This window comes from Cohnella soli (assembly GCF_042655525.1).
GTDB classification, from domain to species: Bacteria; Bacillota; Bacilli; order Paenibacillales; family Paenibacillaceae; genus Cohnella; species Cohnella soli.
Window position 1 is genome coordinate 404,191 of sequence record NZ_JBHSMI010000023.1, and the last position, 57,671, is coordinate 461,861.

The 57,671-nt window shown below is 54.5% G+C and carries 54 protein-coding genes, 1 pseudogene and 2 riboswitches (2 of these 57 only partly in view); of the genes and pseudogenes, 41 read left to right on the forward strand and 14 right to left on the reverse strand.

Translation table 11 applies throughout. The annotated features are described in order from the left end of the window. Together cyoC and cyoD are read left to right on the forward strand one after the other, a co-directional pair. Window positions 1–138, forward strand: partial view of a cytochrome o ubiquinol oxidase subunit III gene (cyoC, locus tag ACFPOF_RS12375; protein WP_378132960.1) — the final stretch only. It extends 489 nt beyond the left edge of the window; only the last 138 of its 627 coding nucleotides appear in the window; its start codon lies off the left edge, out of view; it ends in the stop codon at window positions 136–138. A 1-nt stretch (window position 139) separates the two neighbouring features. Beyond that, the gene (gene cyoD / locus ACFPOF_RS12380; RefSeq protein ID WP_378132962.1) at window positions 140–478 is read left to right on the forward strand and encodes a cytochrome o ubiquinol oxidase subunit IV; all 339 of its coding nucleotides are present in this window, start codon (window positions 140–142) and stop codon (window positions 476–478) included. A 181-nt stretch (window positions 479–659) separates the two neighbouring features. Here the strand turns inward: cyoD and ACFPOF_RS12385 are convergent, their stop codons facing one another. Beyond that, window positions 660–1,556, reverse strand: coding sequence for a cation diffusion facilitator family transporter (locus tag ACFPOF_RS12385; protein WP_378132964.1), 897 nt, complete (start codon window positions 1,554–1,556; stop codon window positions 660–662). Between the two features lie 373 nt (window positions 1,557–1,929). Next, window positions 1,930–2,027: riboswitch (purine riboswitch) on the forward strand. 68 nt (window positions 2,028–2,095) lie between these two features. Here ACFPOF_RS12385 and ACFPOF_RS12390 point away from each other — a divergent pair. Further along, window positions 2,096–3,528: pseudogene (locus ACFPOF_RS12390) on the forward strand (NAD(P)/FAD-dependent oxidoreductase). Between the two features lie 701 nt (window positions 3,529–4,229). Here the strand turns inward: ACFPOF_RS12390 and ACFPOF_RS12395 are convergent. Further along, on the reverse strand, window positions 4,230–5,333 hold the full coding sequence (locus ACFPOF_RS12395; protein WP_378132966.1) for a YeiH family protein: 1,104 nt from the start codon (window positions 5,331–5,333) through the stop codon (window positions 4,230–4,232). 261 nt (window positions 5,334–5,594) lie between these two features. Between ACFPOF_RS12395 and ACFPOF_RS12400 the strand changes: the two genes are divergently transcribed. Continuing rightward, window positions 5,595–6,515, forward strand: a complete 921-nt coding sequence (locus ACFPOF_RS12400) for a LysR family transcriptional regulator (RefSeq protein ID WP_378132968.1) — start codon at window positions 5,595–5,597, stop codon at window positions 6,513–6,515. On the opposite strand, the gene ACFPOF_RS12405 is transcribed toward ACFPOF_RS12400, so the two are convergent. Then, a complete protein-coding gene (locus tag ACFPOF_RS12405) occupies window positions 6,499–7,134 on the reverse strand; it encodes a DsbA family oxidoreductase (RefSeq protein WP_378132970.1) in 636 nt (211 codons plus the stop codon). The genes ACFPOF_RS12400 and ACFPOF_RS12405 overlap by 17 nt on opposite strands. A gap of 152 nt (window positions 7,135–7,286) precedes the next feature. Between ACFPOF_RS12405 and ACFPOF_RS12410 the strand changes: the two genes are divergently transcribed. The 5 genes from ACFPOF_RS12410 (at window position 7,287) to ACFPOF_RS12430 (ending at window position 11,873) form a co-directional block, all read left to right on the forward strand. Further along, entirely contained in the window at window positions 7,287–8,114 is an 828-nt protein-coding gene (locus ACFPOF_RS12410; protein ID WP_378132972.1) for an aldo/keto reductase, read from the forward strand. Between the two features lie 83 nt (window positions 8,115–8,197). After that, window positions 8,198–8,623, forward strand: a complete 426-nt coding sequence (locus tag ACFPOF_RS12415; protein WP_378132974.1) for an RrF2 family transcriptional regulator — start codon at window positions 8,198–8,200, stop codon at window positions 8,621–8,623. A 106-nt stretch (window positions 8,624–8,729) separates the two neighbouring features. Then, window positions 8,730–9,041, forward strand: coding sequence for a thioredoxin (gene trxA / locus ACFPOF_RS12420; RefSeq protein WP_378132976.1), 312 nt, complete (start codon window positions 8,730–8,732; stop codon window positions 9,039–9,041). 172 nt (window positions 9,042–9,213) lie between these two features. Then, a complete protein-coding gene (locus tag ACFPOF_RS12425; RefSeq protein WP_378132978.1) occupies window positions 9,214–9,795 on the forward strand; it encodes a TetR/AcrR family transcriptional regulator in 582 nt (193 codons plus the stop codon). A 50-nt stretch (window positions 9,796–9,845) separates the two neighbouring features. Beyond that, window positions 9,846–11,873 (forward strand): YhgE/Pip family protein, encoded by a 2,028-nt coding sequence (locus ACFPOF_RS12430; RefSeq protein WP_378132980.1) that lies wholly within the window; start codon window positions 9,846–9,848, stop codon window positions 11,871–11,873. Window positions 11,874–11,951: 78 nt separating this feature from the next. Here ACFPOF_RS12430 and ACFPOF_RS12435 read toward each other — a convergent pair whose 3' ends face one another. Next, window positions 11,952–12,656, reverse strand: a complete 705-nt coding sequence (locus tag ACFPOF_RS12435) for a hypothetical protein (protein WP_378132982.1) — start codon at window positions 12,654–12,656, stop codon at window positions 11,952–11,954. Between the two features lie 148 nt (window positions 12,657–12,804). Here ACFPOF_RS12435 and ACFPOF_RS12440 point away from each other — a divergent pair, with 148 nt between their 5' ends. Both ACFPOF_RS12440 and ACFPOF_RS12445 read left to right on the forward strand, forming a co-directional pair. After that, window positions 12,805–14,055, forward strand: a complete 1,251-nt coding sequence (locus ACFPOF_RS12440; RefSeq protein ID WP_378132984.1) for a molybdopterin-dependent oxidoreductase — start codon at window positions 12,805–12,807, stop codon at window positions 14,053–14,055. A gap of 155 nt (window positions 14,056–14,210) precedes the next feature. Continuing rightward, window positions 14,211–15,824 (forward strand): MFS transporter, encoded by a 1,614-nt coding sequence (locus tag ACFPOF_RS12445; RefSeq protein ID WP_378132986.1) that lies wholly within the window; start codon window positions 14,211–14,213, stop codon window positions 15,822–15,824. Window positions 15,825–16,349: 525 nt separating this feature from the next. Here the strand turns inward: ACFPOF_RS12445 and ACFPOF_RS12450 are convergent. Beyond that, on the reverse strand, window positions 16,350–16,493 hold the full coding sequence (locus ACFPOF_RS12450; RefSeq protein ID WP_378132988.1) for a hypothetical protein: 144 nt from the start codon (window positions 16,491–16,493) through the stop codon (window positions 16,350–16,352). Between the two features lie 210 nt (window positions 16,494–16,703). Between ACFPOF_RS12450 and ychF the strand changes: the two genes are divergently transcribed. Continuing rightward, a complete protein-coding gene (ychF, locus tag ACFPOF_RS12455; protein ID WP_378132990.1) occupies window positions 16,704–17,804 on the forward strand; it encodes a redox-regulated ATPase YchF in 1,101 nt (366 codons plus the stop codon). A 79-nt stretch (window positions 17,805–17,883) separates the two neighbouring features. On the opposite strand, the gene ACFPOF_RS12460 is transcribed toward ychF, so the two are convergent. After that, window positions 17,884–19,830: an FAD-dependent oxidoreductase gene (locus ACFPOF_RS12460; protein WP_378132992.1), complete on the reverse strand. Its 1,947-nt coding sequence runs from the start codon at window positions 19,828–19,830 to the stop codon at window positions 17,884–17,886. Window positions 19,831–20,059: 229 nt separating this feature from the next. Here ACFPOF_RS12460 and ACFPOF_RS12465 point away from each other — a divergent pair, with 229 nt between their 5' ends. From ACFPOF_RS12465 to ACFPOF_RS12490, 6 genes are all read left to right on the forward strand, one after another. Continuing rightward, on the forward strand, window positions 20,060–20,758 hold the full coding sequence (locus ACFPOF_RS12465) for a response regulator transcription factor (protein ID WP_378132994.1): 699 nt from the start codon (window positions 20,060–20,062) through the stop codon (window positions 20,756–20,758). A gap of 17 nt (window positions 20,759–20,775) precedes the next feature. Next, window positions 20,776–22,152: a sensor histidine kinase gene (locus ACFPOF_RS12470; RefSeq protein ID WP_378132996.1), complete on the forward strand. Its 1,377-nt coding sequence runs from the start codon at window positions 20,776–20,778 to the stop codon at window positions 22,150–22,152. Between the two features lie 62 nt (window positions 22,153–22,214). Then, window positions 22,215–23,027, forward strand: a complete 813-nt coding sequence (locus ACFPOF_RS12475) for an ABC transporter permease (RefSeq protein ID WP_378132998.1) — start codon at window positions 22,215–22,217, stop codon at window positions 23,025–23,027. A 3-nt stretch (window positions 23,028–23,030) separates the two neighbouring features. Beyond that, entirely contained in the window at window positions 23,031–23,855 is an 825-nt protein-coding gene (locus ACFPOF_RS12480) for an ABC transporter permease (protein WP_378132999.1), read from the forward strand. Between the two features lie 12 nt (window positions 23,856–23,867). Continuing rightward, window positions 23,868–24,863, forward strand: coding sequence for an ABC transporter ATP-binding protein (locus ACFPOF_RS12485; RefSeq protein ID WP_378133001.1), 996 nt, complete (start codon window positions 23,868–23,870; stop codon window positions 24,861–24,863). Between the two features lie 173 nt (window positions 24,864–25,036). Next, window positions 25,037–26,158, forward strand: a complete 1,122-nt coding sequence (locus ACFPOF_RS12490) for a stalk domain-containing protein (protein ID WP_378133003.1) — start codon at window positions 25,037–25,039, stop codon at window positions 26,156–26,158. 461 nt (window positions 26,159–26,619) lie between these two features. On the opposite strand, the gene ACFPOF_RS12495 is transcribed toward ACFPOF_RS12490, so the two are convergent. The 5 genes from ACFPOF_RS12495 to ACFPOF_RS12515 all read right to left on the reverse strand — a co-directional run bounded on the left by ACFPOF_RS12495 (window position 26,620) and on the right by ACFPOF_RS12515 (window position 35,716). Next, a complete protein-coding gene (locus tag ACFPOF_RS12495; RefSeq protein WP_378133005.1) occupies window positions 26,620–29,892 on the reverse strand; it encodes a glycosyl hydrolase in 3,273 nt (1,090 codons plus the stop codon). Between the two features lie 12 nt (window positions 29,893–29,904). Beyond that, window positions 29,905–30,762, reverse strand: coding sequence for a carbohydrate ABC transporter permease (locus ACFPOF_RS12500; protein WP_378133007.1), 858 nt, complete (start codon window positions 30,760–30,762; stop codon window positions 29,905–29,907). A 12-nt stretch (window positions 30,763–30,774) separates the two neighbouring features. After that, a complete protein-coding gene (locus tag ACFPOF_RS12505) occupies window positions 30,775–32,694 on the reverse strand; it encodes an ABC transporter permease subunit (protein WP_378133009.1) in 1,920 nt (639 codons plus the stop codon). A 70-nt stretch (window positions 32,695–32,764) separates the two neighbouring features. Further along, a complete protein-coding gene (locus ACFPOF_RS12510) occupies window positions 32,765–34,426 on the reverse strand; it encodes an ABC transporter substrate-binding protein (RefSeq protein ID WP_378133011.1) in 1,662 nt (553 codons plus the stop codon). Between the two features lie 174 nt (window positions 34,427–34,600). After that, complete coding sequence (locus ACFPOF_RS12515; RefSeq protein WP_378133013.1) at window positions 34,601–35,716, reverse strand: substrate-binding domain-containing protein; 1,116 nt, start codon at window positions 35,714–35,716, stop codon at window positions 34,601–34,603. 164 nt (window positions 35,717–35,880) lie between these two features. On the opposite strand from ACFPOF_RS12515, the gene prfA reads away from it, so the two are divergent. Further along, on the forward strand, window positions 35,881–36,954 hold the full coding sequence (gene prfA, locus ACFPOF_RS12520) for a peptide chain release factor 1 (RefSeq protein WP_378133143.1): 1,074 nt from the start codon (window positions 35,881–35,883) through the stop codon (window positions 36,952–36,954). A gap of 16 nt (window positions 36,955–36,970) precedes the next feature. After that, entirely contained in the window at window positions 36,971–37,882 is a 912-nt protein-coding gene (gene prmC, locus ACFPOF_RS12525) for a peptide chain release factor N(5)-glutamine methyltransferase (protein ID WP_378133015.1), read from the forward strand. A 42-nt stretch (window positions 37,883–37,924) separates the two neighbouring features. Here prmC and ACFPOF_RS12530 read toward each other — a convergent pair whose 3' ends face one another. After that, window positions 37,925–38,377, reverse strand: a complete 453-nt coding sequence (locus ACFPOF_RS12530; protein WP_378133017.1) for a hypothetical protein — start codon at window positions 38,375–38,377, stop codon at window positions 37,925–37,927. Window positions 38,378–38,492: 115 nt separating this feature from the next. After that, window positions 38,493–39,386, reverse strand: coding sequence for a LysR family transcriptional regulator (locus ACFPOF_RS12535; protein WP_378133019.1), 894 nt, complete (start codon window positions 39,384–39,386; stop codon window positions 38,493–38,495). 112 nt (window positions 39,387–39,498) lie between these two features. On the opposite strand from ACFPOF_RS12535, the gene thrC reads away from it, so the two are divergent. From thrC to ACFPOF_RS12570, 7 genes are all read left to right on the forward strand, one after another. Continuing rightward, window positions 39,499–40,719 (forward strand): threonine synthase, encoded by a 1,221-nt coding sequence (gene thrC, locus ACFPOF_RS12540; protein ID WP_378133021.1) that lies wholly within the window; start codon window positions 39,499–39,501, stop codon window positions 40,717–40,719. Window positions 40,720–40,803: 84 nt separating this feature from the next. After that, on the forward strand, window positions 40,804–41,493 hold the full coding sequence (locus tag ACFPOF_RS12545) for a stage II sporulation protein R (RefSeq protein WP_378133023.1): 690 nt from the start codon (window positions 40,804–40,806) through the stop codon (window positions 41,491–41,493). 90 nt (window positions 41,494–41,583) lie between these two features. Next, entirely contained in the window at window positions 41,584–42,690 is a 1,107-nt protein-coding gene (locus ACFPOF_RS12550; protein ID WP_378133025.1) for an L-threonylcarbamoyladenylate synthase, read from the forward strand. A 285-nt stretch (window positions 42,691–42,975) separates the two neighbouring features. Continuing rightward, window positions 42,976–43,536: a manganese efflux pump MntP gene (locus ACFPOF_RS12555; protein ID WP_378133027.1), complete on the forward strand. Its 561-nt coding sequence runs from the start codon at window positions 42,976–42,978 to the stop codon at window positions 43,534–43,536. A gap of 35 nt (window positions 43,537–43,571) precedes the next feature. Next, the gene (locus tag ACFPOF_RS12560; protein ID WP_378133029.1) at window positions 43,572–44,162 is read left to right on the forward strand and encodes a low molecular weight protein arginine phosphatase; all 591 of its coding nucleotides are present in this window, start codon (window positions 43,572–43,574) and stop codon (window positions 44,160–44,162) included. 44 nt (window positions 44,163–44,206) lie between these two features. Then, window positions 44,207–44,289: riboswitch (ZMP/ZTP riboswitch) on the forward strand. Between the two features lie 216 nt (window positions 44,290–44,505). Beyond that, entirely contained in the window at window positions 44,506–45,135 is a 630-nt protein-coding gene (locus tag ACFPOF_RS12565; RefSeq protein WP_378133031.1) for a TIGR01440 family protein, read from the forward strand. A gap of 36 nt (window positions 45,136–45,171) precedes the next feature. Then, window positions 45,172–46,419, forward strand: a complete 1,248-nt coding sequence (locus ACFPOF_RS12570) for a serine hydroxymethyltransferase (RefSeq protein ID WP_378133145.1) — start codon at window positions 45,172–45,174, stop codon at window positions 46,417–46,419. Between the two features lie 85 nt (window positions 46,420–46,504). Here ACFPOF_RS12570 and ACFPOF_RS12575 read toward each other — a convergent pair whose 3' ends face one another. Then, complete coding sequence (locus tag ACFPOF_RS12575; protein WP_378133033.1) at window positions 46,505–46,795, reverse strand: LSm family protein; 291 nt, start codon at window positions 46,793–46,795, stop codon at window positions 46,505–46,507. A 249-nt stretch (window positions 46,796–47,044) separates the two neighbouring features. On the opposite strand from ACFPOF_RS12575, the gene upp reads away from it, so the two are divergent. From upp to ACFPOF_RS12645, 14 genes are all read left to right on the forward strand, one after another. Then, on the forward strand, window positions 47,045–47,674 hold the full coding sequence (gene upp / locus ACFPOF_RS12580; protein WP_378133035.1) for a uracil phosphoribosyltransferase: 630 nt from the start codon (window positions 47,045–47,047) through the stop codon (window positions 47,672–47,674). Between the two features lie 61 nt (window positions 47,675–47,735). Then, entirely contained in the window at window positions 47,736–48,857 is a 1,122-nt protein-coding gene (wecB, locus tag ACFPOF_RS12585) for a non-hydrolyzing UDP-N-acetylglucosamine 2-epimerase (protein WP_378133147.1), read from the forward strand. Window positions 48,858–49,218: 361 nt separating this feature from the next. Beyond that, entirely contained in the window at window positions 49,219–49,467 is a 249-nt protein-coding gene (locus ACFPOF_RS12590) for an AtpZ/AtpI family protein (protein ID WP_378133037.1), read from the forward strand. Then, the gene (locus tag ACFPOF_RS12595) at window positions 49,464–49,874 is read left to right on the forward strand and encodes an ATP synthase subunit I (RefSeq protein WP_378133039.1); all 411 of its coding nucleotides are present in this window, start codon (window positions 49,464–49,466) and stop codon (window positions 49,872–49,874) included. The genes ACFPOF_RS12590 and ACFPOF_RS12595 overlap by 4 nt, the downstream gene beginning before the upstream one ends. 4 nt (window positions 49,875–49,878) lie before the next feature. After that, window positions 49,879–50,646 (forward strand): F0F1 ATP synthase subunit A, encoded by a 768-nt coding sequence (atpB, locus tag ACFPOF_RS12600; RefSeq protein ID WP_378133040.1) that lies wholly within the window; start codon window positions 49,879–49,881, stop codon window positions 50,644–50,646. 37 nt (window positions 50,647–50,683) lie between these two features. Beyond that, window positions 50,684–50,899 carry a F0F1 ATP synthase subunit C gene (gene atpE, locus ACFPOF_RS12605; RefSeq protein ID WP_209745100.1) on the forward strand — a complete coding sequence of 72 codons (216 nt, stop codon included), beginning with the start codon at window positions 50,684–50,686 and terminating at the stop codon, window positions 50,897–50,899. Window positions 50,900–51,006: 107 nt separating this feature from the next. Next, window positions 51,007–51,492, forward strand: coding sequence for a F0F1 ATP synthase subunit B (gene atpF, locus ACFPOF_RS12610; protein ID WP_378133042.1), 486 nt, complete (start codon window positions 51,007–51,009; stop codon window positions 51,490–51,492). Then, window positions 51,489–52,037, forward strand: coding sequence for a F0F1 ATP synthase subunit delta (locus tag ACFPOF_RS12615; RefSeq protein ID WP_378133044.1), 549 nt, complete (start codon window positions 51,489–51,491; stop codon window positions 52,035–52,037). Before atpF ends, ACFPOF_RS12615 begins: the two co-directional genes overlap by 4 nt. Window positions 52,038–52,082: 45 nt before the next feature. Next, entirely contained in the window at window positions 52,083–53,597 is a 1,515-nt protein-coding gene (gene atpA / locus ACFPOF_RS12620) for a F0F1 ATP synthase subunit alpha (protein WP_378133046.1), read from the forward strand. An 83-nt stretch (window positions 53,598–53,680) separates the two neighbouring features. Next, window positions 53,681–54,541: an ATP synthase F1 subunit gamma gene (gene atpG, locus ACFPOF_RS12625; RefSeq protein ID WP_378133048.1), complete on the forward strand. Its 861-nt coding sequence runs from the start codon at window positions 53,681–53,683 to the stop codon at window positions 54,539–54,541. A 66-nt stretch (window positions 54,542–54,607) separates the two neighbouring features. Further along, window positions 54,608–56,014, forward strand: a complete 1,407-nt coding sequence (gene atpD / locus ACFPOF_RS12630; protein WP_378133050.1) for a F0F1 ATP synthase subunit beta — start codon at window positions 54,608–54,610, stop codon at window positions 56,012–56,014. A gap of 26 nt (window positions 56,015–56,040) precedes the next feature. Then, complete coding sequence (locus ACFPOF_RS12635) at window positions 56,041–56,442, forward strand: F0F1 ATP synthase subunit epsilon (protein ID WP_378133052.1); 402 nt, start codon at window positions 56,041–56,043, stop codon at window positions 56,440–56,442. A 303-nt stretch (window positions 56,443–56,745) separates the two neighbouring features. Next, window positions 56,746–57,189, forward strand: a complete 444-nt coding sequence (locus ACFPOF_RS12640; RefSeq protein WP_378133054.1) for a Dps family protein — start codon at window positions 56,746–56,748, stop codon at window positions 57,187–57,189. Between the two features lie 193 nt (window positions 57,190–57,382). After that, a protein-coding gene (locus tag ACFPOF_RS12645) for an NADH-quinone oxidoreductase subunit A (protein ID WP_378133056.1) crosses the window boundary here: on the forward strand, window positions 57,383–57,671 show its 5' portion. 83 nt of this gene lie beyond the right edge of the window; 289 of the gene's 372 nt are visible here — the first part of the coding sequence; it begins with the start codon at window positions 57,383–57,385; the stop codon falls past the right edge of the window.

The following is a 57,671-nucleotide window of genomic DNA, read 5'->3' on the forward strand; positions in this document are numbered from 1 at the left end:
ATCATGTTGCAGATCGCCCGTCGCGGCATTACCCCTGTTACGCGGCGCAAAGTGAACATCGTCAGCTTGTACTGGCACTTTCTCGATGTGGTGTGGATTTTCGTCTTCACGATCGTTTATTTGATGGGGGTGATGTAAGATGGCGCAACATTCGGCTCACGGAGCGCATGACGCTCACGATAACCACGAGGCGCACGGTTCGCTTAAGTCTTACGTCATCGGGTTCGTCCTCTCGCTCGTTCTGACGGCAGTGTCGCTAATCGTCGTCCTGAATGACGTGCTTACGGGGACGGCAGCCAAAGTCGTCATTATGATCGCGGCGATCCTGCAGTTCGTCGTTCAGTTGTTTTACTTCATGCACTTGAAGGAAGAGGGCAAGCCGCGCTGGAACTTGATGGTGCTTATCCTCGGCTTGATCATCGTGCTGACGGTCGTCGCCGGCTCGATCTGGATTATGACGTACAACAAAGTAGGTTGAGTTGTCCCTTGAACGTTTAATAGGGGCAGTCCATCAGTCGTAAAAAAACGACTGATGGACTGCCCCTGTTTTATGCGCTCATTCATATTCCGAAACCCCGCGTCCGGCTGACAGTAGTTCGACTAACTCGAACTATCGAATTGTACCCACTCTATGCAGGTTGACAGGGCGCAGGCGTTTGCTACTCCTCCCCCTCATACCAAGGGTTCAAGTGAACCAGCACTTCTACGACGGCGGGGTCGGCTTCCATGATGTGCTGCTTGATCGTGCGGCTAATGTCGTGGCCTTGTTGGATCGTGTACTCTCCCGGGATGCCGACCCGCACGTCGACCGTCACATAGTGACCGTGTTCGCGGGCGCGCACGCGGTCGATGCGTTGGACGTGCTCGACGGCCAGCAACAATGCCTCGTATTGGGCGAGCTTCTCGGGGGCGGCGTTACGCTCCATCAGAATGTCGACGGAATCGCGGCCAATTTCTACAGCCAGCTTCAAGACAAGAAGCGATACGATAATTCCCGCCACCGGGTCGCCGTATGCGGCCCAATGCCAGCCCATATGATCGCCGAGCAAGCCGATTCCGATCCCGATGACCGCTGCCAGGGAAGCGTACACGTCGGCCAGATGATCATAGGCGGTAGCGAGAACGCTTTTGCTGTTCGTCGCTTTGCCGACGCGCAGCGTGTAGACATAGAGCCATTGCTTCCAGACGAGGGACACCGCGGCGGCGCCGAGCGCGAGCCAGTTCTCCGCTTCCGGCGGTTCAAACAAAGCGCCGACCGATTGGTAACCGATCCATAGGGCAGCAATGACGAGCACGATGGCAACGAACGCGGAAGCGACGACTTCCGCTTTGCCGTGACCGTACGGGTGGTCCTCGTCCGCCGGTTTTTTCGACACCATCGAGGAAGTAAGGGCGGCTACCGTCGCAATGATATCGCCTGCGTTATGTACGCCGTCGGCGAGCAACACGGGACTGGAAAGCAGAAGGCCCGCGACGACCTTCATGACGGTTAGAAAAACGTTGCTGATGAGGCTGATCCAGATCGCGACCAAGCCGGAAGTGTGCTTATCTGCCACAATGATTCCCCCTGCTAATAATGTTTACCGGGCGCAAAAAAACAATCAAGCTCCCGGCGACAAGGCCGGAAGCTTGATTTCGACTCTATATGGTTAATCTTGTGAAGGCGCGAATTCATGGGTGAGAATCACCCTCTTTTCTGTAAGCTCGATCGAGCAGTTAGGAATAACTTATTAAGTATAACATATGCTGCGGTTTGGATTCAATTTTCAATGTTTAGTGCCCGGGTGATCTTTTAATGTTCGGATTTTCGGTATGGTTTTGACGGAGTGAGCAGAAAAGTGACGATAAAAATTCGTATTTACGAATGATAAAGGCGATCTCCCATTGACTTGTACGCTTGAATGGGATAATCTACGTAATGGAAATACACTTACGTATGATTCATCCACTCGTATATCCCGGCGATAAGGGCCAGGGTCTCTACCAGGAACCTCAAATTCCTGACTACGACGGATGTGGGATACCCACACCCATCGCTAGTCGGGATTTTTTGCGTTTTCAGACTGCAATGGGCACACGAGGAGGAAAACAAGAAATGAACCACTATGATGTCATTGTCGTGGGCGCAGGGCCTGCGGGTATTTTTACTTGTTACGAACTGACGAGAACGTCGCCACATCTTAAAGTGCTGCTAGTCGACAAGGGTCACGACATCAACGGCACTGCCCGATACTCGAAAATAAAATCGAGCTCTGCCCGCCGCCGGCAGGGAAGAAGGAGTTCGCGGGCTGCCTGCCTGCTTGCTCGATCACGGCAGGTTTCGGCGGCGCGGGCGCGTACAGCGACGGGAAATTCAACATTACGACGGAGTTCGGAGGCTGGTTAACCGACTACCTTCCGCCGTCGCAGGTACTTTCGTTGATCCGTTATGTGGATGAAATCAACCTAGAGCACGGGGCGACGACGAATGTGACCGACCCGACGACCGATTTTGTCCGGGACATCGAACATCGGGGATACGCGGCAGGACTGAAGCTGCTGCGAGCGCAGGTGAGGCATCTCGGGACGGAGCAGAACCTGGAAATTTTGAAATCGATTCGCGATTATTTGGACAGCCGCATTGACACTCGATTTAAGACAGAGGTTGCCGACTTGATTACGGTGAAGGATGGCGGCGCACATCATGTGCGAGGCATTACGCTGAAGAACGGCGAAGAAATTATGGCTGACACAGTTGTCGTATCTCCGGGGCGCGACGGTTCAGGCTGGCTGACAGAAGTATTGAAACGGCGTCGGCTCAAAATGGTCAACAACCAGGTCGATGTCGGCGTGCGTGTCGAGACATCGGACGTCGTTATGCGGGAGATCAACGAGCATTTGTACGAAGGAAAGTTCGTGTTTAATACTTCCGTAGGTACACGGGTTCGCACGTTTTGCAGCAATCCGTCGGGGCACGTTGTCGTCGAGAACCATAGCGGCGTAATGGCGGCGAACGGCCATGCTTTCAAGGACCCGGCGCTTGGCTCGGCGAACACGAACTTCGCTTTGCTCGTCTCGCACAAGTTCACCGATCCGTTCGACAAGCCGAATGAATACGCTCGAGAAATTTGCAAACGAGCGAACGACTTGTCCAGCGGAGGCGTCATCGTACAGAAGTTCGGCGACATTATCCGGGGACGCCGTTCCACGGAAGGGCGGATCAAGGAAGGCTTCATCGAGCCGACGCTGAAAGAAGCGGTGCCGGGAGATCTCGGGCTCGTGCTGCCTTACAACACGATGAAAAGTTTAATCGAGATGGTTGAGGCGTTGGATAAAGTGACGCCGGGTCTGGCAAGCGAGCATACGCTGTTCTATGGTGTAGAAGCGAAGTTTTACTCCGCGCGGCCGAAGTTGAGCGAAACGCTCGAGACGGAGATCGCCGGCCTCTATTGCGGCGGCGATGGAGCGGGTGTGACGCGCGGACTCGCGCAAGCGGGCGCTGCGGGCGTCTGGATTGCTCGTGCGCTTGCGGAGCGGAAGGCAAAATAAGGTGTGTGGGAGGCAACCCGTGGGAGTGGGGCTGCTTTATTTGTAGCGTCGCCGGGCGACTCGGCGGAATAGCTGGAAAAAATCGGGCTACAGAGCGCCGTCGGGCGGTTGGGCGGTCAATAGCCGGGAAAAATCAGGCTACAGGGCGCCGTCTGGCGGTTGGGCGGTCAACAGCCGGGAAAAATCGGGCTAAAGGGCGCCGTCGGGCGGCTGGGCGGTCAATAGCCGGAAAAAATCGGGTTACGGCGCGCCGTCTGGCGGTTGGGCGGTCAATAGCCGGGAAAAATCAGGCTACAGGACGCCGTCGGGCGGCTGGGCGGTCAATAGCCGGGAAAAATCGGGCTACAGGGCGCCGTCTGGCGGTTGGGCGGTCAATAGCCGGGAAAAATCAGGCTACAGGACGCCGTCGGGCGGCTGGGCGGTCAATAGCCGGGAAAAATCGGGCTACGGCGCGCCGTCGGGTGGTTGGGCGAGCATTAGCCCGGAAAAATCGGGCTAAAGGGCGCCGTCGGGCGGTTGGGCGGTCAATAGCCGGAAAAAATCGGGCTACGGCGCGCCGTCTGGCGGTTGGGAGGTCAATAGCCGGGAAAAATCGGGCTACGGCGCGCCGTCGGGTGGTTGGGCGAGCATTAGCCCGGAAAAATCGGGCTACGGCGCGCCGTCGGGTGATTGAGCGAGCATTAGCCCGGAAAAAAATCGGGCTATAGGGTAAAATAGGTCAACGCCGACAGCAGCAACGAAGCGATGAGCATCGCCGTGAAAGGGCGCAAGGCACGGCTGCGAAAGTTGCGCAGATCGACGTTAAGGCCGAGGCCGGCCATCGCCATAGCGAGCAGAAGAGTCGTTGCGATCGAGATGAAGTGCAACAACGCCGAGGCTTCGGTGGCGTCAACTAGGACAGGGAGTGCATAGGTGCCGAATAAGCTGGTAGCCACAAATCCGAGCAGGAACCAAGGAAACGGAAAAGCGGGACGGGTTTGTTTCCGGACGACGTCATTAATGATGTTACCTGGCACCGACTCGGTTTGCGTTGCAACGGAACGCTTACGGAGGAAACGTTCGCGCAAAGCCGGGAAAGCGACGATGGCGAGGCATGTCGGTACAAGTAAAGCAACGCGGCATAATTTGGCCAGCAAGCCGTCGGCCAGTGCGTTTTCTCCTGCCGGAGCTGCGGCCATAGCGACGTGTGCGATTTCGTGAAGCGTTAAGCCCGACCAGATGCCGTATTGCGAAGCGTCGATAGGCAGCCACGGCTGCAGCAGAGTGTAAGCGGCGGCGAAGCCTGTGCCGATAAGCGCGATCAAGCCGGCGCTTACGGCTGTGTCTTCGTCCCGCGACTTCAGCAGCGGCGATATAGCGGCGATGGCGGCTGCGCCGCAGATGGCTGTTCCGACGGCAAGCAGCGCTGTTAGCTTCGCGTCTGCGCGCAGCCAGCGGCCAAGCAGCAGGACGGCGACGAGGGAGAAAGCGACTGTCCCTGCGCTGCGCGCCAGAAGGGGCAGTCCGTGATGAAGCAGATCGGCAACGTTCAACTTGAGTCCGTACAGCACGATTGCGATGCGGAGCAGCGTTCCGGAAGAGAAACGGATGCCTTGGGCAAGAGCAAGCGGGTAACCGAAACGATAACGATAGGTCGCTGCAAGGAACAGCGCGCAAGCGAGCGGACCGATCCGGTCCAGTCCTGGCAAAAACGATAGCCCCCAGCCCAATAGAGCGATAAGCAGGGTGAACAAGATACCGGCGATTGTCGGCTGCGGCAAAGTTGTCGGAGAAGTGGAAGCGGCGCGTAATCGGTTCGTTAACATGTTAGTGAAGCACCTCCAATGATGCGAGTGGTATACGGAATAATTAGCAGGGGGATCGCCTACGAAACGCACAAACCTTGCACGAATCTCCAAGAGACAGGCATTTAGTTTGACTAAACACAACTACAGCGCACCGAAGCGGTTCTTTGCGCAAGCGATTGTCCTAAGGATGATAGATTCAGCATACGCCTCTTCAATAAATAAGGAAAATTAATTATAATTATGTTTAACATAAGTTTTAACTTATGATGAGGTGATCGCATGGACCAATCGTTGATCGTTTTCGCGGAAGTGGCTGAGGCCAGAAGTTTCTCCCGGGCGGCCGAGAAGCTGCATATGACGCAGCCTGCCGTCAGTCAGCACATACGGGCACTTGAAGAGCGACTGAAGACGAAGTTGATGGAGAGGAACAACAAGGCCGTCTCTCTGACGAAGGCTGGCGAGATTGCTTTGCACTACGCGAAAGAAATCGCGAGCTCTTATCGGAAAATGGACGAGAAGTTGGAGGAACTTCTTCATTACGCGGGCGGTCCAATTGCTGTCGGAGCAAGTTATACATTCGGGGAATACGTGCTGCCGCAGTCGCTCGCCAGGCTGAATGAAACCTATCCGAACATTCGGCCATCGGTTGTAATCGGCAATACGTCGGAAATTGCGGACCGGGTGCTCAAGCGGGAGCTTGATGTCGGCATTGTGGAAGGGGAAGACATCGGAGCAGGTCTAACTGTGGAAAAACTTGCGGACGATGAGATGGTCGTAGCGGCGGGAATCCACCATCCGTTTGCCAAGCTGGAGAGGGTTAGTCCATCAATGCTGGCTGCTGAGACGTGGCTCGTCCGGGAGCCTGGTTCCGGCACCAGGGCCGCGGCGGACAAGTTGTTCGAGCTGTTATCGCTTCAGCCGGCCAGATTGATGGAGATGGGCAGCACGCAATCGATTAAAGAAACGGTGGAAGCCGGGCTCGGAGTTACCCTGCAGTCGCGCTGGGCGCTGCGCAAGGAACTCGGGCTCGGCTTCCTGAAGGTGCTGGATATCGAAGGGTTGCCATTCAAGCGAAGCTTTCATGTGCTGACGCGCGAAGGCGATCTTCGCACGCGTGCGATCGAAGCTTTCCTGGACGTGCTGCGTGAAACTTCCTCCGCGATGCTGTCTCAACAGCGGGGGGTTAGCTCCCTTGGCTGATTTTCTTGAACGCCTCCAGGAACTGGGCGGATGGATATGCGCCGGACAATGCAAACTTGTTATCAATGATAAAGAACGGCACGCCGCTAATGCCGATCGCTTGAGCGGACTGCTGGTCGCGTTCTACATCTTCGAGTCCTTCGCCCTTCTCAAGCAACGCTTTCGCTTCTGCAGGGTCCAAGCCGAGCTCCCCGGCAATCTCCAGCAAGACGTCTAGCTTCGCGATGTCTCGGCCGTCCTCGAAATAAGCTTTCATGACGGCTTCGATCCATAGCTCTTCGTCTTCTTGCGGCAGCAGCGCCGTAATTCGATGCGCGAGCACCGTGTTCGGCATTCTCCTGACGTTGTCGAAGTTAAAAGTAACGCCAACGGCTGCGCCGGCGTCCGTAACGCGTTGCAGCATCGGGCGCAGTCGTTCCTTGCCGCCCATCTTCTTCTCCATAACGCTGTCGAACGGCAATCCGTCAGTCGGAAGGGAAGGGTCCAATTGGTACGCGTGATAGCTGACTTCAACAGCCTGGCCGGACTCGCCGCTCCATGCTTCGATCGCGTCGTTCATATTTTTTTTGCCGATTCGGCACCACGGACACACCATATCGGAATAGACGTCGATTTTCATCGAACTCACCTCGGTTATTTTTTTCGCAAACTGTGCCTTACATTATGACAGATAAAACGTTGCCGTACAATGTGCGGTTCGGAACCGCCCGTGTTAAAATAAGGGAACGTATGCGGGGGAAAAGAAAAGCGGATAATCAAGGAGGACACGCGATGGAATGGACGATCGATTCGACGGTCGAATTATTGAACGGCGAACGGATGCCTCGACTCGGGCTGGGCGTCTGGCGCGCGGAAGATGGGCGGGAGACGGAAGGCGCTGTGACGGCCGCTTTGCGTGCTGGTTACCGACTGGTTGATACGGCGTCTATCTATAAGAACGAACAGAGCGTGGGGCGGGCGATACGAGCTTCGGACGTGCCTAGAGATAATGTTTTCGTCACGACCAAAGTCTGGAATAACCAGCAAGGTTACGATGAGACGATCAAGGCGTTTAACGATAGCTTAAGCAAACTCGGTATGGACTATGTCGACCTGTACCTCGTGCATTGGCCAATCGTCGGCAAGTACAAGGAAACGTATCGTGCGATCGAGGCGTTGTACGATCAAGGGCTCGTACGGTCTATAGGCGTCAGCAACTTCCTCATTCATCATTTGGAAGATTTGATGGGGGCTTGCCGGATCAAGCCGATGGTGAACCAGGTCGAAATGCATCCGCTTCATACGCAGAAGAAGCTGTTTGCGTTTTGCCGCAAGGAAGGTATCCAATTACAATCGTGGCGGCCGCTTATGCAAGGGCAGTTAGATTTGCCTTTACTCATGGAACTCGCAGCCAAGTATGGCAAAACTCCGGCGCAAATCGTACTCCGGTGGCACTTGCAGATCGGCGTTGTCACGATTCCCAAGTCCGTTCATGAGGCGCGCATTCGGGAAAATGCCGACTTGTTCGATTTCAGACTGGAGCCGGAGGACGTCGTTCGCATCGATGCGTTAAACGAAAACAGAAGGTTCGGCGCGGACCCAGACAACATCAATTTCTAAAGGAAGGCCGGCAAGATGCTGACCTGCTTGACAATGTCAACTGTAACTGATATTATTACAGTAATCACCGGGGAGGCGAAGTCGTGAACAGTGAATTTATCATCGCCGTCCATAGCCTTGTCCTGCTGGCCCACCGCCCCGACGGGATGGCGTCAAGCGAGGAAATCGCGTCCAACGTGTGCACGAATCCGGTTCGGGTACGCAAGGTGATGAGCTGTTTGCGCAAGAACGGCTTCGTTGACACAAGAGAAGGCTCCGGAGGCGGTTATCGGTTGTCCCGGGAGCCAAGCGATGTGACGCTTGCCGACGTATATCAGGCGCTTGCCGCCGGTTCGCTGGCGCCGGGTTGGTGCAGTGGCGACCCGCAGTCGGATTGTATGGTCGGCTCGAATATGGCGGAAGTGATGAACGCTGTGTTTTGCGGAGCGGATCAGCAGTTGGAGATGTATTTGCAGTCGATTACGATCGGCCAGATGCTGTCCAGCATCGCCGCGAAGGCAAGGAGTTAGCCTGTCATTCGGCGGGCAAGCTAGAGGATGGAGCGGGCGCTTACGTGGTGCTCGATCATCATAGGGTTTTATACATGAATCCACAATTGGATAGGAGAGATGTAAGATGGCAGTCGCGATTACGAAAGAAAACTTTACCGAAAACGTAGCGCAAGGCGTATCCTTGCTTGATTTCTGGGCACCTTGGTGCGGACCTTGCAAAATGCAGCTTCCGATCGTTGAGGAGCTTTCCGAAGAATTGAAAGGCACTGCGACGATCGCGAAAGTGAACGTTGACGAAGAGCCTGAGCTTGCAAGCCAGTTCGGCGTCATGAGCATTCCGACGCTGATTCTGTTCAAAGACGGTCAGCCTGTCGACAAATTGGTCGGCCTGCAAAGCAAAGCCGCTCTGCAAGCGAAAATTCAAAGCCATATGTAACAAGGCTGGGAAGCCGCGACACGTTCCTCGGGACGGATCGCGGCTTTTTTGCATTTTGGGCACATAGGCAAATCGGGTGTTGCAGAAAATAAACAACGGGCGTATAATCAAAAATGACCAATTGACCAAATTAGAATTTTGGTCATAATCGATCGGGAAGGAGTGATCGCAAATGTCCGTCGACAGGAGGAAACAGATTGTCGAAGCGGCAGGACAGTCGTTTGCGCTGTTCGGTTATAAAGCGACGACGATGGACCAGGTCGCCAAGTTAGCCAACGTAGGGAAAGGCACGATCTATACGTTCTTCTCGAACAAGGAAGAGCTGTTCGACGAAATAATGGGCAACCTGATCCGCGACATGAAGGTGGTAGCCGACGCGGAGTATGAACCGGACCGATCCTTCTTCGACAACTTGAACCGAATTCTCTATCGGCTGCTCGAATACCGGGAACGACACCAACTAGCGGTGAAGATGGTTCATGAGGTGAGGGACATCGGGACACCGATGGCGCTCGAAGGATTGCGCAAGATTGAGGACGCGATCGTCGGGTACATACGGACGAAGGTTCAGCTCGGCATCGACAAGGGCGAGTTGAAGCCATGCGATCCGGAGATAACCGCGTTCGTCATGATCAAGTTGTATTTGGCGCTCGCGACGGAATGGGCTGCACGAGCGGATCGAACACCGCTGGAGAAGGACCAGGTCGCTGAGCTGATCCAATTGTATTTTATGAACGGACTGGCAAAAGATTAGAACTCGAATGACCATACTTGCAAATTAGTCACCTACAGGAGATGTTGGGAATGAATGGACTCAAACAATACGTCAAGGAATTGGCTGCAATCGGCCGCGATCCAAAGCTGCTCATTCCAATGGTCGCAATGCTGATGATTCCGATTATGTACAGCGGGATGTTCCTCGGAGCATTCTGGAATCCTTACGGCCACCTGGATCGGTTGCCGGTCGCAGTCGTCGATTCCGATAAGGGCGCGGAATCGAATGGGGAGGCGATCCATATCGGCGCTGATTTCGCGAAGAAGCTGAAGGAGGACCCCGCGTTTGAATACAGCTTCGTCAGTGCCGAGGAAGCTCGCAAAGGGTTGGAAGACCATACTTATTATATGGCGATCGAGATTCCTGCCGATTTCTCGGCGAAAACAGCGACGTTGACGACGGCCAAGCCGACGCAAGCGGAAATTATCTTCCTACCGAACGCCAGCTCCAATTATCTCGCTTCGCAGATCGGCAAAAACGCTGTAGAGAAGATGAAGAACGAACTGGGCGGAGAGGTAACGAAAGCCTACGCGCAAGCGGTGCTTGGACAGTTCAAGACGCTCGCCGACGGGCTCGGTCAAGCGAGCGAAGGCGCTGGCAAGCTTGCCAAAGGAGCCGATGACGCGACGAACGGAGCGCAACTTCTGGAACAAAACTTGCGAAAACTGGCGGACGGAGCCGTAACGCTGAATACCGGCGCCGGCAAGCTTAAAGCAGGCGCGGATACGCTTGATCGGGGCGCTGCCGAGCTCCAGAAAGGCGCTGTGGCGCTGGTCGGCGGGCTGGACCGTCTAAGCACGGGAGGAGAAGCGCTGAAGCAAGGCGCAGCTCAGGCTCAAAGCGGCGTCGAATCGCTAGCAGCGGGTCTGGCGAAATCATCCGCAGGCGCCGGCAAGCTTGACGAAGGTGCCAAAGCTCTTGCGGCAGGACTGAAACAATACATGGCGGCCCACCCGGAATTGGCTGACGATGCGGCGTTAAAGCAATTGTTAGCAGTTAGCGGACAGCTTGCGGCGGGCACAGGCGAAGCTAAAGTAGGTCAAGAAACGCTGGCTACAGGCGCAAACCAGCTTCAGGCCGGCATTACGAAAGTGGCGGCTGGGGCGGAAGGGCTGTCTTCCGGTCTCGCTCAGTCTTCGGCTGGCGCAGGTAAGCTGGCAGACGGGTCGAAATCCCTCAGTGACGGTGCATCGCGCCTGAACGGGGGCCTCACAGAATTAGTCGGGGGCATCGGCGGTATTGCTGACGGTTCGGGCAAGTTGAACGACGGCGCCAAAAAAATGACAGACGGGCTAGTCAAGCTGAAGGACGGCTCTGGCGAACTGTCGGGTAAGCTGGCGGACGCAGCCGACAAGACGGGCAGCGTGCAGGGCGACGACGTTGCGGCAGACGTATTCTCGAAGCCAGTGAAGCTTGATGTCGTTGATGACGGAGGCGTTGCCAACTATGGTACGGGTTTTGCGCCGTATTTTATCTCGATGAGCTTTTTCGTCGGCGCGCTGCTGCTGACCGTCATCTATTCCACGAGAGAACCGGCGGCAACGCCGAAGAGCGGTTGGAGTTGGTTCGTCGGCAAGCTGTTGACGATGGTGACGATCGGCACGATTCAAGCGATCATTGCGGACGCGATCCTGTTGTTCGGCATCGGACTCGAAGTCCGCAGCGTGCCGCTATTGTTCTTGTTTAGCGTACTGACGAGCGTGACGTTCATGGCCATTATTCAATTTTTGTCCGCGTCCATGCAAAATCCCGGCAGGTTCGTGGCGATTATTTTGCTCATCTTCCAATTGACGAGCTCGGGAGGAACGTTCCCGATAGAATTGACGCCGGTATGGATGCAAAATATTAGCTCGTGGTTGCCGATGACCTATACGATCAACGGGTTCCGGGCGGTTATCTCCAGCGGCCGTTACTCCGATATGTGGTCTGACGCAGGCGTATTGCTTATCTATATTGCGGCATTCGTGCTGTTGTCTATCGCGTTCTATGTCCTCTCCTACAAGAGAACATTCGGCAAAGCGAGCGACGTCAAGGCTTCCGCCGAAATTACGGCGTAATGAAAAGAGGTTGGACCGGTAAGGGCTTGCGTCCTTCGGTCCAACCTCTTTGTTTATGCGCTGCGACTGCGTTCGGCGTTAGATCGTCCACTGCCCGTGAGCGATGGCGACGAGGTTCCAATCGTCTCCGGCCGGAACGAATGCGAGAATCAGGCTTTGCCAATCCATGCCTTCTGCGGAGTCATCGGTGCCCGGGTAATAGAACTCGACGTAAGAGGCGCCTGGATACGCTTCCGTAATGTTTATTTTCGTGTTGCCTGCGCCGAGCGTCTTGTCGACGTTAATATCGGGGGCATTCGCGTAATCTTTGTCGTAGACGAATTTCTCGTAATAGTCCCGGAATGATAGCTCAATCGGTTCTCCGCTCCCGTCAGCTGTTCCCCAGAGCATCGTTTTCGCGATTTTGAAGCTAGGAAGTTGGTCCGGTTTGAAAGAAAGATCTTCATCGGACAAGTGAACGGACGGCGAGAATCGAAGCCCGAGAGTCGGATCGATATATTCCTCAAGGGAAGCGATATCCCGTTCTCTCAGCAAGCCGGCAATATCTTTCGCCTTCTCGACGAGGGCGGATTGCTCAGGCTTGGATGGAGACGTCGGGGAAGCGGAGGCCGACGGAGAAGGTTCCCCGGTGACGGTGCTCGTAGGTTCAATCCCGAGGGATGCAGTGGCGGATGGGGTAGCAATCGGAGCATCGGTTGCTCCCTTATTATTAGAACCGGCTCCGCAGCCGGCTAACAATAGCGTAAGAAGAACCGCAGTCATTAGCGGAACCATTCTTCGCATATTCAATTCCTCCTTGCGGTCAAGTACAACGTTAGACGCACAACATGCTGAGATGTTCCGGTGGAAAATGCTGTGTATGCAATTTTATTCGGAAGAGAAGGCTACCGTGGTATAATTTGGCTATAAAGCGTCGGGAGGGGAGCGCAAGATGGCGAGAAAACCTAGTGTCGGCAAACAGTTAGCGGAGTTGCATCGTTGGAACGGTTGGATTGTTCTGCTGCTTGCGGTGACGGGACTGCTACTGGCTTGGGAAGAGGTGCGGGGCTGGCTGAATGGTTACTTCCGCAACCCTGTCAAGCAACTGCACATCGTGCTTGGGGTCATGTCCGCCATATTGATTGCGCTGTATGTTCCCCTCGTCCGGAAACATTTGAAACAAATCCGCAATCGGCCAAGGCAGAAGGGGAACCTTGGCTTCGTTATGGCTCTGCTCGTCGGGTGGCTGTTATCCGGTATCGTGTTATGGCAAATTCGGAGATTCCCGCCCGGTTGGGCGAACGCTGCGCTCGTGATGCACGATCTGCTTACCTATATCGGTGTTCCGTATATCGTTTATCATTCGGTGGCTCGGTTGAGATGGATGAAGCAGCCGCATCGCAAGGCGATTCGAATGACTGATAATGAGGGTGAGGCTGACTTCGGAATAGCGCCTTCCTCGCCATATAATGAGCCGGCTCCGCTTCTTAATCGCAAGCAATTTCTGAAAGCGTCTCTCGGTGTGGGGCTTGCGATCGTAGCTGCACCTCCATTTTTTCGTTGGCTTTCGACGCTTGGAGGAACCGGCTTGTCCGATGTGCCAGGCGGCATGAAAGAGGTTTCCGAGGAGACGAACCGGATGCTGCCGAATCCGACGCCGATGCCGGACTCCGTTAACGTCGTCGGGGGCGGGGCCAGAGGTTATTTTCGCGTGTACACGGTCACCCCGCTGCCTTCGTTTGAATCGACTACTTGGCTTTTTACGATCGATGGACTGGTGGAGCGGCCTGCGACATGGAATTGGGAACAGTTTCTGGCGCTGAAACGTGCCGTTCAAGTGAGCGACTTCCATTGCGTTACGGGATGGTCGGTGTACGACAATACATGGGAAGGTATTCCTTTGTCGGCCCTTCTGCAGACGGCAGGGGTTAAGCGGGACGCGAAGTACGTCAAGTTATACTCCGGAGACGGAGAATATACCGACTCGCTTACGCTAGAGCAAGCGAACATGGACGATGTCATGGTCGCAGTGCTACACGACGGCAAGCCGATCCATCGCGATTACGGCGGGCCGGCAAGACTGATCGTGCCGAAGATGTATGCGTACAAATCCGTCAAATGGCTCAACCGGATCGAATTGATCGACAAAGAGCATACCGGTTACTGGGAAAAGCGCGGATACGACACGGATGCGTGGGTGTAACGTGCTTGTTGACTTTGAACCTCCGAATGTGGATTCGGGGGTTTTTTGCTGAATGCAAATTTGCTTAGAGAGAATCGCTTGAACCTTACGTAACGTGATGATGTATGGTGGGGTTACCGGTAAAATGCTGGCAATAAGAAGAGGAGGAATAATCTATGTCCCGGCAAAGTTCCGGGGAGCCAGTAGAAGAGGCTGCGCTCTCGAATAACCTTCAGGCAGGGTTGAAGGATTGGCTTGGACTTGCCGTGCTGGCGCTGCCCGCACTGCTTGTTTCGATTGACGTATCCGTCATGATTCTGGCTCTGCCTCACATCGGTGTCGCCCTTGGTGCCGACAGCACCCAGCAGCTATGGATCATGGACATGTACGGATTTATGCTTTCAGGGTTTCTGATCACAATGGGCACGCTTGGCGATCTAATCGGTCGTCGTAAATTGCTTATGATCGGTGCAGCCGCATTCGGACTGGCCTCGGTTTTGGCAGCATTTTCGAACAGTCCCGGGATGTTGATTGCAGCCCGGGCGATACTCGGTATCGCGGGGGCGACCGTATCGCCATCGACTTTGGCGCTTATCAGCAACATGTTCCGCGATCATAAGCAGAGGTCATTGGCCATCGGCATATGGTTCACGTGCTCTATGGGAGGTATGGCTCTCGGACCGATTGTCGGCGGGGCGATGCTGGAGCATTTCAAATGGGGTTCGGTGTTCCTGCTCGGCGTTCCGGTTATGGTGCTGCTGCTGTTGACCGCGCCTTTGCTGCTGCCTGAATATCGGGCGCCTGCTTCCGGCCGCCTGGACATGGTTAGCGTTGTCCTATCGCTATGTGCGATTCTTCCGACGATATACGGCATTAAGGAGGTCGCCAAACACGGTGGACAGGCGTTGCCGATTGCGGCTGTATTGGCGGGCATTATTTTCGGGACGATATTCGTTAGGCGGCAGCGTCGGTTGACCAGTCCGTTGCTGGACTTGCGCCTGTTCTCGACTCCCGCCTTCCGCGCCGGGCTGGGAGGGATGTTCGGCATTACTTTTACCGGCGCTTCCATGCTCTTCGTCGCGCAACACTTGCAATTTGTGCAGGGCAAATCGCCGCTGCAGGCGGCATTATGGATGCTCCCGGGAGTGGTCTTTTCAATGGCGGGGATGATGATGTCGCCGCTCGTGGCAAGACGAATTCGACCGGCATTCCTCATCGGAGCAGGGCTTGTTGTCTCGGCTGCCGGCTGTATCTTGCTGTCCCAGGCGGGAGCTGTGTCCGGACTTACCGTTCTCGTAGTTGGCTATGCGATGTTTAGCGTGGGGGCGGCACCGTTCCCAAGCCTGTCTAGCGATCTGATCATCGGATCGGCCCCGCCTGAAAAAGCGGGCTCGGCGGCGTCACTGTTTCAGACGAGCGGCGAATTCGCGTTTGCGCTCGGTATCGCTGTGCTGGGCAGCCTCGGTGCTTACATCTATCGCAGCCATGTCGCGGAGTTCCTCCCGGGTAATTTGTCTGCTTCCGAGGAGGCGGCTGCCCGCGAAAGCTTGGCCGGGGCTCTCTCGGCAGCGGAACGTTTGCCCGGTGACGCCGGTTCCACTCTTCTTCACGGGGCGCGCGAAGCTTTCGCCAGCGGCATGCAAGCCGTCGCGCTGGTTAGCTGCGCACTGATGCTCGGCATTGCGATTGTTGCAGTAACCAAGCTCCGACATGTTCCGAAGATTGGGATGAAGTCGTCCGGTGAGACGACAAAGGAATTGGAGATGGAAGTGGGTAACCTGCAAAGCTAAGCGGGTTGATGGGGAATTTGAAAACAGCGGCAGTGACGGCGAAGAAAGAAGCCTGTCACTGCCGCTGTTTTTAAGACTACGAAGGCACAATGAACCTCGCACCGCTTTGTACGAAATATCGCACAAACGTCCTCTGACGGGCTATCTCGCGCATCGCTTTGTACGAAATATCGCACAAACGTCCTCTGACGGGCTATCTCGCGCACCGCTTTGTACGAAATATCGTACAAACGCCCTCTGACGAGCTATTTCGCGCACCGCTTTGTACGAAATATCGTACAAACGTCCTCAGACGGACTACCTCGGGCACCGCTTTGTACGAAATATCGCACAAACGCCCTCTGACGAGCTACCTCGGGCACCGCTTTGTACGAAATTTCGTACAAACGTCCTCAGACGGACTACCTTGCGCACCGCTTTGTACGAATTTTCGCACAAACGCCCTCTGACGGGCTATCTCATCCAGTTGCCAGTCGGTCGACTTATCTGCGGTCTATCGCCATTTGTTCGTTAATTATGCCGGCGTCAGTCAGTTTCCTTGTTTTTCTTAGGCGTCGCGGCGACGGACTTCGTGTTCTCGATCGTGTCGTTAACGAAAGCCATGTCTTGGTTTCTAGCCTTCATGTTCGTTGTTCCTTTGTAGTTCCCTTTGTGCGATTTGTTTTCCAATTTAATCCCTCCTCAGCGTAGATAGGCATGCGAGGTCATTGTGCGCAATCTCGGCTCCCGTTATCCCGCCTCGGCTTCCCAACACACTTCCCGACCCGGTGTGGACGTTGCTTCTCAGTTCCGTTATAATGGCGTGAGAATTGAACAGCTTGTCGGTCGGTCGCCGCGTGTCGGAGACGACGGCCGCAAGGAGTCAGGAGTGTAGAAGAAATGGCATTGTCTTGCGGAATCGTCGGTCTTCCTAACGTAGGTAAGTCGACCTTGTTTAACGCAATTACTCAGGCGGGCGCGGAGTCCGCGAACTACCCGTTCTGTACGATCGATCCGAACGTCGGCGTCGTCGAAGTGCCGGACGAGCGGTTGCAGAAGCTGGCGGATATCGTAAATCCTAACCGGATCGTGCCGACTGCGTACGAATTCGTCGATATCGCGGGTCTCGTGAAGGGCGCGAGCCGCGGCGAAGGCTTGGGCAACAAGTTCCTCGCCAACATCCGCGAAGTGGACGCGATCGTTCACGTCGTTCGTTGCTTCCAGGACGAGAACATTACGCACGTATCGGGTAAAATCGACCCGATCAACGACATCGAGGTCATTAATCTCGAGCTGATCCTTACCGACATCGATTCCATCGAGAAACGGATGGAACGGACGAAGAAAGGCCTCAAGGGCGGCGACAAGAAAGTTGCCGAAGAGCTCGAAGCGTTGACTCGCGTACACGAGGCGTTAACGGCGGAGAAGCCTGCGCGCAGCGTTGAGTTGTCCGCGGAAGAGAAACTGATCATTCGCGACTTGCACTTGCTCACAATGAAGCCTGTTCTGTACGCGGCCAACGTCAGCGAGACCGAAGCGGCGAATGCCGACGGCAATCCTTACGTGCAGAAGGTGCGCGAGTTTGCGGCTGCGGAAGGTTCCGTCGTCGTGCACATCAGCGCGAAAGTGGAATCGGAGATCGCCGAGCTTGAAGGCGAAGACAAGGAAATGTTTTTCGAGGAGCTCGGCTTGACCGAGTCCGGCCTGGACCGTCTCATTCGCGCGTCTTACAGCTTGCTCGGCCTGTACACGTATTTCACGGCTGGCGTACAGGAAGTTCGGGCGTGGACGATCCGCAAAGGCATGAAAGCTCCGCAAGCGGCGGGCGTCATCCACAGCGACTTCGAACGGGGCTTTATTCGCGCGGAAGTGGTTTCCTATGAGGATCTGACGACGAGCGGTTCGATGAAAGCGGCTAAAGAAAAAGGGCTTACGCGTCTCGAAGGTAAAGAGTACGTTGTCGCGGACGGCGACGTCATGCATTTCTTGTTTAACGTATAATTTCGAGCGGCGTTCTCGCTAGCGCGAAACAAAAAAGCAACCCGAGAGGGTTGCTTTTTTGCACAGGAACAAGGCGGCCTTATTGATATACAATACCGGCATACAGATCCAAGACGTCGCGCATGAGCATATAAGCTTCTCCGTTGGTCAGAGCGTCCTTATTACGGATGGCGTCCAAGGTCGATTGCTTTATCCAACCTCGTTCGAGCATTTTGTCGACCGTGTCCGCTTCGTCCGGACTTTCCGAGATGGCGAAAGCGAGCGTCTTCACCGCTTGAGCGAGAGAAAGAGGGTTTTTAGCTGGTTCCGTCATAGCTGTAATCGCGTCAATCGGCTTTCCTGCAAACTTGTGAGGATATGCCTTAGTCAAACGCGACAATTGGTTGACATAACGTTGCGCGTTGGATCGTCCGTCTAGATCGAACGCTTTATTATTTTCCGCACCGCTTGTCATCAACAGGCTGGCCGCCGTCAGCAAACCTTTGTAATCGGGGTGGCTTAAGTAGTAAGGTTCCTTGAATTGATGGAAGCTCAGGTCCATGCCTTGATTGGTTAAATTCGAGCGCAACTTCGCTACAAGTTCTTTTGACTTCGATAAATCTCTTACATTTATCTGATTATCTTTCGCCAGCTTAAGCGCGGCTCCCGCCGCTTCCCCTGCCGCCATGCCGACAGGGATTACGCGAGCGCTGCCCGCAGGCAACGAATCGAAACTGGCCGCTCTACCGACGATAAGCAAATTGTCGACTTTCAGAGGCACGAGCGTCCGGAACGGTATGCCGTATTGGTAGGGCGACATTAAAATGTAGCCGGAGTTGGTATGATCCGTGCTCTGAATATCGACATCGTAAGAACCGTAAGCGATGGCATCCCAATGGTCGCGGTTTTCCATAACATCCGCAAGCGTCAGCCGATATTCCCCTTGAATATGCCTTGTTTCGCGCACGTAAAGCTCGTCTGCCGTCCCGGCGTATTTCAGCTTCTTGAATTCCTTGATATGCTTGATTAAATAATCGGCGATTCGAGGCGCTTCCGCGCGGCCGATCTTCAGCCCTTCTTCCACGGATGCGGGGTTCAACGGATCGATTCCGAATATATGCATGGCGTTAATTAGGATCGTGCCGTCGTTTTGCCTGCCGATATTCAGCCCGCGCATTCTGACTTTCTCGGGATTGCTGGGCACGTATTCCCGCGCCTCCGGGAAACCCCACGCGCTCACGTCATCGGTTCCTGTATTCTTATGGCCGGCGAAGGAGTTCCATATTTTGTCGGTAACGCCGCTCAACTTAAACACAAGCGTGACGGCCATTTGAGCGTCGGGATCTCCGATATCTTCTCGTCCGACGGTGTACGGAGCCCCTGAAGCGGCAGCGATATCGCCATCTTGCGTGGCGTCGATAACCGCGTCCGCCAGTATCGTACGACTCTCGCCATTCGCCGTAATATATTTCACGCCGGTGATCGTTGCTTGCCCGTCATCGCTCTTTACAGTCGTAGGCTCTAACTGACGGGCATGCATGACCAAATCGATATTCCTCTCTTCTTTTACCATCTTGGCGAATACGTTGGCGGCGGTAATGACGTCGAACGAAGAGCCTTCGATTTGATCGTAGAATTGTTGGAAAATGCCGCGGTTAAGCAGATCGGGTTTTCCCCTGCGCGCGGAATTGCCCGGCGTGTAGTTCAGGTCGATTGTATTGAGTCCGCCCTTCGTCATCAATCCGCCGAGCTGATCTCTATCTTTTCCTTCGACGAGCAATACTTTTAAGCCGTTCCGGGCGGCGGATACCGCGGCGGCGATTCCTTCCGGATCGGTCCCTGCGACGATGACGTCATACTTATCGGCAACGACGGCCGACGACTCGACTTTGATGGGCTCTTGCTGGATTCGAGTTAATCCGTCGGCCGGTTCATTCGATTTCTTCCATAAGCCGTAAGTCGTTACAATCGCGACGATAAGAAGGGCTGAGACCAAGCTGACTAAAGATTTTTTACTTGTTGTTTTCCTATTCTCTGTTTGCATCATGTTTACCGTCCTCTAACTGTTAGTCGCGAATGCGGATTCGCAAGTGACAGAGACGAGTATAGCGAGGAGATCTTATCGTTATTGAACCCGAATTCTTAACGACTGTTTAAGATTTGCTTAACAAGGCGCGATTTTAGTGCCGCATATGGCATAATGGATACTAATTAAAGGCAAAGCAGGACGGGCATTCTATTCGAGTGTCCGACATGCCGGTCAAGGAGGGTTGGGAATGTCGAAAGAAACGATTCTGATGGTAGATGACGAAGCGGAAATCGTGAAATTGATGGAGATTTATTTCAGAAACGAAGGCTACTCGCTCATTCACGCCTCGAACGGTATGGAGGCATTAGAGCAGTTGCGAAGCCAATCGGTGGATTTGATCATTTTGGATGTCATGATGCCCCATATGGACGGGATCGAAGCTTGTATGAAGATTAGGGAGGAGCATCATATTCCCATTATCATGCTGTCAGCCAAAACGCAGGATATCGATAAAATCGCGGGATTAAGCATCGGAGCCGACGAATACGTCACGAAACCGTTCAGTCCGCTTGTTCTCGTAGCGAGCGTGAAATCCCATTTGCGCAGGTACAGAAAACTCAGCACCTTTCACGCGAAGGACGACGATGAAATCGTCATCGACGATCTTGTAATCAACGTTTCAACACATACCGTAACGGTTGACCAGCAAGAGATCAAATTAACGCCGCGCGAATTTGCTATATTGCATTTGCTCGCGATTAACCGGGGCATCGTGCTCAGCATGGACAAAATCTACGAAGTCGTGTGGAATGAGCCGTTTATGGAATCCAAAAACACGGTGATGGTGCACATTAGGAAGCTTCGCGAGAAGATAGAGAAAGATCCGCAAAACCCTAAGTTTATTAAGACGGTGTGGGGAATCGGCTACAAAATGGAATCCTATTAGGGCGAAGGTGACTCTTAATGGACGGGAAACAGGCAAGGCAAAGAGTTTTACTGCTTCTTACTAGCTTGAGTATTGGCGTTTTGTTCGTTTTTTTGGGTCGTTTCCTGATTTCCGTGAATTTAAAAAATCCGGTATTTGTCGGTACGTTCCCCTGGGTCATAAATCACGTTGGCTCTGCGCCCGTGATGATCGTTACCGGGTCGATCTTGATCACCATTACGTACTTTATTTTGAAGCAATTGAATTTCGGGGCCGATTCTCGCTCGGCAGGCGTGGAGATCGACAAGGAAAAAGGAAAAGTAAAATGGCTCGATACCATCAGATGGAGATTTCTGTACCTGTTTCTTGCCAGCATTATGATTGCAGTGTTCGTCGTCATTACAGGCGAAACGATTCTTTATTACGCCGTAGACGTGTGGCGCTTATTCCCGAACAACGCATTTATGAATTGGATCTTTAAGGATACGCAAACGACGGCAACTTTAATGGCTGTTACGGGTTGTTTGTTTTTTCTGCTGATCTTCTATGGGTTGACCAAAAGAATGATCGGGTACTTGAAGGAAATTACGTCGGGTCTTCAAGAAATCTCCAAAGGTCGCCTGAATTACGAAATTCCGGTCAAGTCTACCGATGAGCTTGGCGTGTTGGCCTATAACATTAATCTGATGAGCAAGCAGCTCGGACTGTCCATGGAGGAAGAACGGCGTGCCGAAAAAACAAAAAACGATCTGATCACGGGCGTCTCCCACGATCTCCGGACGCCTTTGACCTCCATTCTCGGTTTTCTGGAATTGGTCGAAGAAGACCGTTATCAGGACGAAGTCGAGCTGCGTTATTACGTTAACATTGCCTACGAGAAATCGATAAGCCTGCAAAGGCTGATCGACGATCTATTCGAGTATACGAAGTATAGCAACGAATTAGAGCTGGGTATCAAGGAAATGGACGTTGCCGGATTTATCCGACAGTTGGCGGAAGAGTTCGTGCCAAGCCTCGAGAAAGCCGGAATGGAATGTCGGGTTTATTCCGATGACGAGCCCCGAATTGCGGCCGATGGAGAGAGCTTGGCGCGGGCTTTCGGCAATTTGTTTATGAACGCTATCAACTACGGGGCAGAAGGCAAAAGGATCGACATTATCGTCTCCAGAGAGGAAGACGAAGCCGTCATTGCTTTCAAGAATTACGGGGAAGCGATCCCGGAACAAAACCTGCCGCACTTATTCGAACGCTTCTATCGCGTTGAACAGTCGAGATCGAAAAAAACCGGGGGCACGGGGTTGGGGCTGGCGATTGTCAAAAGCATTGTTACTCGCCATAATGGCACCATTTCAGTCGCAAGCAACAGGAAGGAAACTGTATTCGAAGTGAGATTCCCTCTGTATTCGGCGCCATAGAAATGTGCTATAGTATATCCAATTTATTCCCTGAATAAGAGATCTCTTGGATGGAGGGGCGGATGTTGAGAGCTTACGGGTACTTGGTCAAAATGAGGATTTTGACGGCGCTCGCTTACCGATTCGAAGTATGGATAGGCATGATCGGCGACATCATTTTGTTGGCCGCCTCCGTCTACATTTGGAAAGCCGCGTACGCCGGCGGAGCGAGTGCAACGCTCGGAGCGGGCGCCGCTCAAATCGGGCTGCAGAGCATGGTGACGTATACGGTCGTATCGGTGTTGCTTGCAGCAGTCTTCCAGACGGGCGTGCAGAATACGATCTATTCTCAGGTGCGTGAAGGGAATATCGCGCTCGACTTCATGAAGCCGATACCCTTGCTTGGCATTTATTTGTCCGACGACTTGGGCAGCATGGCGAGCGCGCTAGTGAATAAGGCGATCCCCCTCATCATCGTGGCGGCGCTGTTATTCGGCTTCCCGATGCCCGTGAGCACGGGGGCTTTTGCCGTTTTCACAATGAGTTGCCTATTCAGTTTTACAATTTTGTGGTTGATGAGCGCGCTTGTAGGGTTGATAGCTTTCTGGGTTATCGAGCTTGGCAATCTCGGGATGATGAAGGACGCGATCGTGCGGATTTTGTCGGGCAGTCTTGTTCCGTTATGGTTTTTCCCGGAGTCGGTACAGAAAATTTCCGAGTGGCTTCCGTTCCAATACACGTACCAGACGCCGATCGGCATCTATATCGGACAGATTCCGCTTGATAGAGCTTTGCAGGAGATCGTAATTCAAGGCCTATGGATTATCGTATTTATGCTGTTGCTTGGGCTGGTGTGGAGACGGGCCAGAGGAAAAGTGATGGTACAAGGGGGTTGAACCGTGGGGAACGTCGTTAACGGGATTCGTCATTACGCGATCGTGTTCGGCTACTATGCCAAACTGGCGATCCAGCGCCAGCTTGAATACCCGCTTTTCCTCGTCAGTTGGCTGCTCGTGATTCCGACGCAGTATTTTGCGGGTATATGGATGCTGCGGATTATCGTCGATCGATTTCAACCGCTGAACGGATGGGGATTCAGCGATTTGGCTTTCCTGTACGGTCTCGGATTGCTTAGTCACGGACTAGTCGTCGTTCTGTTTATACCGACCTGGGGAACCGAATATGCAGTGCTTCGGGGGGAATTCGACAGGCTGCTGCTTCGGCCGATGAACGTCTTTTTCCAATTCGTAACGGGCTATTTCAACTTTATCGGGCTAGTCGATCTAATTCCCGGCACCGTCATTTTTATCGCCGCGGCGAGAATGGTTGATTTCGATTGGAGTTTAGTGAATTTGCTTAAGCTTGCCCTCGTCGTCGTTGGCGGAACGCTAATTCGGGCGAGCATCTATACGGTTGTCGGGGCGGTCGCTTTCTGGACGAAAAGAAGCCGGAACTTGATCAACATGACGATCGCGACGATGGAAAGGACGACGATGTACCCGCTGACGCTGTATCCGCAAGTGGTGCAAGCGATACTTACATTTCTGTTGCCGATCGGTTTCATCAGCTTTTATCCTGCGGAGCAGTTTCTGAACAAGACGAAATCGTTGGAGCTGCCGCTCGGATTGGCGCTATGGACACCGCTCGTTGGTCTGGTCAGCTTTGTGGTCGCCTATGCAGTGTTCCGCCAAGGGTTACGAAAATACGAAAGCGCCGGCTCGTAGAGGGGGATTCCGATGGCGATCATTGAAGTGAAAGATTTGGTGAAGGAGTTCGTTGTAGTTCGTAAGAAAACGGGGCTAAGCGGCGCGTTAAGAAGTCTGATCAAGCCGGAGAAGTCGATCGTACGCGGCGTGGACGGGCTGAGCTTCGACATCGAGCAAGGAGATATCGTCGGTTACATCGGACCGAACGGAGCTGGGAAAAGCACGACCATTAAGATGCTGACAGGCATACTGCATCCGACGGAAGGCGACATTCGCGTATGCGGCCTGTCTCCCCAGAAGGAGCGGAAAGCGGTTGTCCGCCAGCTTGGCGTTGTGTTCGGGCAACGAACGCAGCTTTATTGGGATTTGCGACTCGGAGAGACATTCGAACTTCTGAAAAGAATTTATCGCATCGAAGCCAGACGGTTCGCTAACACGATGGACGTGCTGCATGAGGTTCTGCGCATTCGCGATTTCATCGATACGCCGGTACGCCAACTGTCACTCGGGCAGCGGATGAGAGGCGACTTGGCCGCGGCGATGATTCATGAGCCGAGCGTGCTGTTTCTGGACGAGCCGACGATCGGGCTGGACGCGGAAGCGAAACACGCCGTTCGCCAATTCATCCTGACGATGAACCGTGAACGACGGATGACCGTCGTGCTGACGACGCATGACTTAGACGATGTCGAGTTTCTATGTTCCCGCCTCCTCGTCGTCAATCATGGCAAACTTGTCGAGGACGGTCCTCTCGACGACATCGTTGGCAAGCTTGCGCCGCACCGTTTGCTCGTGATCGAGCTTGACCGAGAAGCGACGTTGCCGGACCATGACCGAGCGAACCTTGTGCGGCAGGAAGGCTTGAAAGTGTGGTATCGCTTCGATAAGTCGGACATTACGGCGTCGGAACTGATCGCGGACTTGTCGGCGAAGCTGCCGATCCGCGACTTGAGCGTGCAGGAGCCGGACATCGAGGATGCGATCCGACAAGTGTACCGGACGACGGGGCAGGAAGCTGCGGGATAGGGCGGATTCAAAGCGGGGCAACGGGCGAAATACCTGTCGCCCCGCTTTTTTTGCGTTGAATGGGGAAAAATTAGGACATAACGGAAACATTTTGGGCCGCGGGTGCGTCAGTGACTTTGACAAAATGCGAATCCCTGCAACGCAGGGTCATCTTGGGAAGGAGACATATGTATATGTTGCCAAAAAAGAAACTATTGATCGTCATGACCGCCGCTGGAGTGTTCGGAGCGACCGCTGTCGCCGGCGCAAGCGGACTTGTCAGCAAAGTTACGGGTATGCTGCATAAAGAGATCGCCGTATCGGTGGATGGAGACGCGACTTCGCTGAACCCTGTTTATATCGACGGCAAGGCATATTTGCCGGCGCGGGCGCTTGCGAATGAGCTGGGGTACGAGATCAGTTGGAGCCAAGGAGGCAAATCCCTGGACATGAACCGGAAAGCCGAAGAAGTGAAATATATGATGGGAATGGGCGTTATTGTCGACGTGAAGTCGACCGATAACGGCCAATACCGCGTTGAATTGCTCGGTAAAGGCGGAGTTAACTGGGTGATCCTGTACGTGGATAAGGATACGACGTTAACCGGCAGTGATGGCGCCGTTCTCGCGGCGAAAGACTTGAAAGTCGGCGATCGGATCGTCGCCGAATTCGGTCCGGCCATGGCTATGAGCTACCCAGGTCAATCGCACGCACACTCCATCAACGTCATCGGAGAAAGCCTGGTGAAAGAAGACGTCATTCAGTCCGTTGAGAAAACCGATGACGGCTGGCAAGTGAAGTTCGGCGAGACGAAGGACGGCAAAACCGTGACGACCCTCGTCCTTACCGCAGGCAAGGAAACAGGCGTGCTGACATCGCAAGGCGAGTCGGTCATGTTCGAAAGCTTAAAAGCCGGAGATAAAGTCCGCGCCTATTACGGCCCGATCATGACGAAAAGCCTGCCGCCGCAAAGCCCATTGCATTACCTCGTCGTGCAACCGGCAGCGACGTCGGGCAAGATCGATGCAGCGACCGCTCAACAGTATCGCGAACTTGCTTGGAGCAAATTGTCTGAAGATCAGAAGAAACATGTGAAGACGAAATCGGATGAGGCGATCGTGCAAGTCGTGAACGCAAATGACGGCGCGATTATCGCGGCCGAAGGCGCGCAGAAGAAGCTGGAGGAGCTTCGCGCTGCCGGTGCGGTGTTGTATTCGGTCACTTACAATACGGATCAAGATGAACTGATCGGGCCTTTGACGGTCGTAGTTGATCCGGCTGCGAAAGAAATCGTCGGTTATTTTGCCAGAAGATAAATAACTGGAACCGCTAGAGGTTGGTCGCTGCCAACCCCCGCAGCGGATTTACACCGCCCAGGTAATCGCCATGCTCGGCGCACAAAAAAGGGATGCGGAATGCGCATCCCTTTTTGTGTACGCTCACCTTGTTGCGCGCCGAACCCGATCTGATCGACTTGGTAGCTCGCGTCCCAGAGAGACGTGGAGTTCGCGCTGAACCAAATCTTGATTTTGTCGATGCTGCCTTTGTATGTCCACCTGCTCAGGTCCACGCTGAGCTCGTTCCACCTGTCACCGGCAATGCTCTGGGTGAGCGGGGGAGAAGTTCTTATAAACTGCCCGCCAGGACGTCCCCGGCACCGCTGCTGTCGACAACTCGCCCATTCGGTTGCCGGCATAAGGCGTCGTCGGCTCGTTCAGGCTGCCGCCATCCAACGTTTAGCTTTGTTCATGTTTAACCTCCTCGGATAATGGCTCGATCAACGATATAAGGTCACCAATTCCACACGCTCAAGGCCGCACATGGCGACGGCGTATCGATGTCCGGGAGGCGGGCCTTCGGCCGGCCCGGTTTTCCACATCCAGGGTGATGCGATTTTCGCAGGCTGGCCCGCATGGTGGGGCCCCCACACGTTCTGCTGCGTGGCCGACACGATCACGGAAAGCCGGTTGGCGCCTGGCGACAGAAGGGCAGTAATGTCAGCGCCTGTGCCGCCCATGTGAAGCGCTGCTTGAGCGTTGCCGTTCGCCCTCACGCGTGCAGCCGCTCCGTGCAGCCCTTCCGTCTGCAAATAGAAGCGGGCGGATGACAACTCCTCTTTATCAACAACGATCGGCTCCAGTTCGAATTCCGTCTGCCCGCCGTAGAACGGCAGCCCTTGAACTGTCCAATCGCCGGGTTCGAGAGCGGGCATCCCCGCATGGATTCGAAAGCCGGCATCGACAGGCTCTACTGTAAAATCGCCCAGCAAGTACACCGGCTCCAGCTCGAGCAGCGGATGGAACAGGGGCGCGCGCAGCATGATTTCGTTCGTGCCGGGAACGAGCGCGCCTGTCAGATCGTAGACGCCGAACACTTTGTCCAGCCAACGATCCGATTCGGATCGCGCAATCAACGTCCCGTTGACTTCGAGCCGGTAAAATTCGGCGCGTTCGACCGCCAATCTCACGCGGGACGGAACAGAGGCGGCTTCCACGCGGAACACCGCATCGAACCCGTCGGCGTGCAGGCTTGGCGCCCGTTCCAGCACTCTTCGCTTGTACTGCACGCTGTTATCCCACGGATTCGTGTCAAACCCGTTCTCGCGGAACAATATTTCGCCCGCCCGCTGAACGGAAACGCCCTTCATCTCCCGATGCCGGCTGCGTACGTCCGCGTAATCGAGCATAAGCAAGTTTTCGTCGCATGGCGTAATTCTGCGGATAGGCAAGCTACGCTTCTCTTCGTCGCGGCGGGACGGGACTCGTTTCTGAGCGGTGGCGAGAGACAACCTTTTGCTGACCCTATCGACCGAAGACGCATCGTTCACGAGCAGAAAGCAGTGAGAGCTGCCTTGCTCCAGCAGCAACTCTTGGTCGCCGGAGGCGAGTTGCTCCGCCGTCCCCTGGAGAAGATCCAGCCGCACAGCGGCCATCTTCGCGAACAGCGCAAGAGAAACCCGCTTCGGCTCCGGCGCGCTGTAAGCCAGAAACAACAGCCGGTCGCCGCCAGGCAGCACCCGAGACTGAACCCCAAGCCCGCGAACCTCCGTTATCGCCGGTGCGATCGATACGGCGATTGTCGAAGCCCCCGCCGCCGATACCGCCGATACCGATGCAGTTACCGCACTACCGCTCTCTAAGCCAATCTCGCGCAAGGCGTACCCGCAGCTCCTCCGGCTCTCTGCGCTCCATCGCTCGATAAGAGCGGCAACGCTTGTTCGCTCCCAGCCCGCCGGTTTGCGTTCCGCGAGCTCCCTTACGGCTGAACTCTTCCTGCCATCTACATAATTCGGCAGGCTGCCGCCGAGGACGCGCACGGTGCCGCCCGCTTCCACGAATTCCGCGAGCAGCCGCAAGGTGGACGCCTTAATGGTTTCCATGCCTGCCGGAAGTATGACTTCGTCGTAAGAAACGCGCCCGACTGTCCACTTGCCGTCCGCCACCCGCCCATGGCGGGCCATGATCTCCTCGTCTCCCAAGTCGTAGTCGATGCCGGCATCCGACAACTGTTGCAGCAGTTCCTTATAGCCCGACACCATTTCCTCGAACGGCTGTCCGGCCGCGTTCCAGCTTGCCGTCGCCGGATACAAGTACGACGTCCGAGTCGGATGCAGAAGGAGCACCCGGCGATCGGGCTCGCCTTGCATGAGCGCGAGCTGCGCCCGGGCGAAATAATCGTTCAGCTGCCGCAGCTCGTACTGCCAAGGCACACGCCAGTCGAACGATTGCGGATGATCCCGCTTTCGGGCTCCCGCGAGCGACCCTGCCGTCAGATGCGGATTCAGGAAGTTAATGCCGTGTACGAGCAGCCAGTCCCCAATCCGTTTGTAATCCTGAGTAGAAGAATCGAAGCCTCCCGCGCCGAACGCTTCGCATAGCGTCCGTTCTTTCCCGAGCTGATGCGCTGCGCTGGCCGCCTCCCGTACCGCGACAAGCAACGGATCCTTCCCGTCCTGCTCCAATGGGCTGCAGGTCAGGAAGTCTATACCCGGCCAGCTCATATATTCATAGAGCGACATAATCCCCGGCGAAAATCGCACCCACGGAATCGGCCACTGATGCTCCAGATAATGTCCGGTTAAGGCGAGACCGTTCGAGACGCACCACTCCGACAGAGGAACGACGTAATTTTGTTTCCACAGCTCGTACATGATTTCGTAAAAGTCATAGCGCACTTCTCTAGCGTCGCGCAAGTTTCCCGTCGCGTCCTCCGCTTCCTGAAACAGCAGCGGCAAATGCTCGATCAGGTCGTAGCCGGTTCGGTCCGCGAATTGCGCGGCGAACCAGTAGGAGAACGGAATGGCAACCTCGTCCTGACGGAACATGTTCCCCGGTGATACTTCCGGCTCATCGGTAAACACGGCAGGAATCGTCGTCCCGAACCGGTCGCCGAATCGTTCCTTATATCGTTCGTGAGTAAGCTCGATAAACTTGCGCACCACTTCCGGCCGCAGCAAATCCACGTAAGCGAAGCCGCCCAGCCATGAATTCGTTTCGGCCGGCTGCCAGTCGTACACGGCGAACGATCGGCCGTATTTTCCCCATTCGGAAGCCGGCAGCCCCGAGAGCGATTTCGTCAGGCGCATCCCGCCTTGCGGGGTGCGTTCGAAAGCGTAAGCCGCGATCGGGCGCCCCGGGCTGGCCAGGAAATGATCTTTCGCGTAAGGCAACTCGCCGGCGTCGATATTCTCGTAAAGCGTCTGTACGGCAGCGCGGCTCAGGCAGTCGGGGAGCTCCGCGGACACGTGCCCGCCGCCGAAGCCGGACGGATAGGAATTCTCGTCGTATATATACAGATGGAGACCCTGCTTCTCCGCTTCCTCCAAGGCCGCAGCGAACAGGTCGAACCATTCCTCGCTGAAGTATTCGTTCACGAGGCCGGGCCGGGGGTGAAAAAATCCGCCTCCCATGCCCATCACTTGCAGTCGCTTCAACTGTTCCTTCATTTCCTGCGCGTCATGCTCTCCGTTGAGCGCCCAAAACGGTACGGGCCGATACTTCGCCGACGGATTTCGATATTCCCCGAGCCACTCGCAAGAGGCTGTACCCATCCGCGAACCCTCCTACATTTTCAAGGCGCCTTGCGCCATTCCCTGAATGTAATATTTCATGCCGAATGAAAACACGGCGATCAGCGGCGCCGACGCGATCGTATACGCGGCGAACTGCACGCCTTTGTCCGTAATCCCGAACTGCTTCGTGAACTGGGTGAGCCCGACCCCGACCATCTGCAAATCGCTGTCCCGGATCGTGAGCAGGGGCCACACGTAATCGTTATAAGTGCCTACGGCCTGCATGATGAAAATCGTGGCGAGGATCGGTACCGACAGCGGAAGCACGATGCGCGCGAACACTGTCCACTCCTTCGCCCCGTCGATGCGCGCGGCTTCGAATAGCGAATTCGGCACCCCCTCCATCGACGTGCGGCACAGGAACGTTCCGAAAATTTGCCCGCCTGCCGCATGCGCGATAATGATGGCCAGCGGCGTGTTGGTCAGCCCGAGCTTCTCGTACCAGACGTAAGCGGGAATGAGGGTAAGCACGGCTGGCACCATCATCATGGCGAGCAGGAGCAGGAACAGAAACTCTTTGCCTGGAAACGCCTTCTTGGCAAACAAATATCCGGACACCGCGGACAAGTACACGACTAACGTGCTTGCGCCGGCCGAATACAGGATTGTGTTGACCACGTACCGCCAAATGCTGGAGAACGCCTCCGCGTAATTGTCCCACTGGGGAGGCGAAGGGAGTGACCAGAAGCTGCCCAAGATTTGCGAGTTGCTCTTCAAAGAGCTGTAGAACATAAACAATATCGGAACCAAAGTGAGAGCGACCAGCAGCGCCAGGCATACGATCAGGATCAACTGTCTGACGGATGCCCGGCTGAACAAGGCGCGCCCGACTGCCTTCGAAGATGTCATGACATTGGCCCCCTACTCCCGCGAGCTGCGCAGGAACTTCATGTTGATAACCGTAATCAGCAAAATAACGAAGAACATCGATACGCCCAGTGCGGAAGCGTAACCAAGCTGGTCGAACTTCGTAGCGGCGTAGTACATCTGCAAAGCCGGCACGTACGTGGAATCCATCGGCCCTCCGCCCGTCACGATCAAGATGGCGTTGAAATCCTGAATGACGCCGATCAGCGTAAGGATGATCAGAAATTTGAATTGCCCGGACAACAGTGGGAGATGAATGGAACGCACGATACGCATAAACTTGGCCCCGTCCATCTTCGCCGCCTCGATCAGTTCCTCGGATATGCCAAGCAGGCCCGAATAGAGCACCAGCAATTGAAGAATGCCGACGAAAGGAAATCCGATGAAGATGACGGACCAGATGGCCGTCTTCGAATCGCCTAGCCAGGAATGCTTAAGGCTCTCAAGTCCAATGGCGTCCAGGAAGTGATTGATAAGACCGAGGTTAGGATCATACAGGTTCTGCCAAATCAGCAGCATGGCCACAACGGGAATGACCATCGAAGAGACGAAAGCCGTTCGGAAATAATATTGCAGCCGCTTGCTCTTCAGATGATAGATCAATTCGGCCACGACAAGTGGCGGCACGATCGCCTTTATCAGCCCTGTCACGATCAGAATGGCCAAATTGCCGATCCCTTTCGTGACGTATTCGTCTGTCAGCATCCTGCGAAAATTCGCCAGTCCGACGTAAGACGAACGCCCTCCGGGATGCCAGTCGTACAAAGAATGATAGAGGCCCGAAATCGCGGGCACGTACAGAAATCCGATCAATAGGAAAAACGCCGGAAACAGCGCGACATAAATCCACTTCGCTTTCCATATTCTCCGGAATACAGAGAGTCGATTGTATTTTTTCAATACGAGAAACAGGGCGGCTGCGGCAATAAGTACTCCTGCGGCGATCGCAACGTTCACGTACTGCGCATTGCGCGCCGCGGACGCTGCTCCTTTCACGGCGGACTCCACGTCATAGCGGTAGATTTGTCCGTCCTCCGTACCCCCGTAAAGGTTGACCGCTTTAGCATCGAAGACAACCCGCGTCGCAGGGGCATTCACCCGTATTTTCCAGAGCACCTTGCCTTTATCCGAGATGACGTAGAAGTTGCCCGCGTAGTCGGCGGCGCCGATCGTCCGACCGTCCGAAGCCACGGCCACATCCTTGACGGCGTCCTGAACGTCGATAGTTCGCTCCACTTCGCCTTTGGCGTTCAGCACGATCACCTTTGGCGTCGTAAGCCCGACGACGAGCTCTCCCTCACCGGTCACCGCAACGCTGCTAATCGTCCCGTCCATTCCGGCTTTGTAGAGGAGCTTGCCTTGTTCATCCAGCAAATACGCGTTCTGGTCTTTGCCGCCGACGGCAATATACTTTCCGTTCGAAGCGACGGCTGCGTCCTGGACGCGGAATCCGATGTTCGTCTTACCCTTTGCTTCCCCGCTTGCCGTATCGATGAGCAGGAGATCCGGGCTATTCTGAACGGTGACGGCCGCGACTGACCCATCCGCCGATGCCGACACCCCTTCTACTCGCTTTTTAAGATTTGACTCCCACAGCAGGTTTCCGTTCAAGTCATAGGCATACAAGCGACGATCATCCGAAGAGACGAGCAGTTTCTCGTTGCCGATGACGGTGACGCCGGTTACGACGTTGTTGGCCGCGATATCCGTTAATTTTTTTCCTTCTTGATCGAACACGTAGGCATGGGTGTCATAGCTGCCTACGGCAAGCTTCGACCCATCCGCCGACAAGGACAAGGACGTGACGCCCTTTCCCGGGTCGAGGGTCCAATTCGTCTTCGCGAACACGCTCGTCGGCGCTAAAAGAACGAACAAACCGAGCGCCACCAAGCCAAGTTTCAATCCGTTCCTCATGCGGTCATCCCCCTTCCTGTCTGAAACGGAGGTCTGCACAGACCATTGGCGTCCGTGCAGACCTGCAATGCTATTTTCTTTCCGGCGGTTTACGCTCTGGCGTGTCGAGATCGGCCAGTTCAAGTTTCTTGTCTTTCAATGCGGCAGGGAAATGCTTGTCGACCGAAGCCTGGTACTTCGTTAAATATTGATCGATCGTGATTTTATTGCCGAAATATTGCTGGATGAGGCCAACCCATTCCTGAACGGATGGCTGGAAGTCCGATACGCCGCGGGCAAGTGAGTTGTTCGCGCTCGGGAAGCCTTCCGTATTTCCGATCGGTTTGAAATTCGCGAACGCTTTGGCCATTTCTTCGGGAAGCTCGATATCTTTCAGCGCTGGCGATCCGGCAAGAGAAGCATCTTTACTATTCTGAATCGCTGTTAAGTATACTTTGTAACCTTCCGGACTAGTCAAGTACATCATGAAATCGATGCCGAGCTCCGTTTGCTTCGCGTCTTTGGACACGAGCCCGTAGAAACCGATCGGAATTTGAATCGTCCGGGCCGGAGCCATCACTTCAGGCCCTTCCATCGACGGCATGTTGAAAAATCCGTATTCGAAAGGTTTAGCGCCGCCTTTCGTGCCCGACAGCTTCTCGTCGGCCAAGTCTTTTGGCAACTGCCAGTAGGAGCCCGGGGTTGTGAGCATTGTCGCCGCTTTGCCCGTCAGGAACAAGCTGTAGGCCTGGTCGTGGTTGACGCCGAAAAATCCGGACTCGGTGTATTGGAACAGCGTCTTCAAGTTTTCCATGAACGCTTTCCATTTCGGATTGCCTTCGATTTTGAACGGTCCCGTCTTCTCCTTGATCGCTTTCCATACGCGAACGTCGTTCTTTGTGACCCGGCTGTTGGAATCATTGTTCGGATCCGTCGGATCGAACGCCCACTTGTCGTCCAAGTCCGCTACGTAGTTGTAATCGTTCGGCTGGGAACGGACGATGTTGACCGAATCTCTCATGTATTGGTCGCCGTATACCCGGACGAGCCAACCCGCTTCGCCGCTCCACATCGAATTGGAGTTGCCGGCCAGCGCAAGCGGCACGAAGCCCGCTTCTTTGATTTTCTTGAAATCTTCGATCAACTGGTTAAAGGTGGTCGGAGCCTCTGTAATGCCGGCTTTGGTGAAAATTTCTTTGTTATAGAGCCATACGATCTGCACCGACTCGAAGTTCAGCGTGTACAGGTGGTCGTTCTCTCCCATGGCGTCGAGGTTCACGCCCATCGTGCCTAGATCGAGGCTGTCCTTCCATGCCTTGCCGGTGTATGGATTGGTCTTCTCGAACCAAGGCAAGAAATCGACGAACTTGCGGTCGTTCTGCAAGCCGGTCACTTCGTTGATAACCGCCAGATCCACGTCCGGCGTGCCGGCGGCGAACTGCGAGGTCAGCCACTCCTTGTACCCGTCCATCGGCTTGTTGTCGACGGTCACTTTAACGTTCGGATGCTTCTGCATGTAGGCGTCAGCCACGGCGTTCCATACCGACGCGGATGCGTTCGGCAGCGAAATCTTGAACGAGCCGGACAAGTCGGGAGCAGCGGGCGACGACTCGGAAGGCGACTGCGACGGTTCCGCGGAACCGCTTTCAGAAGGCGACGGGGAAGAATTGCCCTTTCCGCTGGAGCATGCTGCGAGTGTAGAGATAACAAGGGACAAACAAAGCATGTACAGCCATTTTCTCGAAGCTTTCATATGACCTCTCCCTAACTATTAAGTATACTTACACTTTATAATATATACTTTGAATAGACTATTTTCAAGAACAAAAATTAAAAAAAGAAGCGCGATCGCTCACACTTCTAAAAATGCATATCCTTTAAGCCGAAATCCCGTTCGTTCAGAACTGTCGGCCTGAGCGTTAACGATTTACGGAATCCGCTCCGCAGTGCTGTCCCGAACGATCAGGCTGGGGACGATTTCGTCTTTACTGAAGCCGCCGGTTTCCTCGCTGACGGATTCCAATAACAGTTCCACCGCTCTCTTGCCGACCAAATACGTGTTTTGATTGACAGACGTGAGCCTGGGATGTACGAAGCTGCTGACGGACAGGTCGTCATACCCGACAAGGCTCACATCCTCCGGCACGTTCAGTCCTCTTCGTTCTGCTGCCTGCAGAGCCCCGATTGCTTTAATGTCGCTGGTCAGAAAGACGGCCGTCGGAGGCTGATCCAGATCCATGAGCCGATCAAAACCTTGCGCCCCTGATTCGAATTCTTCTTTGGCGCCTTCGATAACGACGACGAGCGACGGATCGAATTGGATGTTGTACTGCGAGAGGGCTAGCTTGTAGCCTTGCAGGCGAAGCGAAAATTCCTGATTGATCTCTATCGGGGAATTGCCTGTTAACACAATGCCGATGCGCCTGTGGCCAATGGACAACAGATGCTGTGTCGCCAAATAACCGCCTGTCATATTATCTACGATGACATAAGGAATTTGCAGATGGGGGAAGTAGAAGTGGACGGTGACGAACCGTCGCTTCTCTTCCTTCCACCTTGCAACAATGTCTGCCGATACGTGCTCAGTTTCCATGGCAAGCGGTAGCAGTACCCACCCGGAGCGATCGCTTTCCGGCGGCAATCCCCCTTTCTCTCCGAGATCCCACAGGCGAAAAGCAACTTGATTCTTCTCGCATTTCTCATGAAGACCGCGAAGCAAATCGCCGAAGAAGCCATGGTTGAACAGCTCCAAGGGGACGAATTGGTACACCAAGTAAATCGTATTGATCTTCGGTTCAGTTGTGCCTGCTCGGCCCGCATATTCTTCGCTTATAAAGGAGCCTTTGCCTCTCACTCGGTAAATGAGCCCTTCGTTGGCCAACTCCGTCAAAGCGCGACGCGACGTAATTTCACTGGTGCCGTATACTTTGGCAAGTTCGATCTGCGAAGGAACCGGTTCTTCGCCGGATATTTCGCCCTTGCGGATTTTTTCCTTGAAATCGTCCACAATCAATTGGTACATTGGACGTTTGTCGGTTTTCATGACAACTGATCGCTCCCCTCGCTACTTCCAAAGTATACTTTACAAAATTGGCTTTTGCAAAGCACTATCCACACTATTTAATATGCGAATGTGAAGACGGGCAACGCAGGCTTCATTTATGTTATAATGATGGGTAACACATGAGGCAACGGAGGATGAGAATAGTGTTGGACCGTCTGCAAATACTGGCGGATCGTTACGAGAAACTAAACGAATTGCTGAGCGATCCGGACGTGGTGAGCGATTCGAACCGTCTTCGCACGTACGCGAAGGAACAAGCGGGACTAGAAGAGGCGTACCGCGCTTACGAGGAATACAAGCAGGTGCTGACGCAAGCGGCGGATGCGAAGGCGATGCTGGAAGATAAATTGGATGACGAGATGCGGGAAATGGTGAAGCTGGAGCTGGGCGAGCTCGAAGAGCGCCGCACCGCGCTCGAGGAGAAAGTTCGCTTCTTGCTTTTGCCGAAGGACCCAAACGACGGGAAAGACATCATCGTCGAAATTCGTGGAGCTGCGGGCGGCGAAGAAGCAAACCTGTTCGCTGCCGAATTGTACCGGATGTATACGAAATTCGCGGATAGCCATGGCTGGCGGACGGAAGTGCTCGAGTCAAGTGTCAGCGATCTCGGTGGGTTCAAGGAAGTGATTTTCTCGGTTAGCGGAGCGGAAGCCTATCGGATGCTCAAGTACGAGAGCGGCGCGCATCGCGTGCAGCGCGTGCCGGAGACGGAGTCGGGCGGGCGTATTCATACGTCGACATCGACTGTCGTCGTGATGCCGGAAGCCGAAGAGCTCGACATCGTCATTCACGACAAAGACATTCGCGTCGATACGTTCTGTTCGAGCGGCGCCGGCGGACAGTCGGTTAACACGACGAAATCGGCTGTCCGTGTTACACATGTGCCGACAGGCATCGTGGCGACTTGCCAAGACGGCAAATCGCAGAACGATAACAAGGACAAAGCGCTGCAAGTGCTGAGAACTCGGATTATGGATGTTAAGCGCCAGGAAGAGGAAGCGAAGTATTCCGGCGAACGCCGCGAGAAAGTCGGGACGGGCGATCGGAGCGAACGCATTCGCACGTACAATTTTCCGCAAAGCCGCGTAACGGATCATCGGATCGGTTTGACGCTGCACAAGCTTGATTATGTGCTGAACGGCGATATGGAAGAGATCGTTCAGGCGCTTACGCTCGCCGAGCAGGCGGAAATTCTTGAACGGGAACAAATGAAATAATACGGGAGGCGTTGTCGTGTCGACGGAACGCGGAACTCAGACGCTGAGGGAAGTATGGCGGTCTGGGGCAGCGCGATTGCGGCAAGCCGGAGTCGAAGAAGCGGACGCGGATGCGGAGCTTCTTCTTCTTTATTTGCTCGGAATCGGCAAAACGGAATGGCTACGGGATATGCGGGAGCCTTTTCCGGTGGAGAAGTTAGAAGTCTGGGAAAGCTTGCTCGCGAGACGCGAAAAAGGAGTGCCCGTGCAATATGTGGTGGGGGATCAACATTTCTATGGTCGTGCGTTCGAGGTGACGGAGGCGGTGTTAATTCCTCGGCCCGAGACGGAGTTGCTCGCAGAGGCGGTTCTTCGGATTGGGGACGAGCTGTTCGGCCCGAACGGACAGGGAGGCAGCTGCCCGGTTGTGCTGGATGTGGGTACGGGCAGCGGCGCCTTGTCGGTGACGTTGGCGGCTGAACGACCCACGTGGCGAGTTATCGCGTCCGACTTGTCAGAAGATGCGCTGGCGGTGGCGAGACGGAATGCGTCAAAACTCGGAGTTGGCGGGAAGTTGGCTTTCGTGCAAGGCGATTTGTTGACTCCGTTTATGGTTAATGGTCCGGGCAGCGACGTTGAGATCGATATTCTAGTGTCCAACCCTCCGTATATCCCGAGCGCGGACATAGAGGGATTGCAGCGCGAAGTGCGCGATTACGAGCCGAGGCTTGCGCTGGACGGCGGTGAGGACGGCCTGAACCCGTATCGCGCGATGGCCGGGCAACTCACGGCATTGAAACGGCTGCCGCGCCTCGTGGCATGGGAAGTCGGCGCAGGCCAGGCAGCAGACGTTGCAGGGTTATTGCGGACAGCGGCGAACTGGGACGACGTTTATTGTGTGAAGGATTACGCTGGCATCGATCGGCATGTTATCGCATTGTGTAAGTAAAAAAGATCGCGGACCCGAGAGGGCTTGCGATCTTTTGGTCATTTAAATGGGATTTATAGCCCGGCGGCTGCGCGCGGCCTGTTCAAGTAGTGATTTAGCGATCTCGCCGAGAAGCATCTCATGGCGTTCGTGCTTGTCGTTCAGTTCGCTTACCGTCTCTTTCACATCTCCGACGGCATCGAAAGTCATATCCATACGTCGCTCCAGTCTTTCTGTGCGAATATCGATTTGCGTCACTTTCTCGTCCAAGCGTTCTACGTTCTGTTTCAGCTCGGTGACTTCATGTTTAAGCTCGCTCACATCCCGTTTGAGCTCACTAATTTCGCCTTTGAGCCCGCTAACTTCGCTTTTAAGCTCGCGAATGTCATGCCTGACCTCGATCTTAAAATCTTCAAAGCTTGCGTGCATTGCCATAACGTTGTTCTGCAACTCGAAAAAGTTGTGCTGCAACGTTGACATGACATCCAGAATTTGTCGTGCGACCGGTTCTTCCACGTTCAGACCTCCTCAGCCATTAGTTTGGACCGGTGCTTCCGGATTTGTCCTAACTGTACCATAGCGTCTTGCGGGCGGTAAATCCCCATTTTTTGAAAATTGTCCTTGTGATCGGTCATTCGATTTCTTCGGGCATGAGCTCGAGAAACCGCTTGGCCGGTATGTTCGCGCCGGCGGGCTCGTTTCGGAAATACGCACATATGAGATTCTCTGCTGACGCATCCGACGCGACAATCCGTTGGAGTGTTCCCCGCTCGACCTCCTCGCGGGCTTCGAGCGCGGACAAGTAGGCAATGCCATAACCTTTTGCGACAACGCGGAGTAATTCTCCATAACCGTTCATCTCGAGTCCGATGACTGGCATTCCCACATGGGCAGCGAGGCATAGCGCCTTGAGTTGTTCTCTCGCATAACTGCCCTCTTCTCGGGACGCGAAAGGTTCGGAAACGATATCCGCCAAAGTTGTGTTCTTTCCGGCGAGCCGGTGCTCCGCATGAGCAACAAACCACATTTCGTCTTTCCGCCACGGCTTCGCCCTGAGGCGAGGGTTGGCGATCCGTCCGCCACCGACAATAGCAAGATCTACCTCGTAACGGAGCAGAAGCTCCGTTGCCTTAACCGATCCGACAGTTTCGATCTCTACCCGGACTTCAGGATAACGATTTTTGTAACTGGCGACGAGATCAGGTAACAAGTAATTGGCTGGCAAATAAGTAGCCGCGATCCTCAGAACGCCAGCTGTTCCGTCCTTTAGTCGAGCGATCGAATGCTCGATATGGGCTTCTAGAGAAAATAGCCGATTGGCTTCTGCCGCGATCGTCTGACCTGCCTCGGTCAGCAAGATGCCTCTGCCTCGAGGAGCGAACAACTGCAGTCCCAATTCTCGCTCCAACTTCTTGATCTGCCCCGTGACGGCGGGTTGACTGATGTTGAGCTTTTCGGCCGCTTTTGTCACACTTCCAAGTTCGGCAACGACATGAAACAAACGCAACGCATGGAGATTCAGCAATCGGTAGACCTCTTCTCAAATGATAATAAAAACTTATGAAAAACGAAATTTTATATATTAGATTTATGAATGGATATCTCTTATTTTAGAGGTAGAAGGGAGTGCGGTGCAAATGAAAATCAAGTGTTACGAGTGTGGGCGCGAGCATAGAGACGCGGCTTATCGGTGTGAGTGCGGGGGATTGCTGGAAATCTCGCACGATTTTGTCGGACTTGATCCGGAGCGGTTGAAGAGAACTTTCCACGAGAGACTTTCGGAGAGAATGACTCCTTACGCGAGCGGGGTTTGGCGGTACAAGGAGTTGATCCACCCCGAGTTGCCGGAAAGGGAAATCGTAACTAAATACGAGGGCAACACGGGGCTCTACCCTGCGGAACCGATCCGTCGTTCTCTCGGTATTCGGCAATTATGGCTGAAGGCGCAGAGCGAGAATCCGAGCGGTTCGTTCAAAGACAACGGGATGACGGTTGCTTTATCCCACGGAAGATCGATTGGGTATAGGCGATTCTCTTGCACCTCAACAGGAAATACGTCGGCTTCCCTGGCGATGTACGCGGCGCTTGCGGAATGCGAGTCAGTCGTTCTTGTGCCCAACGAGAAAGTGTCTGCGAACAAAGTTGTGCAGACGCTTGCCTATGGCGCTCGGATGATCCGATTCGACGGCACATACGATGATGGAATCCGCTTCTTCGAGCAACACGGTGGCGGACTAGATCTATACATCTGCAATTCGCTTAATCCTTTTCGAATAGAAGGGCAAAAAAGTATCGTCTACGAACTCGCGCAGTCGATGAATTGGAAATTGCCGGATTGGATTGTTATTCCCGGTGGAGCTCTAAGCAATGTGACGGCGCTTGGGAAAGGGCTCCAGGATCTGCTGCAGCTCGGCTTAATCGAAAGGATGCCGAAGGTTGCGCTTGTACAGGCGGAAGGGGCAAGCCCGTTTCATAAAATGATGGCGGCGGCAGGCGAAACGCTCATTCCGGAACGTTCGCCAGCGACAGTCGCTTCGGCGATGAATATCGGAAACCCGCCTAGTTGGCGCAAAGCCCGAGACTTCCTGAGGGAGAGTGGTGGCGTGACATGTACGGTAACCGACGAGGAGATCATTGAGGCCAAAAGGCTAATCGATGGTTGTGGAATCGGTTGCGAGCCTGCGTCCGCTTCGACAGTAGCCTCGTTGCGCAAGCTGATCGCTGAAGGGACGATCGACAAAGACGAGACGGTTGCCTGCATATTGACGGGAAACCTCCTGAAAGACACGGACATACTCTCGATGTATGAACAAGGTGATGAGAGTAGCTTCGATTTTGCGAGTTTGATAGGTTTATAGATTCGAAATCCGGACATACTGATGGCTAAGACGTTCCGGAACGCATAGTGCTGCACCGACGGGTGCATCAAGGAGCGAAAACCTATGCGTATTAGCCATCATTCATCTTCCTTTTCTTCTTCCCGTTCGAAAACCCGTTTCACCCGTGCTGCCGGCAAGTTTGTACTGCTCGGCGTTACGATATTGATAGGTTTGTTCGTTTTTCTGCGCCCATCCGCTTCTGCGGGAACCGGAGCGCTGATTCCGACCGATGCTATTCGTATTCGAATAATTGCTAACTCCGATGGAGAGGCCGATCAACGCATCAAGGCTAGCGTTCGCGATGCCGTTGCAGCATCCATCCGCTCTTGGGGCGCGATGCCGGATACTCATGACGAAGCTCGTGCACTCATCGGCAAGAAATTGCCCACGCTCCGCCAACTGGTAGCAGCCAAGCTCAAACAACTGGATGCGCCTTATGGGGGCAAAGTAGAGCTTGCCAAAGTACCGTTCCCAGCCAAAACGTTCGAAGGACGGTCCTATGCGGCAGGCGACTACGAAGCGCTCCGCGTAACGCTCGGCGACGGCAAAGGCGCCAATTGGTGGTGCGTGCTGTTTCCTCCGCTTTGCTTGACGGCGGCTACCGCCGCAGATGATGCCGCGTCCGGCGAGATCATCAAAACTTCCGGCGAGAAAGATAAATCGCCAGCTCAGGCAGAAGAAAAGCCGGAGACTAAGTTTTTTCTATGGGAACTGCTCGAGAAGCTCATCGCGTTCTTGTCATCCTTGTTCTGACCAATCTGACGTCCGCCGCCCGCTATGTTATAATGGCGTTAACATAAAGGCTCGGCGCTGCGGTTTCCGCATGCGCGAGAAGTCGATGGGATGGAGCAGCAGATGGCGCAGCATACGACATATTGGCCTGCAGATCGATTGCGGGTCGGCATACAGGAAGCCGCCGCGGCGCTCGCCGGAGGCGGCATCGTTGCGTTTCCGACGGAGACGGTGTACGGACTTGGTGGGGACGCGAGGAGCACGGAGACGGTCGGCCGTATTTTCGCGGCGAAAGGCAGGCCGTCGGATAATCCGCTGATCGTACATTTGGCGCGTACGAAAGATGTGGCGGGAGTGGCCGAGCGGGTGAATGACATCGAGCGGAAACTGATGGAGGCGTTCTGGCCGGGGCCGCTGACGCTTGTGTTGCCGGCGAAGGAGGGGGCGGTGTCCCCGCTCGTGACGGCAGGCTTGGATACGGTCGCGGTCCGGGTGCCGGAGCACGATGCGGCCCGCGAGTTGATCGGTCTCTCAGGATGTCCGATCGCCGCGCCGAGCGCCAATCGTTCCGGACGGCCGAGCCCGACGAAAGCGAGCCATGTACTTGAAGATTTGGACGGCCGCATCGACGGGGTACTGGATGGCGGAGAGACGGGTGTCGGTCTGGAGTCTACAGTCGTCCGCGTCGTAGGCCGCGAAGTTCATGTGCTGCGGCCGGGAGGTGTGACGCGGGAGCAGCTTCGGTCGGCGCTCGGCGGGCTCGCCGACGTAGCTGAAGCGGGTTCCGATTCGTCGGCGGCGGCGGTGGAAGCCTCGTCCAGAGAGGACGCAACGATGGCCGACGCAACGCCGCGTTCGCCCGGCGTCAAATACGCGCATTACGCGCCGAAAGGCGAGATGGTGCTCATCGTCGGCCCGCAAGAGCGGCTGCCGGCTGCCGTTCAGCGGCTCGCCGACGAAGCGGCTGCGCATGGCCGCACGGTCGCTATCTTAAGTTGTTCCGAGCACGCGGCGACTTACAGAGCGGACGCGGTGCTCGATTGCGGCTCCCGTGCCGAGCCTGAGCAAGCGGCGCGCGTGTTGTATGCACGGCTTCGTGAATGCGACGCTCGGGGCGCAGATTACATCGTCGCGGAAAGTTATCCCGAAGACGGGATTGGCGCCGCGCTTATGAATCGGCTGCGCAAAGCCGCCGGAGGCCGCGAAATTCACGTCTAGTCATTGTTTCCTAGGGCGTGTCTGAATACTCGCTCAGGGGCATCTTTCACCGCCTTTTCGCCCCCTGCTTCGTCACTTTTGCTCGACGTACCCCTGGTACGCCTTCACAAAAGTTCCTTGCATGGAACGAAAATTCGGCAAAATCTGCTGCCCTCGGAGTATTCAGACACGCCCTCATCCGTGCTCTCGCCTGTTAGAGCCTCTTTGCATGTTCGCCCCCTTGTCCGCATATGTTGGGAAGAGACATCGGGGAACGGCGAATAATCGCGCGGGAGGGGACAAGCTATGTTCGGCGGAGGCGCGGAGACAGGACAACTGCTGACGATCGCCGTTATGGCGATTGCATTGGGCATGGATGCTTTTTCGCTTGGAATCGGCATCGGTCTTAAAGGCATTCGCCTGCGGGACATTGCGAAGCTTAGCGCACTGATTGCCTTATTCCACGTGCTTATGCCTCTTGGCGGCATGGTGATGGGGCAGTACGTTAGCGGGCTGCTCGGAGATATCGCGACGACAGCGGCGGGAGCGTTGCTTTTGCTGCTTGGCGGTCATATGCTGTACAGTGCCATTCGCGGGGAAGCGGTCGACTCGTTCGACCATCGGACGGCATGGGGGATGCTCGTTTTTTCTTTCAGCGTCAGCATCGATTCATTTTCCGTAGGAGTATCGCTCGGCATGTTCGCTTCGCATGTATGGATGACGGTGCTTATGTTCGGCTTGATAGGCGGAGCGCTGAGCGTGCTCGGGCTAGTGCTTGGTCGAAGGGTAAGCAGATCTCTGGGAGGATATGGAGAAGCGCTGGGCGGTGTTATTTTGTTCGCGTTTGGTCTATTATTTCTTATATAGGATGATGCATCGAGAGACGGGAGCGCGAGGAGAGAATGAACCGGATATTGATCGTATGCACGGGTAACACTTGCCGAAGCCCGATGGCGGAGGCGTTAATGAAGGATTTGGCGGCTCGGGGCGGCAAGCCGATCGAAGTCCGTTCGGCGGGCGTCTCGACGGTCGACGGGTTGCCGATATCTCCCCATGCCGCAACGGCGCTGCGGAAGAGGAATTTGGCGCTGCCGGAAGGCTCGACTTTGTTAAAAGCGGACGACGTGCTGTGGGCGAGCTTGATTCTGACGATGACGGCTGGGCACAAGAGAGCTATTCTGGAGAGGTTCCCGCAGGCGCTTGGCAAAACGTTCACGCTCAAAGAGTATGCTTTGCGCGGCGATCCCGTCATGGACGACGTGGCGGAGTTAGAGAGGCTGTATTCGGAGTGGCAGGTGAAGCAAGCGCTTGGGCAGAATTTGTCGATTGAAGAAAGAACGCGTTTGCTGGAGCTGCAGCGTCGCATCCCCGACTTTGACGTCGCCGATCCGTTCGGCGGATCGCTCGCGTTATACGAGCAGACGGCCGACGAGATCGAAGACGTTCTGCTGACGCTGATCGATAAACTGGATCAGGACCCGAACGATCGGTGATTGATTTTTTTCGCACGGTTCGTTATGATGAGGATACAACTTCAAGGTTCCGATGTAACTGGCGACGACAAGTGGGATCAACCACGGTGGAGCATCGGAATGACGGCCGGTCGCCTGGGCGAAGAGCGGTGTGCTTTATGCACGCTAGCTCTTTTTTGTCGTTTTGTCTCTTTCAGAGCATTCGAAGAAGGGGGCGGGAGCGCGTTGCGTGGATTGGGGATTGCTGTTGGCATCGGTCGAATTCAGGTATAATACCTTTACATGGATGTAGGGCGTGTCGGCCAAACCGTGTGATCGAGAAAATCGTTATTATACCGCGTTTACCGCTATGGGAGGCGATCTGATGGCTGCAGAGTCCGAACAATCCGTCATGTCCGAGACGTCTTTGTCGACGCTTGGGCGTGCCGAAGTCGAAGAGAAGACGGTCGCCCTTCTGGAAGAACTGGCGGACACCGCCGGCCTTCGCGCCGGGCAAATCGTCGTCATCGGCGTCAGTACGAGCGAAGTTCGAGGCAAGCGGATTGGTACTGCAGGTGCCGAAGATATCGCTAGAATGATCTACGATGGTGTAGAGATCGTTCGCGAGCGCATCGGCTTCAACGTTGTCTGGCAATGTTGCGAGCATTTGAATCGGGCGCTTGTGACCGAGCGCGCACTGGCCGAACGGATGGGGTGGACTGAGGTAGCAGCCGTGCCGATACCCAAGGCTGGCGGCTCGATGGCTGCCTATGCTTTCCGCAAGATAGCCGAACCATGCCTCGTTGAGGAAGTAAGCGCCCACGCGGGTGTCGATATCGGCGAGACGATGATCGGCATGCATCTTCGCCGGGTCGCCGTTCCGCTCAGGCCGACCGTTCGAGAGATCGGGCATGCCCGCGTCAATATGGCGATGACCCGGCCGAAACTGATCGGCGGCGCCCGTGCCGTGTACGAATTGCCGCAAGCTTCTATCGTATCGCCATCGTGCGACTAATTCATTTTCACATTTTAGGGAGGATATATGACTATGTTGACTAATTTGAACAAGCAAGACCCTGAAATCGTCAAAGCGCTGAACCTGGAATTGAAACGCCAACGCGACAATATTGAACTGATCGCTTCCGAGAACATCGTCAGCGAAGCCGTTCTGGAGACGATGGGTACTGTCCTGACGAACAAGTACGCGGAAGGTTATCCAGGCAAACGTTACTACGGCGGTTGTGAATACGTCGACATTCCAGAACAAATCGCCATAGACCGCGCGAAGCAATTGTTCGGCGCAGAACATGCTAACGTGCAGCCGCATTCCGGCGCTCAAGCTAACCTCGCCGTATACTTGGCAGTTCTTAAGCCTGGAGATACCGTACTCGGCATGAACCTTGCCCACGGCGGGCATTTGACTCATGGCAACCCTGCGAACGCTTCCGGTCTGCTCTACAACTTCGTCGCATACGGCGTAGACGAGAACACGTTTACGATCGATTACGAAGAAGTGCGCAAAGCGGCATTTAAACATCGTCCGCGTCTGATCGTAGCCGGGGCTTCCGCTTATCCGCGCACGATCGACTTCGAGAAAATGGGACAAATCGCGAATGATGTAGGCGCATTGCTCATGGTCGATATGGCGCACATCGCTGGACTTGTCGCAGGCGGCGAGCATCCGAGCCCGGTGCCTCATGCTCATTTCGTTACGACGACGACGCACAAAACGCTGCGCGGTCCTCGCGGCGGCCTGATTCTGTGCCGCAAGCCTTGGGCGGCCGCCATCGATAAAGCGGTATTCCCAGGTACGCAAGGCGGGCCGCTGATGCACATCATCGCAGCGAAAGCTGTCGCTTTCGGCGAGGCGCTGCAGCCTTCTTTCAAAGAGTATGCGCGCAACGTTGTCGTGAATGCGAAAGCTCTGTCCGAGGCGCTTGTGTCCGAAGGTTTGAACATCGTCTCCGGCGGCACCGACAACCACTTGATGCTGATCGACACGCGCAACCTGAACATCACGGGCAAAGTGGCCGAGCATGTGCTCGACTCCGTTGCCATCACCGTCAATAAGAACGCCATTCCGTTCGACCCGACTAGCCCGTTCGTAACGAGCGGCATCCGCGTTGGAACGCCGGCGGTCACGACGCGCGGCATGGGTACGGAAGCGATGAAGACGATTGCCAAAGTGATCGCTCTTACGCTCAAAAATCCGGAAGACCAAGCGACGTTAGACAAAGCGCGCGCAATGGTCGCCGAACTGACGGCGCAGTACCCGCTTTACACGAACTTGCAATATTAATGGTGTAACGACAATTGCCCCGGGCCGACTTTGCGTCGGATTCCGGGGTTTTGTTTGGACGTTCGCGTCGTTTCGTCTTCGTACGTTAGATCAACAGCGTAATGACGAGCAGTTCGAAAAGCACCAACGTCAAAATGGCATTGGAAGCATAGGGACCGAAGAAGCGGGCGTCGCCGGTCATAAGATGCATGTACGTATGGTCGGAGCCGACGACTATGCCTTCATACGTTTGTCCGTCGATCGTTTGAACCCGGACGGTTCGGTTCATGCACTGGCCGCAAGCTTCGGCCAGCTTCTGGCGGGTTTTGCGTACGTGACCGGCCCACTCTTGGTCGGCCTTGTATAAAACGGAAGTGTTGGAAGTGCGTACGTTCATTGGCATTCCTCCTAGAGCGTTCTCGTTCATCGTATGCGAATGCCCAGCGAGGAGTGCGAGGACGCGGAGGCGAATTATTACCTTTCATCGTCAGATTGTTCCGTTCGTTCGACTTGATTCGCCTGCAAACGACGGATGTTATGCACCTATTCGGAGACAATGATATAATGTACGGGCAACCTACATAGAGCAACGTCCCGGAGCGTCGCGAAAGCGGACGAGCGGGCGTTAGGGAAAGGGTAGAACATAATGGGAACATTGGTCATTTGCGATCATCCGTTAATCCAACACAAAATCACGTTTATCCGTGACAAAATGACGAATACGAAACAATTCCGGGAGCTGGTCGACGAAGTCGCCATGCTGATGGCTTACGAAATCACGCGGGATTTGCCGTTGTCCCCTGTGCGGATCGAGACGCCCGTTACAGTAACGGAAGGCAAAGTGATTGCCGGCAGAATGATCGGATTGATTCCGATATTGCGTGCGGGTCTCGGTATGGTTGACGGCGTGTTGAAAATCATTCCATCGGCCAAAGTCGGACATATCGGCCTGTATCGCGATCACGAGACGCTGCAGCCGGTCGAATATTACTGCAGCTTGCCATCCGACGTTGCGGAGCGAGAACTAATTGTCATCGATCCGATGCTTGCAACGGGAGGTTCCGCCAATGCCGCAATCGATATGCTGAAAGCGAAAGGCTGCCGCCCGACGAAACTCATGTGCCTGATCGCCGCGCCGGAAGGCGTCAAAGCCGTTCAAGAAAAACACCCGGACATCGACATTTACTTGGGTGCGCTGGACGAGAAGTTGAATGAGCACGGCTACATCGTACCCGGCCTCGGCGACGCCGGAGATCGGTTATATGGTACCAAGTAATCGAATCAGATAAGCGCGGATAAAGGGAGAAGAAACCGACGTGAGTGAAAAAATCAAAGTGATGACCATATTCGGCGTCCGTCCTGAAGCGATCAAGATGGCGCCGCTTATTCTGGAATTGCAGAAGCATCCCGAACATATCGAACCGATCGTCTGCGTGACGGCGCAGCATCGGCAAATGCTTGACCAAGTACTCGAAGTGTTCGGCATTAAGCCGGATTACGACCTGGATGTCATGCAGGCGAACCAGACGCTGAACGGCATTACGATTCGTGTACTCCAAGGACTTGAGCCCGTTCTGCAAGAAGCAAAGCCGGACATCGTGCTTGTGCATGGCGATACGTTAACGACTTTCCTTGCGAGCTATGCTTCATTCCTGCAGCAAATTCAAGTCGGCCACGTGGAAGCGGGCTTGCGGACCTGGAACAAGCTATCCCCGTATCCAGAAGAGATGAACAGACAATTGACAGGGGTGCTCGCTGACGCTCACTTCGCACCGACTGATTGGTCGGCGGATAACCTTCGCAAGGAAAGCAAAAACGCCGACAACATCTACATTACCGGCAATACGGTAACCGATGTCTTCCAATATACAGTGAAATCCGACTTCACTCACCCGGTGCTTGATTGGGCGGCCGGCAAGAGGCTCATTCTAATGACCGCTCACCGCAGAGAATCGCAAGGAGAACCGCATCGGCAAATTTTCCGCGCAGTGAGAAGAATTGCCGATGAATTCGACGATGTCGCCATTGTCTATCCGGTTCACTTGAGCCCTGCTGTTCGCGAGCCTGCGCAAGAAATTCTCGGCAATCATCCGCGCATTCGCCTCATCGATCCGCTGGACGTCGTCGAGCTTCATAACTTCTATCCGCACACGCATCTGATTTTGACCGATTCCGGCGGCTTGCAGGAAGAGGCGCCGTCTTTCGGCGTTCCGGTACTTGTCCTTCGCGATACGACGGAACGTCCGGAAGGGATCGAAGCGGGGACGCTCGAGCTCGTCGGAACAGACGAGGAAGTTGTCTATGGACGTACGCATGCGCTCTTGTCCGACAGAGAGTTGTATGAGCGCATGAGCCAGGCGGCCAATCCTTACGGTGACGGTCAGGCATCCGCACGCATCGTCGGGGCGATTCTCCATCACTTCGGCAAAGGCGAACGTCCCGAATCGTTCAGGCGGTGAGCCGATAAGATAGCTGCAAAAAAGCGTCTCCGGCGTACTTGCACACCGAAGACGCTTTTTGCCGCAGGAGAATAGTGGCAGGGCGATTGGCACATACTGGTGTGCGAGTTTCCAAATGTCGGGAGAGAGCGATAAACGATCCGGACAGAACGTACAGCATACAGCGGAACTGTATGGTTTGCGCAGCCGAAAAGGGTTGATTTGAAGCGATTTGCGGCATCTTCGTTCACATAAAGTTTGATTTTCGATCAATTGACAAACGTTGTCGCCGAAAGATACAATATTACGTGGAACATGGGAAGAAAGGGCTTACTATTTCCTTTTTTCGTACGCCATGCAGCGTTGAAGGAGCGACAGATCCATGACGGAATCTCCTCGCAAGCCACAATTACCACCGGACGAGAACCCTTGGCGAACGGCTGGACTCGTCGCGGGTTTGGGCATGGAGTTCGCCGTCTGCGTAGGTCTCGGATGGTGGCTCGGCTCCTTGTACGACGACCATAACGGCACGGATTACGGGTATTTGACCGGAGTCGTGATCGGGTTGGTTGCCGGGATCGGATCGGCGGTCGCGCTGATTCGGAAATATACGGGGGCTGGAAAACCGTGATGATTGATTTGCCCGCTTTGCTTAGACGTTCAACGCGCACTGCATTCTTTTTTTTGTCCATTGGTTTCATTGGACTTGCCGCTTGGCCGGCTTACAGGCCGATCTTCGGCGGTTTCATGGTCGGTGTTGTCGGTGGATTGCTGGGTGCTTACCACCTCGCGTGGAAGGCGACTCGCATTGGCGAGATGGCGGCTTCAGGTCGCAAACCCAGAGGCGGGTTCGGCTATATTACCCGCGCAGCTATCGGAGTGTTTGCCGCTCTGTTGTCCGTAGAAGGTTTTGGTTTCAGTCTGGGGGCGACGGCGGCAGGAATATTCGCTTTACCGTTGGTGACACTGTTACTGGGTTTATTCGCCAGCGTCGGTATTCGCAAGAAACAGTCCGCTGACGAAAGGGGTGAAAAATGACAACATGGAACATTTAGCACCAAAAATCGAGGTCGCCGGCATTGAATGGGATTTGGCCGCGATCATGATGATCGTCATTTCCAGTCTAATCGTCTTTATCCTTGCTCGTCTTGCCGTTCGCAACCTATCGGTAGAGAATCCCGGCAAGCTGCAGAACTTCCTGGAATGGGTCGTCGAATTCGTTCAGGGCATTATCGGGCAGAACATGGATATGAAGAAAGGCAGACCGTATCTTGCGCTCGGCTTGACGCTTATCCTGTACATTTTCGTCTCCAATATGTTGGGTCTTCCCTTCAGCATTGTGACGGAGTTGCACGGAAATCACATTCCAACGATTTTCGGACATGAGCTGATTATACCGGAAGGCACGGAACATCCAGCTTGGTCTTGGTGGAAGTCGCCAACAGCTGACGCTTCCATGACGATGGCATTGGCGCTGATCGTCATCGTGCTGTCGCACGTTGAAGGGATTCGTCAGAACGCCAAACATTACTTCAAGCACTACGTCAACAACCCGAACGTCGTATTCTTGCCGATCCACTTGATCGAAGTTGTGTCCAAGCCATTAACGCTCGGCTTGCGGCTATTCGGTAACATTTTTGCAGGCGAAGTTATGATCGGCGTTATTCTAGGCATGGGCTGGATCGGTATTCCGGCAATGCTTGTATGGCAAGGTTTTAGTATTTTCGTAGGCGCGATCCAATCTTTCGTATTCACGATGCTGACGATGGTGTATATCTCGCAATCGATCGTTCACGAAGAGGATCACTAATCTAATAAAAACCAATTATCTCGAGGAGGATTTACAAATGGAATACGGTTATTTAGCAGCAGGTATCGTGTTTGGTCTGGGTGCGCTTGGCGCAGGTATCGGTAACGGTTTGATCTTCAGCAAAACGGTAGAAGGCATCTCCCGTCAGCCTGAGCTTCGCGGTACGTTGACTTCCACGGCGTTTATCGGCGTAGGTCTCGTTGAGGCAATGCCGATCATCTCCCTCGTTCTTGCCTTCATGTGGGCGAAATAATCAACTTTATCGAATCGTAAGGCGCGGAGTCGGGTTAGCCTCCACGCCTTCCTTTTGCAGTTAATGCACGAAGCTTGATTGAGCCATGTGAAAGGAGTGTAGGCGCAATGAATTTAGTACCATCCAACTTTTTTATTCAATTAGTCGCTTTCGCCATTTTGTTCTGGCTTTTGTCTCGTTACGCGTTCAAACCGTTGTTCGGCATCATGGAGCAACGCCGTCAGCTCGTTAAGGAGCAAATGGAGAACGCACAGAACAACCGCAGCGACTCGGAGCGTCTGCTCGAAGAGCAGAAGCAAGCGTTGCAACAAGCGCGCAAAGAAGCGCACGACATCATCGAACAAGCGAGAACGACCGGTTCCAAGCAAGCGGACGAAATCGTTCAAGCTGCACGCAATGAATCGAGCCGCATTAAGGAAGAAGCGGTTCGCGACATTGATACAGAGAAGAACAAAGCTGTCGCTGCGTTGAAAGCGGAAGTGAGCGGTTTGTCCGTTCAGATCGCTTCCAAAATCATCGGCAAGCAAGTGGACGAACAGTCCCAGAAACAGCTTGTGGATGAATATTTGCAAGAAGTAGGGAATAAGTCATGAGCCGCGGCACGGTAGTCGCCAAAAGGTACGCAAAGGCGCTGTTCCAGCTTGCGCAGGAACGCGGGCAAGTGGCCGAGACGGAAGTGCAATTAAAGGCGATTGTAACGGCGATCGACGGAGACGCGAATGTTCGCGCTTTTCTGGTCGCTCCCAACATTACGCTGGACAAAAAGCAGCAAGCTTTGAATAACGCGTTCGGCGGTCATGCGTCGCCGATCGTGCTTAACCTCGTCAGCCTGCTCGTGGAGCGCGGACGCGAAAGCGAATTGCCGGCCGTCCTGGCTGCTTATTTGCAAGTTGCGGGCGATGCGCTTCGCCGCGCGGACGCACACGTTGTTTCTTCCCAACCGCTCAGCGAGATGGAGAAGATTAAGCTGGCTGAGAAGTTCGGTGCTACACTGGGCAAGTCAGTACGGGTTACCAATGAAGTAGATCCGAGCCTGCTCGGCGGACTGACCGTTCGTATCGGCGACACGCTGTATGATGGAAGTCTTCGCGGCAAGCTTCAACGGTTAGACAAGACGCTGCAGTCTGCGGCGCTTTAATATTAACACTACCATTTGTTAGCAATGGAGACAGGGGTGAACGAATTGAGTATTAAGCCCGAAGAAATCAGCACTCTGATTAAGCAACAGATCGAGCAGTATCAGTCCGATATTCAAGTCGTTGACGTAGGCACCGTCATCCAAGTCGGTGACGGTATTGCCCGCGTTCACGGTCTGGAGAAATGTATGTCCGGCGAATTGCTCGAATTCGAGGGCGGCGTTGTTGGTATGGCGCTTAACCTGGAAGAAGACAACGTCGGTGTCGTTATTATGGGGCCTTACAAAGGGATCAAAGAAGGCGACCAAGTTAAACGTACGGGCCGCATCATGGAAGTTCCGGTAGGCGAAGCGCTCCTCGGACGCGTCGTTAACTCTCTCGGCCAACCGGTCGACGGCAACGGACCGATCAACACGACGAAAACTCGTCCGATCGAATCCCCGGCACCGGGCGTTATGGATCGTAAATCGGTTCACGAACCGATGCAAACAGGTATTAAAGCGATCGACGCGATGATTCCGATCGGCCGCGGCCAACGGGAACTGATCATCGGCGACCGTCAAACGGGTAAAACAACGATCGCGGTTGATACGATCGTTAACCAAAAAGGCAACGGCGTTATTTGTATCTACGTTGCAATCGGCCAGAAGCAATCGACCGTCCGTGGATTGGTTGAAACGCTTCGTAAGCATGGCGCATTGGACTACACGATCGTCGTTACGGCGAGCGCGTCCGAGCCTGCACCTCTCCTCTATCTAGCTCCGTACACCGGATGCTCGATGGGCGAAGAGTTCATGTACAACGGCAAACACGTTCTGATTATCTATGACGATTTGACGAAACAAGCTGCCGCATATCGCGAATTGTCCCTGTTGCTCCGTCGTCCTCCGGGCCGCGAAGCTTATCCGGGCGACGTATTCTATCTACACTCCCGTTTGCTCGAGCGCGCTGCGAAATTGAGCGACGAGAAGGGCAGCGGTTCGATGACGGCTCTTCCGTTCATCGAGACGCAAGCGGGCGACGTATCCGCTTATATCCCAACAAACGTTATCTCGATTACCGACGGACAAATCTTCCTCGAGTCCGATCTGTTCTATTCCGGTCAACGTCCGGCGGTTAACGTCGGTATTTCCGTATCCCGGGTAGGTAGCTCTGCGCAGATCAAAGCGATGAAGAAAGTCGCCGGTACGCTGAAAACCGACCTTGCGCAATACCGCGAGCTTGCGGCGTTCGCCCAATTCGGTTCCGACCTCGACAAAGTAACGAAATCCCGCCTCGATCGCGGTGTTCGTACGCTCGAAATCCTCAAGCAAGGCGTTAACGCGCCGCTTGCCGTAGAGCGTCAAGTCGTTTCCCTGTATATCGTGACCAAAGGTCATCTCGATACGATTCCGGTGCAAGACGTTCGCCGTTTCGAAGCGGAATTCCTCGCATTCATAGACGCGAACTACCCGCAAATCTTCAGCTCCATCCGCGATACGAAGGATTTGACTGCTGACACCGACAAAGCGTTGGTTGACGCGATCGCGGCGTTCAAAAAAGGCTTCGCCACGTCGGCGTAAGCCGTCCGTTCGGGCACGGGTTACGTCCGCAATTGAGCCGGGTGCGCCTTATGGCAATCCCGGCAATAAGGTGGTGACAACGAATGGCTAAAGGGATGCGCGAAATCAAGCGCTCGATCAAGAGCAAGCAGAATACGAAACAAATTACGAAAGCGATGGAGATGGTTGCAGCCTCCAAGCTGAGACGCGCTCAGGAAGCAGCGGTTGCCGCTCGCCCGTACACGGACAAGATGAAGGAGGTTATCTCCAGCATCGCCTCCTCGTCCGGCAGCAGCAAACATCCGATGCTGATCAGCCGCCCGGTCAAGAAAACCGGTTATCTGGTCATTACGTCGGACCGTGGTCTTGCCGGCGGTTACAACGCCAACATCCTTCGTAAAGTGATCAATACGATCAAAGAAAATCATAAATCGGCCGACGAGTATGCCGTATTCGTCATTGGACGCAAAGGCCGCGACTTCTTCAAGCGCCGCAACATTGCGATCGTCGATGAAGTGACCGGCTTGTCCGATACTCCGAAGTTCTCGGATATTAAGGAAGTCGCGACGCGGGCTGTCCAAAGCTATGTCGACGGAACGATCGACGCCCTTTACTTGGCCTTTAACGAGTTTAAGAACGCAATCACGCAAATTCCGACGTTGAAGCAGATTCTCCCGCTTGGAGAGATGAAAGCTTCGGGAGGCAGTGCGGACTACGAGTACGAACCGTCTGCCGAGGAAGTGCTTAGCGTCCTTCTGCCGAAATACGCGGAGACGCTCGTGTTCAGCGCCGTGCTTGAGGGCAAGGCCAGTGAATTCGGTTCCCGTATGACGGCGATGGGCAACGCGACGAAGAACGCGACGAAGATGATCGCGAACTTGACGCTCACTTATAACCGCGCCCGCCAAGCGGCGATCACGCAAGAGATTGCGGAAATCGTAGCCGGAGCGAACGCACAGCAATAAATTTCGTGACGATTGACCGCAAGCCTGCGGGCGTTGCATTCAAATCGCACTTCAGGAGGTAAACCCATGAGCAAGGGACGCGTTGTTCAGGTATTGGGCCCGGTCGTCGATATCGAATTCGACCACGGACATTTGCCTGACATTCTCAATGCGATCAAAATCGAATCCAATGCCGGAGGCGTGCACGTCAGCCTGACGGCGGAAGTTGCAACTCACCTTGGCGACAATCTCGTTCGCGCGATCGCGATGTCTTCCACTGACGGTCTCGTCAGAGGAACGGAAGCGGTTGACCTGGGCATTCCGATCACGGTTCCAGTAGGACCGGCGACTCTCGGTCGCGTATTTAACGTTCTGGGCGATCCGATTGACGGCAAAGATGTCGATCGTTCCACAGCGAATCCGATCCACCGTCCGGCTCCATCTTTCGAAGAACTGACGACGCAGACGGAAATGCTCGAAACGGGCATCAAAGTCGTAGACTTGCTCGCTCCTTACACCAAGGGCGGTAAAATCGGTCTGTTCGGCGGTGCCGGCGTAGGTAAAACCGTATTGATGCAAGAGCTGATCCACAACATCGCTTCGAACCACGGCGGTATCTCCGTATTCGCGGGCGTAGGCGAACGTACTCGTGAGGGTAACGATCTCTACCACGAAATGACGGAATCCGGCGTTATCGCGAAGCTCGCGATGGTTTTCGGACAGATGAACGAACCGCCAGGAGCGCGTATGCGCGTTGCGCTGACAGGTCTGACGATGGCGGAATATTTCCGTGACGTGGAAGGCCGCGACGTTCTCTTGTTCGTCGACAACATTTTCCGCTTCACGCAAGCGGGCTCCGAAGTATCCGCATTGCTCGGTCGTATGCCTTCCGCGGTAGGTTACCAACCAACGCTGGCAACCGAGATGGGTCAACTTCAAGAGCGTATCACTTCTACGAAAAAAGGCTCCGTAACGTCGATCCAAGCGATCTATGTTCCTGCCGATGACTATACTGATCCAGCTCCTGCTACGGCGTTCGCTCACCTTGATGCAACGACGAACTTGGAGCGTAACATCGCGGCGATGGGTATTTTCCCTGCGGTTGATCCGCTGGCATCCTCCTCCCGTATTCTGGCTCCGGAAATTGTCGGAGACGAGCACTATGCGGTCGCGCAAGGCGTTAAACGCCTGTTGCAACGCTACAAAGAATTGCAAGACATCATCGCGATTCTTGGTATGGACGAGTTGTCCGACGAAGACAAGCAACTCGTACTTCGCGCACGTCGTATCCAATTGTTCCTTTCCCAGCCGCTGCACGTTGCAGAAGCGTTCAACGGTATTCCGGGCGTGTATGCGCCGATCAAAGAAACGATTCGCTCCTTCAAAGAGATCCTCGAAGGCAAGCATGACGATCTTCCTGAACCGGCTTTCCATAACGTCGGTATCATCGAGGAAGCCGTCGAGAAAGCGAAGAAACTCGCAGCTGAGGTTTAATCAGCCGCCGGTTTGGAGGAAACGATATGAGTACCTTACGGTTAGAAATCGTTACTCCGGAGCGCAAAGTTTACGAGAAAGACGTGAACATGGTCGTTGTTAAAGGAGTGGCCGGTGAGCTCGGTATACTGCCTCACCACATTCCTTTGGTAACGCCGCTCAAGATCGCTCCGGTTAAAGCCAAGATCGGCAACGAGAACGAGTTCATTGCCGTTCACGGCGGTTTCATCGAAGTGCGTAAAGACAAAGTGGTTATCCTCGCGGAAGCCGCTGAGTTGGAAGCGGACATCGACGTGTCCCGCGCGCGCCTTGCGAAAGAACGCGCGGAACGCCGTCTCGCGCAGAAACAATCGGACATCAACGCCATGCGCGCCGAAATGGCGCTGCAACGCGCGATCAACCGATTGGAAACGAGCAGCCATAAGTAAGCTGCTTCCAAATGGCCTTTCCCGAATCGCATGATTCCGGGGGAGGCTTTTTTGCAAGGATTAGAAAGTATAAAATTCAGTCGTTGTATCTTCGTTTGATAGCACGCCGCAGCAACTCCGAGCAGACATTTAGTTTGACTAAACACAACTACAGCGCACTGCATTGACTCCGAGCAGGCAATTAGTTGAACTAAATGGGCGATCGTCTATGACGATTTTGCTTACGCTGCAAGAGGGGAACGATTGATAAACATACCTTCAGGGTAACCTACAATGAAAAGTTGCAACCTGGAGGAATGACTGATGACTGGCAAGAACGATCTCGAACAAGCGCTAAACGTCCAGCTTTCGAACTGGGCGGTGTTGTATGTTAAGCTGCATCACTTCCATTGGTATGTGAAGGGACCGCATTTTCAGACTCTGCACGAGAAGTTCGAGGAGCTGTACGAACTAGCGGCAACGAAGCTGGATGAGCTTGCGGAAAGAATACTGACGATCGAAGGCGAGCCGTCTTCAACGATGCAGCAATATTTATCGCAAGCGACGCTTCGCGAGGGCCAAAAGCCGCAGACGGCTGAAGAGATGATCTCTTCGGCGATCGAGGACCTGAAGGAACTGAGCGAAGGACTCGTAACAGTAGCCGAAACAGCGGAGAAAGCCGGAGATACCGTAACGCACGATATACTCTTCGACCAAGTCGCCGAATTGCAGAAACAAATATGGATGCTTCGCTCCACGATTGGCTGAGGACATAGAGAAAGGTCACAAGGAACCGTCGATCCGCAAGAGGGATTGACGGTTTTTCACGTTTTTCAGCGACTGTAAGCGGAATCTAGGCCCTTCCAATGTAAACGCTATTTTCATGGACACTCATTAGGAGCATTTGTTATACTTATGGGGGAAATTTACCTGTTCGCTGTTGGAATTGGGAGGCGTTGAAGTGGAGAAATACATCAATTCCTACGTCATTGTGACCGTCTTCCTGATCTTGGGCATCGTTTTTCCGATCTTCGTATTGTGGTTAGGCTCCCTGCTCAGGCCGAACAAGCCAAGTCGGGAGAAGCAGACGACGTACGAGAGTGGGAACGATCCGGTCGGGGACAGCCAGATCCGCTTTAATGTCAGGTATTACTTGTATGCGCTAATGTTTGTCGTGTTTGATGTGGAAACCGTGTTTCTGTACCCGTGGGCCGTAGCTTACAAACAGCTAGGGTTATTTGCTTTAACGG

Coding starts and splice junctions, on each gene's coding strand:
- ACFPOF_RS12460 (WP_378132992.1), bottom strand. CDS start 19,830: ATGATGCAAACAGAGAATAGGAAAACAACAAGTAAAAAATCTTTAGTC.
- ACFPOF_RS12515 (WP_378133013.1), bottom strand. CDS start 35,716: ATGAAAACCGACAAACGTCCAATGTACCAATTGATTGTGGACGATTTC.
- ACFPOF_RS12425 (WP_378132978.1), top strand. CDS start 9,214: ATGTCCGTCGACAGGAGGAAACAGATTGTCGAAGCGGCAGGACAGTCG.
- thrC (WP_378133021.1), top strand. CDS start 39,499: ATGAAAATCAAGTGTTACGAGTGTGGGCGCGAGCATAGAGACGCGGCT.
- ACFPOF_RS12430 (WP_378132980.1), top strand. CDS start 9,846: ATGAATGGACTCAAACAATACGTCAAGGAATTGGCTGCAATCGGCCGC.
- trxA (WP_378132976.1), top strand. CDS start 8,730: ATGGCAGTCGCGATTACGAAAGAAAACTTTACCGAAAACGTAGCGCAA.
- ACFPOF_RS12615 (WP_378133044.1), top strand. CDS start 51,489: ATGAGCCGCGGCACGGTAGTCGCCAAAAGGTACGCAAAGGCGCTGTTC.
- atpG (WP_378133048.1), top strand. CDS start 53,681: ATGGCTAAAGGGATGCGCGAAATCAAGCGCTCGATCAAGAGCAAGCAG.
- ACFPOF_RS12505 (WP_378133009.1), bottom strand. CDS start 32,694: ATGAGGAACGGATTGAAACTTGGCTTGGTGGCGCTCGGTTTGTTCGTT.
- ACFPOF_RS12485 (WP_378133001.1), top strand. CDS start 23,868: ATGGCGATCATTGAAGTGAAAGATTTGGTGAAGGAGTTCGTTGTAGTT.
- ACFPOF_RS12395 (WP_378132966.1), bottom strand. CDS start 5,333: ATGTTAACGAACCGATTACGCGCCGCTTCCACTTCTCCGACAACTTTG.
- ACFPOF_RS12405 (WP_378132970.1), bottom strand. CDS start 7,134: ATGAAAATCGACGTCTATTCCGATATGGTGTGTCCGTGGTGCCGAATC.
- ACFPOF_RS12545 (WP_378133023.1), top strand. CDS start 40,804: ATGCGTATTAGCCATCATTCATCTTCCTTTTCTTCTTCCCGTTCGAAA.
- ychF (WP_378132990.1), top strand. CDS start 16,704: ATGGCATTGTCTTGCGGAATCGTCGGTCTTCCTAACGTAGGTAAGTCG.
- ACFPOF_RS12440 (WP_378132984.1), top strand. CDS start 12,805: ATGGCGAGAAAACCTAGTGTCGGCAAACAGTTAGCGGAGTTGCATCGT.
- atpE (WP_209745100.1), top strand. CDS start 50,684: ATGGAATACGGTTATTTAGCAGCAGGTATCGTGTTTGGTCTGGGTGCG.
- ACFPOF_RS12410 (WP_378132972.1), top strand. CDS start 7,287: ATGGAATGGACGATCGATTCGACGGTCGAATTATTGAACGGCGAACGG.
- ACFPOF_RS12465 (WP_378132994.1), top strand. CDS start 20,060: ATGTCGAAAGAAACGATTCTGATGGTAGATGACGAAGCGGAAATCGTG.
- atpB (WP_378133040.1), top strand. CDS start 49,879: ATGGAACATTTAGCACCAAAAATCGAGGTCGCCGGCATTGAATGGGAT.
- ACFPOF_RS12475 (WP_378132998.1), top strand. CDS start 22,215: ATGTTGAGAGCTTACGGGTACTTGGTCAAAATGAGGATTTTGACGGCG.
- upp (WP_378133035.1), top strand. CDS start 47,045: ATGGGAACATTGGTCATTTGCGATCATCCGTTAATCCAACACAAAATC.
- atpD (WP_378133050.1), top strand. CDS start 54,608: ATGAGCAAGGGACGCGTTGTTCAGGTATTGGGCCCGGTCGTCGATATC.
- ACFPOF_RS12565 (WP_378133031.1), top strand. CDS start 44,506: ATGGCTGCAGAGTCCGAACAATCCGTCATGTCCGAGACGTCTTTGTCG.
- wecB (WP_378133147.1), top strand. CDS start 47,736: ATGACCATATTCGGCGTCCGTCCTGAAGCGATCAAGATGGCGCCGCTT.
- ACFPOF_RS12490 (WP_378133003.1), top strand. CDS start 25,037: ATGTTGCCAAAAAAGAAACTATTGATCGTCATGACCGCCGCTGGAGTG.
- ACFPOF_RS12495 (WP_378133005.1), bottom strand. CDS start 29,892: ATGGGTACAGCCTCTTGCGAGTGGCTCGGGGAATATCGAAATCCGTCG.
- ACFPOF_RS12635 (WP_378133052.1), top strand. CDS start 56,041: ATGAGTACCTTACGGTTAGAAATCGTTACTCCGGAGCGCAAAGTTTAC.
- atpF (WP_378133042.1), top strand. CDS start 51,007: ATGAATTTAGTACCATCCAACTTTTTTATTCAATTAGTCGCTTTCGCC.
- cyoD (WP_378132962.1), top strand. CDS start 140: ATGGCGCAACATTCGGCTCACGGAGCGCATGACGCTCACGATAACCAC.
- ACFPOF_RS12510 (WP_378133011.1), bottom strand. CDS start 34,426: ATGAAAGCTTCGAGAAAATGGCTGTACATGCTTTGTTTGTCCCTTGTT.
- ACFPOF_RS12640 (WP_378133054.1), top strand. CDS start 56,746: ATGACTGGCAAGAACGATCTCGAACAAGCGCTAAACGTCCAGCTTTCG.
- ACFPOF_RS12435 (WP_378132982.1), bottom strand. CDS start 12,656: ATGCGAAGAATGGTTCCGCTAATGACTGCGGTTCTTCTTACGCTATTG.
- ACFPOF_RS12560 (WP_378133029.1), top strand. CDS start 43,572: ATGAACCGGATATTGATCGTATGCACGGGTAACACTTGCCGAAGCCCG.
- ACFPOF_RS12500 (WP_378133007.1), bottom strand. CDS start 30,762: ATGACATCTTCGAAGGCAGTCGGGCGCGCCTTGTTCAGCCGGGCATCC.
- ACFPOF_RS12550 (WP_378133025.1), top strand. CDS start 41,584: ATGGAGCAGCAGATGGCGCAGCATACGACATATTGGCCTGCAGATCGA.
- ACFPOF_RS12400 (WP_378132968.1), top strand. CDS start 5,595: ATGGACCAATCGTTGATCGTTTTCGCGGAAGTGGCTGAGGCCAGAAGT.
- ACFPOF_RS12445 (WP_378132986.1), top strand. CDS start 14,211: ATGTCCCGGCAAAGTTCCGGGGAGCCAGTAGAAGAGGCTGCGCTCTCG.
- ACFPOF_RS12470 (WP_378132996.1), top strand. CDS start 20,776: ATGGACGGGAAACAGGCAAGGCAAAGAGTTTTACTGCTTCTTACTAGC.
- ACFPOF_RS12575 (WP_378133033.1), bottom strand. CDS start 46,795: ATGAACGTACGCACTTCCAACACTTCCGTTTTATACAAGGCCGACCAA.
- ACFPOF_RS12555 (WP_378133027.1), top strand. CDS start 42,976: ATGTTCGGCGGAGGCGCGGAGACAGGACAACTGCTGACGATCGCCGTT.
- ACFPOF_RS12590 (WP_378133037.1), top strand. CDS start 49,219: ATGACGGAATCTCCTCGCAAGCCACAATTACCACCGGACGAGAACCCT.